A 57671-nucleotide genomic window follows, 5' to 3' on the forward strand; every position below is an offset into this window, starting at 1 on the left:
GACGTTTCTGTCGGGCAACAAGCAGTTTCTCATGCTCAACGAACAGAGCGGCTGGAATCATATTTACCGTTATGATCTGATGAAAGGGGAGGTAATCAATCCCATTACATCAGGGAATTACGATGTGACTGATTTTTATGGAGTTGATGAGGTCAACGGGCTCGTATATTTCCAGGCTGCAAAAGAGTCTCCGCTGCGGAGGGAAGTTTATATGGCCGGATTGGATGGTTCGGGGCTGAAAAAGCTTTCCGTTACGGATGGTGTCAACAGGGCAGCTTTCAGCAGGGGATTTCGTTATTTCATAAATTCGCATACCAGTTCCGGTTCGCCGTTGACTGTCACCCTCCACACTGCAGACGGAGAGCGGATCCGGGTGATAGAAGACAACAAGGTATTAACGGACAGGCTTGCAGGGTATTCATTCCGGTACAGGGAGTATTTCACGTTCACGACCAGAGACGGAGTGAACCTGAATGGGTGGATGATCCGGCCGCCGGATTTTGACCCGAAGAAGAAATACCCTGTCCTGATGGTTCAGTATTCCGGTCCCGGATCACAGGAGGTGCTGGACGAATGGGATTTCGGGTGGCACCAGTACCTTGCGCAGGAAGGAATCATCATTACCTGCGTGGATGGAAGGGGTACGGGCTGCCGCGGCGAGGCCTTCGGTAAAATGACCTACCTTCAGCTTGGAAAATACGAAACCCTCGACCAGGTGGAAGCTGCGAAATACCTTGGCACATTGCCGTACGTGGATCCATCCCGCATCGGGATCTGGGGGTGGAGCTACGGTGGGTTCATCACGCTGTCCTGCCTAACGCAGGGAGAGCCTGTCTTTAAAGCGGGTATTGCCGTCGCTCCCGTTTCCAACTGGAAGTATTATGATAACATCTATACAGAGCGATTTATGCGCAAACCCCAGGACAACCCGCAGGGGTACGACGAAAATGCACCTGCATCACGGGCCGAAAAGCTTTCGGGAAATCTGCTGATCATCCACGGCACTGCCGACGACAATGTGCACGTACAGAATACCCTTGAGTTTTGCGAGGCCCTTGTCCAGGCCGGCAAAACCTTCGATATGATGCTTTACACCAACCGAAATCACGGCATCTACGGCGGGAATACACGGCATCACCTGTACCGGAAGATGACACAGTTTTTGGAAGAAAACCTGTAAGCTGCAAGCTGCAAGTCGAAGCGAAGCGAAGACCCCGCCGAAAGACGGGGCTGCATGCAATTGCAAAATCCTGCTTGTCAATAGTCATCTGCTGTCGACTTCCAGGATTTTTTATTTTGTAGTTTCAAAAACATTATGTACTTTTGCGGCCCTGATTAGGAATAGAGTCATTTAATCATCATTAATCAAAGAAAGAGAGCGTATTTTTTATGATCATTGTACCTGTTAAGGAAGGTGAAAGCATCGACCGGGCGTTAAAGAAACTGAAACGGAAATTTGAGAAGACCGGCGTGGTGAAAGAATTGCGTGAGCGGCAGAAATTTACGAAACCATCCATTATCAAGCGTCAGGAAAGGTTGAAAGCCATCTTCATTCAGCAGTTGCAACAGCAACAGGATTAAAACGGGATCAGGCATCCCGGAGGGGTGCTAATTTTTTTCGGAAGAAATTTTGTTTTTACAACATTTTGTGATAATTTTAGCGTTATCTAAATGTTGAGACAAAATTTCTTTTTTTTTTGATGTTGCGGGCGAGATTCATTGATTATATACGGTACGAGAAACGATATTCTCATCATACAGTCATAGCATACCAGACCGATCTTGATCAGTTTTATTCCTATTTGCAAGCCCAGTATGGATTGGATGACATCCTGCAGGTGGATCATCAGATGATCCGCTCCTGGATGGTCAGTTTGATGGATGTTCACGTTAATCCCCGGTCGATCAACAGGAAGCTGAGCACCTTACGATCCTATTACAAGTTTTTGCTCAGGGAGGGGGTGGTGGACGTGAATCCCCTTACGAAGGTGATTTCGCCTAAAAATCCTCACAGGTTGCCTGTTTTTGTGGAAAAGGAAAAAATGGAAACGTTGTTTGATGCTAATGATTTCGGAGAGGGATTTGCGGGGATGAGAAACCGGTTGGTGCTGGAGTTGCTTTATGCGACGGGGATGCGTTTGTCGGAGATGATCCATCTGAGGGTTGCCGATGTCGACTTCGACCGGTCACAGATCAAAGTGCTGGGGAAGCGTAACAAGGAGCGGATCATACCCGTCACGTCGCAGGTAGAAGTATTGTTAAGGCAATATGTGGACTTGCGTAAAATCCAGGAGGGGAAGATCAGGGAAGTTCCTTACCTGCTGGTTACCGACAAAGGCAGGAAGTGTTATCCGAAATTCATTTACAGGCTTGTCGTCAGGCATCTGGATTTGGTCACGACCCTTGGTAAGAAAAGCCCGCATGTTCTACGACACACCTTTGCGACCCATCTGCTCAACGAGGGGGCCGACCTGAACGCGGTGAAGGAGTTGCTGGGCCATGCCAATCTCTCTGCGACGCAGATCTACACACACAATACGATTGAAAAGCTTAAGAAGATCTATAACCAGGCTCATCCAAGAGCCTAAAAAAAGGAGGTAGCTTATGAACGTTAACATTCAATCTGTTCATTTCAAAACCGATCGTAAACTCGAAGTTTTCATCAATGAACGAATTACCAAATTGTCGGGAATCTTTGACGGTGTAATCTCCGGAGAAGTGACGTTACGGCTGGATAATTCGGAAACGCCTGAGAATAAGATCACGGAGATCCGGTTGCTCATACCGGGAAATGATCTCTTTGCCAGAAAGCAGTGTAAAACTTTTGAAGAAGCGACCGACATTGCGGTGGAAGCGTTGAGGAGACAGTTGAAGAAGCATAAGGAAAAAGTGCGCGGCAGGTAACAGATCGATTGGACAAACGTCTAAAAATTACATTTTTCTTTGTTTGTTAGATGAATTGTTCATAAATTTGCAGTCCTTTTTAGAAGGGCTGCTTTTTTTATTGATTTTTTTCTTAATTTTGCGCGCTAAAAAATCGATTAGCCGATGTAGCTCAGCTGGTAGAGCAGCTGATTTGTAATCAGCCGGTCGGCGGTCCGAGTCCGTCCATCGGCTCACTCACACCCACACGCACACTGACACGCACACCCACCTCGGGGAGATACCAGAGCGGTCAAATGGGGCAGACTGTAAATCTGTTGGCAGCGCCTTCGGAGGTTCGAATCCTCCTCTCCCCACACTCACACGCACACCCACACGCACGCCCGTCTCGCGGAAATAGCTCATTTGGCAGAGCGACAGCCTTCCAAGCTGTAGGTAGCGGGTTCGAGCCCCGTTTTCCGCTCAAGACAACGCCGATGTAGCTCAGATGGTAGAGCACGTCCTTGGTAAGGACGGGGTCACGGGTTCAAATCCCGTCATTGGCTCAGGATCGGAAGAAGAAACTTAATCACTAAACCTTAAATTTAATATTTTTTAATCATGGCAAAAGAAAAATTTGCGCGTACCAAACCTCACGTGAATATCGGAACCATCGGTCACATTGACCATGGCAAAACGACCCTTACCGCTGCTATAACGCTGAATTTGCAGGATAAGGGACTGGCTGTTTTCAAATCCTTCGATGAAATTGACAATGCACCGGAAGAAAAGGAAAGAGGGATCACCATCAATACAGCTCATGTGGAGTACCAAACCGAAAACAGACACTACGCCCACGTTGACTGCCCGGGTCATGCCGACTATGTGAAGAACATGGTTACTGGTGCTGCACAAATGGATGGTGCCATCCTGGTTGTGGCGGCCACCGACGGTCCCATGCCCCAGACGCGTGAACATATCCTTCTGGCCCGCCAGGTGGGTGTCCCGCGCATCGTCGTCTTCATGAGCAAAGTGGACATGGTCGACGATGAGGAGCTGCTGGACCTGGTGGAAATGGAAGTGAGGGACCTGCTTACCTTCTACGAATATGACGGCGACAACACCCCGGTGATCCGCGGATCTGCCCTCGGTGCCCTGAACAAAGAACCCAAATGGGTTGAGAAGATATGGGAACTGATGGACGCCTGCGATACCTGGGTGCCCCTGCCACAGCGCGACAAGGAAAAACCATTTCTGATGCCCATCGAGGACGTTTTCTCCATCACCGGCCGCGGCACAGTCGCCACCGGCAGGATCGAAACCGGAATCATCAAGGTGAATGAACCCGTTGAAATCATTGGAATGGGAGCTGAAAAACTCAAATCTGTCGTTACCGGTGTGGAAATGTTCCGTAAGATACTCGACGAAGGTGAAGCCGGAGATAACGCCGGATTGCTCCTGAGAGGGATTGATAAGGATGAGATCCGCCGTGGCATGGTGGTTGCAAAACCCGGATCCGTCACACCCCATAAACATTTCATGGGCCAGGTGTACATTCTTAAAAAAGAAGAGGGAGGCCGCCATACTCCGTTCCATAACAGGTACCGTCCTCAGTTTTTCTTCAGAACGACCGACGTGACCGGTGAAATAATCTTGCCGGAAGGTGTTGAAATGATCATGCCCGGCGATAACCTGACCATTGAAGTGAAGCTGATCGCTGACATCGCCATGAGCAAAGGCCTTCGTTTTGCCATACGCGAAGGGGGCCGTACTGTTGGCGCAGGCCAGGTAACAGATATCATTGAATAACCTGGATTTGCAAATAATTAACACTGCAGAGCCGTTCCCCGGCCACGGGGAACTACTCTGTTTGACGGATAATCTGAACGGGTGTAGCTCAATTGGCAGAGTAGTGGTCTCCAAAACCATTGGCTGTAGGTTCGAGTCCTACCACCCGTGCAAATAATAACGAAAAAATGGCACGGTTTAAAATCAAAGAATACGCGAAGGAAAGCTACGATGAACTGATGCATAAAGTATCCTGGCCTACCTTTAAAGAACTGCAGGGCAGTGCTCTGGTCGTATTTGTCGCTTCCCTGATTATTGCTCTGGTTGTTTTCCTTATGGATATTTCCTTCGAAAACATCCTCAAACAGATCTATAAGCTCTTTTAACCTTTTGCCAGTACAAGAAACTTAGCGACCATTGATTCAACATCAGGGATTCTTTATGAGTGAACAGGAAAAAAAATGGTATGTGATCAGGGCGATCAGCGGGAATGAGAAAAAAGTGAAGCAGTATATCGAAAGCGAAATCAACCGTTTGAAATTACAGGATTATATTGCCCAGGTACTGATTCCTACTGAGAAAGTGTACCAGGTCAGAAAAGGCAAGAAGATCAGCAAGGAAAGGAACTATTTCCCGGGATATGTGCTGGTCGAAGCTGCCCTGGTCGGAGAAGTCCCCCACGTTCTCCGCAATGTGCCGGGAGTTCTCGGTTTTCTTGGAACCAAAGGTGAACCCCACCCGCTCCGGCCCGCAGAAGTGAAACGTATCTTAGGTAAGGTGGATGAACTTTCTGAAATGGGTGAGGAAATGAGCGTGCCGTTCATCATCGGCGAAACCGTGACCGTCATCGATGGACCATTCAACAGTTTCAGCGGAATCATCGAAGAGATCAACGAGGAAAAGAAAAAACTCAAGGTGATGGTCAAGATCTTCGGCCGAAAAACACCGCTGGAACTTGGATTTATGCAGGTTGAAAAAGAACAGTAACTTAATCTTTCTATACGTTTATGGCCAAAGAAGTCAGTGGAATCATTAAACTCCAAATCAAAGGTGGTGCAGCCAATCCTTCACCCCCGGTGGGACCGGCACTGGGTTCCAAAGGAGTCAACATCATGGAGTTTTGCAAACAATTCAATGCCCGTACACAGGATAAGGCCGGTAAGCTCTTGCCTGTCGTCATCACCGTGTTCAGGGACAAGTCATTCAATTTTATTGTCAAATCCCCTCCGGTTGCCGTACAATTAATGGAAGCCAGCAAAGCACAAAAGGGATCGGCAGAGCCAAACCGCAATAAAATTGCTACGGTTACCTGGGAACAGGTCAAAACCATCGCTGAAGATAAAATGGGTGACCTGAACGCTTTTACACTGGAATCGGCCATGAAAATGGTGGCCGGCTCCGCCAGAAGCATGGGCATCGAAGTGAAGGGGACACCACCCCTCACCCTGAATGAATAGACGCAAGACAACCTTAACACGAAAAGGCTATGGTACAAGTAACGAAGAACCGAAAAATAGCAGCTGGCAAGTACGATAAAAAAGTCGTATTCCCCCTTCAGGATGCAGCAAAGGTCATTAAAGAAATTACAACCACGAAGTTTGATGCATCGGTCGATATCGACGTCCGCCTGGGAGTCGATCCCAGAAAAGCCAATCAGATGGTGCGCGGAACAGTGACCCTTCCCTATGGGACAGGCAAAACCAAGCGCGTACTGGTCCTTTGCACTCCCGATAAGGAAGACGAAGCAGCAGAGGCCGGGGCAGATTATGTCGGACTGGATGATTATATCAAAAAGATCGAAGGGGGATGGACCGATATCGACGTCGTGATCACCATGCCCACGGTAATGGCCAAGGTTGGAAAACTGGGTAAAATACTCGGTCCCAGAGGCCTGATGCCCAACCCCAAATCCGGTACGGTAACCATGGACATCGGAAAAGCAGTTCAGGAAGTCAAGGCCGGCAAGATCGACTTTAAAGTGGACAAGTACGGGATCATCCACGCTGCCATCGGTAAGGTCACCTTCACCGATGATATGCTGGCCGACAATGCCCGGGAACTCATCCAAACCATCGTAAAACTGAAACCACCAGCAGCAAAGGGTACGTATATAAAAAGCATATATATGTCGAGTACAATGAGCCCAAGCGTGAAAGTGGACCAGAAATCCGTAACGATATAACACGACACCAGGTACGATAAAGAAAAAAGGAATCATTTACCATGACAACTGCTGAGAAAAACCAACTGATCGATGTTCTTGCCGAACAACTCAGGGCGAATAATACCATCTATCTGACCGATATCTCCGATCTCAATTCCGTTAAATCATCCGATCTGAGAAGACTCTGTTTCAAAAGGAATGTTAAACTGATGGTCGTCAAAAACACCTTGCTCCGGAAAGCAATGGAAAAGGTTGACAAAGACTTCAGTGAACTGTATCCCATCCTTCAGGGTCCCACCTCACTGATGATCTCTGAAGCCGGGAATGTACCTGCAAAACTGATCAGGGAATTCAGAAGGGATAGCAACCGCCCGATCCTGAAAGGAGCTTTCATCGAAGAAATGGTTTTCATCGGTGATGGTCAGCTTGATTTTCTGGAAGTTCTCAAGACGAAGAATGAATTGATCGGCGATGTGATCTTTATGCTCCAGTCGCCGGTGCGGAATGTCATCAGTGCCTTGCAGTCGCCCTCACACAAGCTGGCAGGCATCCTTGAGACCCTGTCGGAACGCTGATTATGAATATCCTAGCTATACTATAACTGTTACGCCGTATTTAAAAGTTAAGGAATAATTAAAATTGAATAAAATGGCAGATTTAAAAGTGTTTGCAGAGCAATTGGTCAATTTGACCGTAAAGGAGGTCAACGAACTGGCCCAGATCCTCAAGGAGCAATATGGCATTGAGCCGGCCGCAGCCGCAGCCGTGGTTGCAGCTCCCGGAGCATCCGGCGCTGTTGCAGCAGCCCCCGCTGAGGAAGAAAAAACCAGCTTTGATGTGGTGATCAAACACCCCGGCCAATCCAAACTGGCAGTGGTGAAACTGGTAAAGGAATTGACAAGTCTTGGGCTGAAGGAAGCGAAAGAACTTGTGGACGCATCTCCGAAAGCAATTAAGGAAGGCGTTACCAGGGATGAAGCTGAAGCCCTCAAAAAACAATTGGAAGAGGCCGGTGCCGAGGTTGAAATTAAGTAGGACAAACTATACTGTTGACATAATTGAGGGTCAGGCTCCTTCCTGGTTTTAAAGAAGGGTCTGCCTCTCATATTATACACGATATTTTTTCCACGTAATTAATAACCTCAACCTGTCAGAAAGCAGGTCTAAAAACCTAACACTTTGGCCCTAGAAAATATCCAACGAGTTAATTTCGGTACAGCAAAACTCATAGCGGAGTATCCCGACTTTCTTGATGTTCAGTTGAAGTCCTTCAGGGACTTTTTCCAGCTGGAAACCAATCCGGAGGACAGGGTTGGGGAGGGCCTGTACAAGGTCTTTGCCGAGAATTTCCCCATCACAGATTCCAGGAATAATTTTGTACTGGAGTTCCTGGATTATTTTATCGATCCTCCACGTTATTCCCTTGATGAATGCATTGAGCGGGGGCTGACCTACAGTGTCCCGCTGAAGGCCAAGCTGAAGCTTTACTGTACGGATCCCGAACACGAGGACTTTGAAACGATCATCCAGGATGTTTACCTGGGGATGATCCCTTACATGACTCCAAAAGGAACGTTCATCATCAATGGAGCGGAACGTGTTGTGGTCTCTCAGCTGCACAGATCGCCAGGCGTCTTTTTCGGGACAAGCTATCATGCCAACGGGCAACAGTTGTTTTCGGCCAGAATCATTCCCTTCAAGGGATCGTGGATGGAATTCACGACGGACATCAACAATGTGATGTATGCTTACATCGACCGGAAAAAGAAGCTTCCGGTCACGACCTTGCTCCGGGCCATCGGCTATGAGACGGATAAGGACATCCTGGAGATCTTCGATCTTGCACAGGAGATCAAAGTCAGCCGGACCGCCATGAAAAAGTACATCGGGCGCCGGCTCGCTGCAAGGGTCGTCAGAGCCTGGATCGAGGATTTTGTGGACGAGGATACGGGGGAGGTGGTCTCCATTGAACGAACCGAAGTGATCATAGAACGGGAAACCGTGCTGGAGAATAAGCACGTTGACCAGATCATCGATGCCGGGATCAAAACCATTCTGCTGCATAAGGAAGAGAACGAGTCCATCGACTTTTCCATCATTTTCAATACCTTGCAGAAAGATACCGCCAACTCCGAGAAGGAAGCGGTGGAATTCATTTACCGCCAGTTGCGGAATGCGGAACCTCCGGATGAAGAGACGGCACGCGGTATCATTGAGAAACTGTTTTTCAGCGACAAGCGATACGACCTGGGAGATGTGGGAAGGTACCGCATCAATAAGAAACTCAAACTCAACACTCCATTGGAGGTCAAGGTGCTTACCCGGGAAGACATTATTTCCATCATCAAGTACCTGATCGAACTGGCCAATTCCAAAACTGAGGTTGACGATATTGATCACCTGAGCAACCGTCGTGTCAGAACCGTTGGAGAACAGCTTTACAACCAGTTTGGAGTCGGGCTTGCCCGTATGGCGAGAACCATCCGGGAACGGATGAACGTTCGGGATAATGAGGTGTTCACACCTACTGACCTGATCAATGCCAAGACCCTCTCGTCGGTCATCAACTCCTTTTTCGGCACAAACCAGCTCTCGCAATTCATGGATCAGACCAATCCTCTGTCAGAGCTCACGCACAAGCGAAGAGTTTCAGCACTGGGACCCGGGGGGTTATCGCGTGAACGTGCCGGATTTGAAGTACGTGATGTCCATTACACGCATTACGGACGGCTGTGTACCATCGAAACACCGGAAGGCCCGAATATCGGACTGATCTCATCACTGTGCGTCTATGCAAAGATCAATCATCTCGGTTTCATCGAAACTCCTTACCGCCGTGTCATCAAGGGCAAGGTGATGATCGATGAACCACCTGTGTACCTTACCGCGGAGGAGGAAGAAAGCATCAATATAGCCCATGCCAGCGCTGCGCTTGATCCCAATGGGAATTTCAAGGAGGAAAAGATCAAGGCACGTTACCTTGCTGATTATCCCTATCTCGATAATCAGAAAGTCGGCATGATCGATGTAGCCACCAACCAGATCGCATCCATCGCGGCCTCCCTGATACCGTTCCTGGAACACGATGACGCCAACAGGGCCCTGATGGGATCCAACATGATGCGCCAGGCAGTTCCGTTGCTCAATCCTGAGGTCGCTCTTGTCGGCACTGGCATTGAAGAACAGGTCGCACGCGACAGCAGGACACTTATCCACGCAGAGGGAGATGGCTCGGTAGAATACGTCGATGCACGGGAGATCCTGATCCGCTACAACAGAGCGGAACAGGAACGCCTGACAAGCTTTGATGATGACATTAAGCGGTACCAGCTGACCAAGTTCACCAGAACCAACCAGAATACCTGTGTAAATCTCAGACCCATTGTCAGCAAAGGAGAGAAAGTGACCAAAGGGCAGGTGCTCTGCGAAGGATATGCGACAAGGAGCGGTGAACTGGCCCTGGGTCGCAACCTGATGGTTGCCTTCATGCCCTGGAAAGGCTATAATTTTGAAGATGCCATCGTGGTCTCTGAACGGATCGTCAAAGAGGATATCTTTACCTCTGTTCACATTGAAGAATTTACCCTGGAAGTCAGGGACACCAAGCGGGGGATCGAGGAACTGACAAGCGACATACCCAATGTGAGCTCCGAGGCCACAAAAGACCTGGATGAAAACGGACTCATCCGCATCGGCGCTGAAGTGAAGGAAGGAGATATCCTGATCGGGAAGATCACGCCGAAGGGAGAAAGTGATCCCACACCTGAGGAAAAATTGCTCAGGGCAATCTTCGGCGATAAAGCCGGTGATGTCAAAGATGCATCGCTTAAAGCTCCTCCCTCCATGCAGGGCGTCGTCGTTGAGAAGAAATTATTTTCCAGGGTGATCAAAGACCGCAAGGCCCGAACAAAGGAGAAAGATGACCTGGTGAAGCTGGAAAAGGACTTCAAAAAGGATGCAGATGCCCTGAAAGCCAAGTTGATGGACAAACTGACCCTTCTGCTCAGTGGCAAGTCATCCAACGGAGTCTATAATAAATTTAAAGAGGAGATCATTCCCAAGAAGGCAAAGTTCTCCCAGAAAGTCCTTTCCGAAATTGATTATTCAACCATCAACCCCAACAAATGGACAGCTGAAAAAGAAACCAGCGACCTGGTCAAACAGCTGCTGAACAATTACAACATTCATCACCGTGAGATCCTGGGCCGGTTTAACCGTATGAAGTTTGTTGCCACTGTCGGCGATGAACTTCCCAACGGGATCGTACAGATGGCAAAGGTCTATGTGGCTAAAAAGAGGAAGCTGAAAGTCGGCGACAAGATGGCCGGACGACACGGGAACAAGGGTATTGTGGCCAAGATCGTTCGGGAAGAGGATATGCCTTTTCTGGAGGACGGAACCCCTGTTGATATCGTACTGAATCCGCTGGGTGTGCCTTCCCGGATGAACCTGGGTCAAATCTACGAAACCGTATTGGGCTGGGCGGGTCATAAACTTGGCAAGTATTACTCAACGCCTATTTTCGATGGAGCCAGCATTGATCAGATCAACGCGTACATGCGTGAGGCGGGGCTTCCTGAAAATGGCAGGGTGTACCTTTATGACGGCGGAACGGGTGAGCGTTTCAAGCAACCGGCCACTGTCGGATACATCTATATGCTTAAACTGCATCATATGGTCGATGATAAGATGCATTCCCGTTCCATCGGTCCTTACTCGCTGATCACCCAGCAACCTCTCGGCGGAAAAGCCCAGTTCGGAGGTCAGCGTTTCGGGGAAATGGAAGTCTGGGCACTCGAAGCTTTTGGTGCGTCCAGTATCCTGCAGGAAATCCTGACCGTCAAATCCGACGATGTGCAGGGGAGAGCCAGGGCTTATGAAGCGATCGTCAAAGGGGAAAACATGCCCCGGCCCGGCGTCCCGGAATCGTTCAACGTGCTGGTCCACGAACTGAGAGGTCTCGGACTGAACGTGACTTTTGAATAATACCATCATAGGGACCATCGGGTGAATACCCTGATCTTTATCCCTTAACGTCATTTATTTTCGTCAAATTAATAAAATCAAATGGCTTTCAGAAAAGATACCTTGATCAACAGTAGCTTCGATACCATTACGATCAGCCTGGCTTCTCCGGAGATGATCCTGGAACGTTCCAGCGGGGAAGTCCTGAAGCCCGAAACCATTAACTACCGCACGTACAAACCCGAGCGGGACGGATTGTTCTGTGAAAGGATCTTTGGCCCGGTCAAGGACTGGGAGTGCCACTGCGGGAAATATAAACGGATTCGTTATAAAGGAATTGTCTGCGACCGCTGCGGCGTGGAAGTAACTGAAAAAAAGGTCAGAAGGGAACGCATGGGACATATCCAGCTGGTCGTTCCCGTTGCCCATATCTGGTTTTTCAGATCACTGCCCAACAAAATCGGTGCTCTGCTCGGGCTATCCACAAAGAAACTGGATACGATCATTTATTATGAGCGCTACGTGGTCATTAATCCGGGCATTAAAGCCCGTGACGGCCTGAATTACCTGGATTTCCTGACCGAAGAGGAATATTTTGAGATCATCGAAAACCTTCCCTCCGATAATCAATACCTTGATGATTCACATCCGGACAAGTTCGTGGCAAAAATGGGTGCCGAGGCCCTGTATGACCTGCTTGCCCACCTTGATCTGGATAAAACATCCTACGAATTGCGGCACAAAGCCAACACCGAATCATCGCAGCAGCGAAAGCTGGAAGCGTTGAAACGGCTTCAGGTCTATGAATCGTTCCGCGAGGCGAACAAAAAGATAGAGAACCGACCTGAATGGATGATCGTCAAGGTCGTACCGGTGATCCCACCGGAACTGAGGCCCCTTGTGCCTTTGGATGGAGGACGATTCGCCACCTCCGACCTGAATGATCTTTATCGCCGGGTGATCATCCGGAATAACCGCCTGAAACGGTTGATTGAGATCAAAGCTCCTGATGTGATCATGCGTAATGAGAAACGTATGCTCCAGGAAGCAGTGGATTCACTTTTCGATAACTCAAGGAAGGTGAATGCTGTGAAGACGGAATCCAACCGGCCACTGAAGTCCTTGTCGGATAGCCTGAAAGGAAAACAAGGGCGTTTTCGCCAGAACCTGCTGGGTAAACGTGTCGACTACTCGGGCCGTTCAGTGATTGTCGTCGGACCCGAACTGAAGCTTAATGAATGCGGGCTGCCCAAGGAAATGGCATCCGAGCTTTTCAAGCCGTTCATTATCCGTAAGATGCTTGAGCGGGGAATTGTAAAAACCGTTAAATCGGCCAAAAAAATCGTTGACCGTAAAGATCCGGTCGTGTGGGATATTCTTGAAAACATACTCAAGGGTCATCCTGTGATGCTGAACCGTGCACCCACACTTCACCGTCTGGGTATCCAGGCCTTTCAGCCCAAATTGATCGAAGGTAAGGCGATTCAGCTGCACCCCCTGGCCTGTACGGCATTTAATGCCGACTTTGACGGCGACCAGATGGCTGTCCATGTCCCGCTTGGGAACGCCGCCATCCTGGAAGCCCAGCTGCTGATGCTGGCCTCGCACAATATCCTTAACCCGGCCAACGGAGCACCCATTGCCGTTCCATCCCAGGACATGGTTCTCGGGCTTTATTATCTGACAAAAGGCCGCCGTAGCATCACGGAAAACCCTGCCAGAGGAGAAGGGTCGGTATTTTACTCACCTGAGGAAGTGATCATAGCCTATAACGAAGGAAAAACGGACCTTCACTCCTTCATCAAGGTCAGGTTGAAAATGACGGAGAATGGGCAGGAAGTCTATAAGCTCACCGAGACCACGACGGGCCGCGTCATCTTTAACCAGGTCGTGCCCGAAGAGTACGGATACATTAATGAAGAACTGACCAAAAAATCGCTCAGGGACATCATCGGGAATATCATGCGCAAGACCGGGACCGCGGCCACTGCGAAATTCCTTGACGACATCAAGGATCTTGGATTTGAAATGTCATTCAAGGGAGGACTTTCATTTAACCTTGCCGATGTCATTGTTCCGGCTATCAAGGAAAAACTGATCGAGAATGCCAACACCGAAGTGGAAGAGGTTGTCAATGATTATTCCTTTGGATTTATCACCAACAACGAGCGGTATAACAAGATCATCGATATTTGGACACATACAAACTCTCAGCTTACACAGGAGCTGATCAAACAACTGTCGCAGGACCGTCAGGGATTTAATCCGGTATTTATGATGCTTGACTCCGGTGCCAGGGGCTCCAAGGAACAGATCCGGCAGCTTTCGGGCATGAGGGGATTGATGGCCAAACCGCAAAAATCGGGAGCCACAGGAGGAGAGATCATTGAAAACCCGATCCTTTCGAATTTCAAGGAAGGATTATCGGTTCTGGAATATTTTATTTCCACCCATGGTGCGCGTAAGGGTCTTGCGGATACAGCCCTTAAGACTGCTGATGCCGGTTACCTCACCCGGCGCCTGGTCGATGTGGCACAGGATGTTGTCATTACGGAGGAAGACTGCGGAACCCTCAGGGGACTGACCATCACCGCCCTGAAGAAAAACGAGGAGATCGTCGAAAAGCTTTTTGACCGGATCCTGGGAAGGGTATCCCTGCACGATGTCTATCATCCTCAGACAGGAGAGATCATCGTTGGAGCAGGAGAGGAGATCACGGAAGTCATTGCCCGTCAGATTGACACCTCGCCGATAGAAGGTGTGGAGATCCGGTCTGTGCTTACCTGTGAAGCGAAAAGGGGTGTCTGTACCAGGTGTTACGGGCGTAACCTTGCCACAGGCAGGCTGGTTCAGAAAGGTGAGGCCGTTGGAGTCATTGCTGCTCAATCGATCGGTGAACCGGGCACCCAGCTCACCCTGCGTACGTTCCACGTGGGTGGTACGGCCTCCAATATCGCCATCATTTCCAAGATCGAAGCGAAATATGATGGCATACTGGAAATCGAAGAGCTTCGTGCCGTGGATTACACGGATAAAGAGGAAAATGCGTACCAGATGGTGGTGGGTCGTTCTGCTGAAATGCGGATCATTGACAAAAATACCAACATCGTCCTGTCGTCCAGCAATATTCCTTACGGAGCTAAACTGTACTTCAGAAACGGAGATAAGGTTAAAAAAGGTGACCTGATCAGTGAATGGGATCCCTGGAATGCCGTTATCCTCTCGGAAGTGAGCGGCAAAGTTGTGTTTGAAAGCATCATCGAAGGGATCACCTACCGCATTGAATCCGATGAACAAACAGGGTATTATGAGAAAGTGATCATTGAGTCGCGTTTGAAAACCAAGAATCCATCCATCAGAATTGTTGGCAAGACAGGCGAGGAGCTCAGGGCCTATGACATTCCTGTTGGCTCTCACATTCAAGTTGAAGATACTGCTGACATCAAGGCTGGGGATGTCCTGGTGAAGATCCCCAGGTCCTTTGGTAAGGCCGGGGATATTACCGGTGGATTGCCCAGGGTGACCGAACTTTTTGAAGCCCGTAACCCCTCCGATCCGGCCATCGTTGCTGAAATTGACGGCGTGGTATCGCTGGCCAAGAAGCTTAAAAGAGGCAACCGCGAAGTGGTGATTACTTCAAAGACGGGTGAGGAAAAGCATTACCTCATTCCAACCTCCAAGCAGATCCTTGCTCAGGAGAATGACTATGTAAAAGCCGGAACGCCTCTCTCCGAGGGTGCAATGACTCCATCCGACATTCTTGCCATCAAGGGCCCCATGAAGGTTCAGGAGTATATTGTCAATGAGATCCAGGAAGTTTACCGGCTTCAGGGTGTCAAGATCAATGATAAACACTTCGAAGTCATTGTCCGTCAGATGATGCGCAAGGTTGAAGTGGCCGATCCCGGCGATACCAAGTTCCTGGAAGGGGAACTGGTCAGCAAAAACGAATTTCAGGATGAGAACGACTGGATCTTCGGTAAAAAAATCGTGGTGGATTCGGGTGATTCATTGAGTTTCCGGTCAGGGCAGATTGTCAGCGCGCGGAAATTGAGGGATGAGAATTCTTTACTGAAACGGAAGGATAAACGGCTTGTCGAAGCCAGGGATTCCCAGCCTGCCACGGCCAAGCAGGTGCTTCAGGGGATAACAAGGGCTTCGCTGCAGACAAAAAGCTGGATCTCGGCCGCATCTTTCCAGGAAACTACAAAAGTGCTCACCGAAGCAGCTATCCGGGCCAAGACAGATGATCTGGAAGGTCTGAAGGAAAACGTGATCATAGGCCATTTGATCCCTGCCGGCACAGGCCTCAGGGAATATGAGAACCTGATCGTGGGAAGCAAGGAAGAATATGAAACACTGATGGCCTCAAAAGAAGATGTTACCGTAACCGAATAAATTTTTACCCAATGGAAGAACAAAAAAAGATGGGTCAGATCAATATTGAACTAAGTGATGAAGTCGCCGAAGGAATCTATTCCAACCTGGCCATCATTACCCATTCACAGTCTGAATTTATAGTGGATTTTGTCAAGATGATGCCCGGAGTGCCCAAAGCCAAGGTCAAATCAAGGATCATTCTGACACCTCAGCACGCAAAACGGCTCTACCGTGCACTAAAGGAAAATATTACCAAGTACGAAGCCGTTCACGGTACGATCAAGGAACCTGTTGGGGAACCCATTCCTCCCTTCTCGCTGGGAGGACCATCCGCGCAGGCATAAAAAAAAGAGGGTGTCCGTTTGGTGACACCCTCTTTTTTTACCGGGACTTATCCGGTCCCTCCGGAATAGCCGGGATCTCTTTGTAATGCTTCAGCTCCTCTTTGATCACTTCAATGGCCTTGTTCAACTGGTCGTCGATGCCGTCATACTCCCTTGCCGGATCATTGTCCACAAAAATATCCGGCTCAACGCCAATCCCCTCAATGATCCATTTGCTATCATCCGCCGAGTAGGAGGCAAATTCCGGCTTTCGCAAATCGCCTCCGTCAATGAATGGAAGAGAACCCCGGATGCCAACCACGCCTCCCCAGGTTCTTTTCCCGATCAGTTTGCCCAGCTGGTGCTTTTTAAATGCATACGGGAAGAGATCACCGTCGGATGCCGAATATTCATTGATCAGCATCACCAGGGGGCCACGCATCATCTGACGTGGAGTCTGTGTGGGTACCGTTACATTCCGTGCCATATTCGAGCGGGTTATCTCGCGGCTCAATCGTTCGATGATCATGGGCGAAACATTCCCGCCTCCGTTGCCACGATCATCAATGATCAACGCTTTCTTGTCAAGCTGAGGATAGAAGTACTTCACAAATTCATTCAAGCCTTCGGGCCCCATGTCGGGAATGTGTATATACCCCACTTCTCCATTGGTGGCCTCACTGACCTTTCGGATATTTTCCTGCACCCATTCATAATAGTACAAAGAAGATTCATCGCGAACCGGAACCACGATCACATCACGGCTTCCTTCGCCGGAGATGGTTTTACCCACTGTCAGCTCCACTTGTTTACCCGCCGTACCCAGCAGGGATTCATAGATGTCGTTCATTGAAGTGGTTGGAATTCCATTGACTGCAAGGATATAATCCCCTTCGTTCACATTTACACCGACCTCTGTCAGCGGGGAACGCAGGTTCTCGCTCCAATTCTGACCTTTCAGGATATGGTCCACCCGAAAGCAGCCGGAAGGATCCCGGGATATTTTCGCACCCAGCAGGCCCATGGGGATCCGGTCAGGCTGGGGTTTATCGCCGCCGCCGACGTAGGCATGACCAATGCTGAGTTCGCTGACCATCTCTCCGATCAGGTAATTCAGATCATTCCGGTTATTGACATAGGGCAGCATCACACCATATTTTTCTTTCATCGCCTCCCAGTCGACCCCATGCATATTGGCCACATAAAAGAAATCCCTCATCTGCCGCCAGCTTTCCGTGAAGATCTGGTTCCACTCTGCCTTGAAGTCGACCATTGCCTTCATGCTGGAAAGATCAAGTGGCTTATCTGTTTTGACCGGTCCGGAGGGCAGGTCGGTGATATAATAAGAGGAACCTTTGCTCAGGAGTATTTTTTTCCCGTCAAAGGAAATCTCAAATCCTCCTTCAAAATTCAAATCAGTCTCTTTTTTTTCTTTCAGGTTAAAGAGTTTAATGCTGCGACCGCCTTTTGAAGAGGAGTAATAGTAGTAGATCTTGTCGCCAACACTCCGGATGCCTCCATAGTTCCCGGAGGGGACAGGCAGGCCGATCACGCGCTGGTTTATCCCTTCAAGGTCCACCACCACTCTACCGGGTTCTTTTTTGTCTTTTTCATCCGTGGCCGGTTTTGCCTCTTCCTTACTGGCTGGTTCTTCAGATTTCACCGCCACTTCATCATTCACCGGGGCAAAAGGGGAGGGGGTGTCTTTTGCCAGGGTGATCATATAGATCCCTTCCATATCCTGGTAGGCGTAGTTCCATTCCACCTGGCTGTAGGTGGGACTGAAGTCCCTGTCGGAGACAAAGAAAAGGTACTTGCCGTTTTCGCTGAAGGCCGGGCTGGAACTACCATACCAATCATCGGTCACATCGTATGCCTGATTGGCTTCCAGGTCATACAAGCACAGGGTATTCATGCCTGTGGTTCTTGGCCTGCAGAAAGCTATCCACTTGCTGTCGGGTGACCAGACATAACCATAATATTCGCCTACGGAGGATTGCTCCACTTCTGTGATCTTGCGGGATGAAACATCCACATACTGCAGGCGAAGCTTTTTATCCGACCACATCAGCTTTTTGCTGTCAGGTGACCAGGAAAGGGAATATTTATAGGTATCACCATTCGTAGTCAGCGCTAAAGGTGCCTCACTTCCGTCCTGTTTGATGATATGGATCTCATCCTCGCCGGATTGATCGGAAATGTAGGCTATATAGCTACCATCAGGTGACCACTGGGGATTTCTGTCGTGAACACCTGAAGATTTCGTAAGGTTGCGGGTGATCCCATTTTCGGCCGGAACTGTCCAGATCTCTCCGCGGGCCCAGAACAATGCCCTTTTGCCATCCGGGGAGATTTCATAGGAAATGATGTTCTTTGAAGCATCAACCAGCTCATTCCTGCCTGCAAGAAAGTCATCTGCAATTTTGACGGGAATGTTTGCAACCTGTTCATTGGCCAGGTCAAGGTAGAAAAGGTAGCCGCCTTTTTCGAAGACGATGGCCTGATCCCCCAGGGAGGGGAATTTTATGTCGTAATCGGTAAAGTTGGTTACTTTTCTTGTTTGACCTGTTGTTATGTCATAGGCAAAAAGATTCATGGTCCTGTCACGGTCGGAGAGGAAATAGATCTTGTTTTTATGCCACATCGGGATGATGTCCTGTGCGTCGTTGCTGGTAATGTTGGTGGTAGTGCGCGTTTGAAAGTCATAGATCCAGATGTCGTCAGCCATACCTCCCTTGTAATATTTCCAGGTGCGGAATTCACGAAACACCCTGTTGTAGGCCATCTTCTTTCCATCTTCCGAATAGGAGCAAAATCCGCCCCGGGGAAGTGGAAGCTCGGAGGATAGTCCACCTTCACTGCTTACCTTGAAAAGTTGTCCGGTGAAATCATTGAATGTTTGTTTGCGTGACCGGTAGATAATGTTCTTACCGTCGGGTGTCCACGTCATGACAATGTTGTTCGGTCCCATTCTGTCGGAGATATCATCCCGGCTCAGCGTGGCCGTGTAGGTCAGCCTGACCGGTACACCTCCTTCGGAGGGCATCAGGTACGCCTCCGTGTTCCCATCGTATTGTGCCGTAAAAGCCAGCTTGCTGCCATCCGGTGAAAAACGCGGGAACATTTCATAACCTTCGTGGTTGGTCAGCTTTCTGGCCACGCCTCCTGTTTTCGAAACGGTGTAAAGGTCGCCCCCATAGGAAAAAACGACCTGATCGCCGTGGATTGCAGGAAACCGCATCAAACGGGTGTCATTCTGCGCTCCCAGGTATAAAACGCTGACCAGCAGTACCGAAATCGTAAAAATTACTTGTTTCATCATGCCTGTTTTGTTGATTTATTAGTTTCCGAAATTACAAAAGTTTGTTCAGTCATCGAATAATATGCCATTTTATCTAATGAATTGGCCATAAGAATGTTAAATTTTCCTATCCGAACCGCGCCGGACCCAAGTGTTGAATAGCGGACACTCACGTGTGCATAAGTGAACAGGATGCACAGGGCATGTTCTTTTTATTCTTTTACATCCTCTGGATAATACGTATTTTTGTTGAACGTTAATCTTTCATGACCAGGTTCTTGTTTCGTATATTGTGCCTGTACACCCTGGGTTCCATTATCCTGGTTACCATCCCGGCGGAGGGGCAGAAAGTGTGCCTTGTCCTCAGCGGAGGAGGCGCCAAGGGTGTATCCCATATCGGGGTCATCAGGGCGCTGGAAGAGAACGGGATCCCCATTGATTGCATTGCCGGCACTTCCATGGGCGCCATTGTAGGAGGACTGTACGCCAGTGGCTTTTCACCGGAGGAAATGACCCGGCTGTTCATGTCAAAAGATTTCCTTTCCTGGATATCCGGTAAGATGCCCTCTTTTTATGAGTACTACTTTAAGAAGGAGGATCCCAATGCAACGTGGTTTGAAATTGATATGGATTATGAAAAAATAAAAAGTACGAGCATCCTGCCCACCAACCTGATCTCTCCCATCATGATGGATTTCGCCATCATGGAGATCTTTGCTCCGGCCAATGCCGTAAGCCGGGGTAATTTCGACAGCCTGATGATTCCTCTCAGATTCGTTGCGGCCGATGTTGAAAAAAATCAATCCCTTACGATCAGGGAGGGCGATCTGGCCACCGGCCTTCGAGCAGCGATGACCTTTCCCTTTTATTTCAAACCCATCCGGATGGACGGAAAACTGCTTTTTGACGGAGGGATGTATGATAATTTTCCGATCAAAATGGCTGTGGATGAATTTCAGCCCGACGTGATCATTGGAAGCAAGGCAGCCAGCAATTATGATCCGCCGGAGGAGGATGATCTGATATCCCAGCTGCAGAACATGCTGATGGAAAAAACCCTTTACGACGTTCCACCCGATAAGGGGGTCCTGATCAAACCTGACCTGGATCCGGTGAATGTGACTGACTTTTCACGCACTTCTGCATTTATCGACAGTGGCTATGTGGCAACCTTGCGCCGGCTGGATTCCATCAAGGCATATATCGTCAGAAGCATTCCGGAGGATTCGGTATGGAACCGCCGGGCTCAGTTTAACCGCCGGAAACCCCCGCTGGTCATCGATACCATTGCTGTGACGGGCCTGAACGAGAACCAGGCGCAGTTTGTCACCCGGTCTCTGTTGAGGAAAAGGGATACGCTCACCTCCAGCGAGTTAAGACGGGAGTACTTCAAACTTCAGACGGACAAATTATTTGAACATGTTTTCCCGGTCAGCCAGTACAATGATTCCAGAGGATTCTACAAGCTTGGTCTGGACTTTAAGAAGGAAAAGAACCTTACCCTGCAGATAGGAGGAAACCTATCGTCTTCACCAATTAACGAAGCCTATTTTGGTGCAAAGTTCAACATTCTTTCGAGTTTTTATTTCGGTTTGAAAGCCAGTGTTTACATTGGAAGGTTTTACAGTGCCGCCCAGATCGATACGAAGATAGAACTTCCCACCCGAATGCCTTTTTATTTGAAATCTTCCATTTCGTTCAACCAGTGGGACTATTTTGAAACATCCACCGTTTTTTTTGAGGACAGAGATCTTTCCTACCTCATCCAGAATGAAAACCACGTAGACGCTTATTTTGGCTTTCCGACCGGTACCAATGCCAAATTTGAATTTGGCGGCGCTGTGGCCAGGTTGCGCGATGATTACTACCCAACCAATCAATTCACCAGCAGTGACACGGCCGACCGGACCTATTTTGATTGCTTTACCCTGGGAGCACTCTATGAAATCAACACACTGAACAACAAGTACTACCCCAACTCCGGTTATGATTTTTTGATCTCATTGCGATTTGTCGGGGGGGATGAGGAACATATCCCTGGTTCAACTTCCAATGATACCGATTTTTATTACCAGCGCCATCAATGGTGGAAATTCCGGGCAAAATACGAAACCTATTTTCCCCCGGTGCGGCATCTCACATTCGGGATCTATTCCGAAGCACTGCTTTCCAGCCAGATGCTGTTCCACGATTATGTCTCCAGTGTGCTCTCTGCATCTGCTTTTCAACCGTTACCCGAAAGCAAAACGATGTTATTGCCTGAGTTCAGGACCTACAATTACGGGGCGCTTGGTGCACGGATGATCTATGCCTTTCAGAAAAACATTCACTTTCGGCTGGAAGGTTATGGATTTTTTCCGTTCCAGGAGATCCAGGAACAACCTGACTTATCCGCGGAACTGGGTGGATTATTCGAGGACCAGTACTTCATTGCCTCATCATCATTGGTTTACCATAGCCCTGTTGGACCTGTAAGTCTGAGCATGAACTTCTACGACCGGGAGGTTGACCGTTTTTCATTCATTGTGAATATTGGCTATATCCTGTTCAATAGCAGGGCCCTTCAATGATTTCTCCCCCGTCTCAGCTGGATTATTTTCCTGAAAGGTACCATCATTTTTAATTATTACTACCTTTGCACACCACTAAGGTCTTTACGTTTCACGATTGTGAAGATTTTCAATCTACTTGCCGCATTACAGGCGGGTGGATCATTTTGGTTACTTGACTTAACTATCACAATCCCCTGACAGGGAGGAGAATTCTTAATTTAAAACCATTAAGCGATGGCAGAAGAGCAGTTAACTACTAATCCTTCAGAGGAAACAACAAAAGCACAAATCATCGAAGAAGTCATTACCGATGAACCCTCTTCTAATGAAGGGCCAACCCTTGAGATACCTGATTCAGCGTTTCCCCCTCCATCCGTTTCTGAACCTGATCCAGAACCAGAACCAGAACCAGAACCAGATCTCGAACCGGAACCTGAACCGATCGATGCTCTCCCCGATGATGATGCATCATCGGAAGTTGAGCCAGAACCGGAACTGATCCTTCCGGAAGACGCTGCAGAAGAACCTGCAGTTACGGTTTCAGATCCGGAACCTTTACCTGAATCATTGGTTAATCCCCCGGAAGAACAACCAGCTCCTGAAAAGGCAGTGGAAGTGCCTGAGGAAGTACCGGCACCTGAATCGTTGGTTGAATCCTCTTCGCTGCCGGAACAACAGGAAATGACACCGGCTATCCTGGTGGAAGATCTCCAGGAATCCGTTGAAGAAGATGAAGAAGAGCCGGAAGAGGAATATGCTGAAGTAGCTGTTGAAGCTGATGAGGAATCCCTGAAAAACATCAATGATCTTTCCAGGGAGCAACTGGTGGAACTTCTTGAGGAAACGGTCAGGGAAACAGACATCAATCTAATAAAAACCCGCGTTGCCTTGATCAAAGTAGCCTTCCTGAGGCTGAGCAAAGAATACAAGGATCAACACATTGATAAATATATCCGGGAAACGGATGAAAAAACCGAACACCCGGTTACCGAAGACCCCCTCGACCTTCGTTTTGACCAGGCTTTTGAAACCTACAAACTCAACAAGGCCAAATATACCGAGGTCCAGGAGCAGGACAAACAGAAGAATCTCCAGGAAAAACTGAAGATCCTGGATGATCTGAAAGAATTGATCAACTCAGAGGAAACACTCAAGAAAACGTACGATCAGTTCAGATCGCTGCAGGATAAATGGAAGGAAATTGGCATGGTGCCAAAATCAGAGGTGAATAACCTCTGGCAGAATTACCACTTTTTAGTGGAAAAGTTTTTCGATAAGGTAAAGATCAACAAGGAATTAAAAGACCTGGATCTCCGGAAGAACCTGGAGGCGAAAGTAAAAATCTGCGAAAAAACAGAGGAATTGCTGCTGGAAACCTCTATCCTCAGGTCGTTTAAACAACTTCAGAAGTACCACGAAGAATGGAAAGAGATCGGCCCTGTCGCCCAGGACAAGAAGGATGAGATCTGGGAACGCTTCAAGACAGCCACAGACAAGATCAATGACCGCCGCAGGGAACATTACCGGAAACTCCAGGATGAACAAGAGCAAAACTATGCAACAAAACTTGCCTTGTGCGAAAAAGCTGAACAAATTGTCACGATCCGGAACAATTCACTGACCGATTGGCAAAGTACAACCCAGGAGATCTCCGAACTTCTGAAAATATGGAAATCGATCGGTCCTGCCAGTAAAAAAATAAACGACAAGATCTGGGAACGTTTTAAATCGTCCCTGGATGCCTATTTCACTGAAAAAAAGGAATATTTTGGCAAGGTCAAAGACCAGCAGATCCATAACTTTAACCTTAAACTGGACCTGTGTGTACAGGCGGAAGCACTGAAGAATAACACGGACTGGAGAAAGACAACGCAGGATCTGATACAGCTTCAGAAAGAGTGGAGAGAAATCGGCCCTGTGCCGCGTAAGCACTCAAACCGGATCTGGAAAAGATTCCGCACTGCCTGTGATGAATTCTTTGCCAGAAAAGCCAATTATTTTTCCTCCATTCAGAAGCAAGAAGAGGAAAACCTGCAACTGAAACTCAGCCTGATCAAAAAGGTACAGGATTATGAACTTATGGGGAATAAAAGCGAGGACTTGCAGGTGATCAAGGAAATGCAACGGGAATGGATGGAGATCGGCCACGTTCCGCTGAAAGAAAAGGACGGATTGCAGAATGATTTTCGTGCGGCGATCAACAAGCATCTGGATAAACTGAAGGTCGATGCCATGGAGATCAATACGCTCTCTTTCAAGGCGCATTACGAGTCGGTCAGGGATGTCCCGGATGCTAACCGTATTCTGGGCAAGGAAAGGGGAACACTGGTCAATAAACTCAGTAAACTGAAAGAAGATATCGCTCTTTGGGAAAATAACATCGGATTTTTAGCCGATTCCGTGAATGCCCAGATCCTTAAAAAAGAATTTGAGAAGAAAATTGAAAACGCCAAAAAGGAAAAGGCCATTCTGGAGGCAAAGATCAGGATTTTAAACGGGCAGCGGTCATAGGTTGAATGGCGGCTCGCCTGACAGGCAAGACTTTGGTAGGGTTTCCCGACTGACTACATGCGTCGAATCACAATGAAAAGATTTTTTAAAATCGTCCTGATCGCAGTTGCGGTTCTGATGCTATTACTGCTCATCCTTCCCGTGATCTTTAAGGGACATTTGATCGAGTTTACAAAAAAACAGGCCAACAACAGGCTTAACGCCACCATGTCCTTTACGGGCGGACACGTGATTCTGCTGAAGAGTTTCCCGCTCCTGACCCTGGAGCTGGATACATTCATCATCGCAGGAAAAGAGCAGTTTGCAGATGACACCCTGATCAATACACCTTCATTGACAGTGGGCTTTGACCTGATGAGCCTGTTCGGTCAGCAGTATGAAATTGTGAAGATCAAAATGCAAGACCCTTCCATTCTGCTTAAAGTTACGGAAAACGGAGAGGTGAACTGGGATATCCTGAAAGAGGATGAAAAAGCAGGAGACGCTGCGGAGAACCTGGCTGCCGCTGAGGAAAGTGCTTCTTACGTACTGCAAATGCGACGGGTCGATCTTTTGAATGCACACCTGGTCTATCTGGACAAAAGTGTGGATATGCTTCTTGAAGCCAGTCGGATGAACCTGACCTTTTCGGGCGATTATACGGTAGATCAAACCGATCTGACAGCCCGGGCGAAAATGGATGAGTTTTCCCTCACCTATGCGGATCTTCCCGTCCTGCAAAAAGTTAAAACCGATCTGTCGTCGGTCATCCATGCCGATTTCATCAACGAAAAATACACCTTCAGCCAGTCAATCGTTTTGCTGAATGAAATCCCGGTCGCCATTGAGGGCTACTGGGCAGAACCGAATGAACAGGTTGAAATGGATCTTAGCTTCAAAACCGGAAAACGCGGTTTCAAGGAATTTCTTTCGCTGGTCCCGGCCATTTATGCGAAAGATTATGATAAGGTCAGCGCATCAGGCGATCTTTCAATCGATGGATTTATCCGCGGCCGGTACACGGAAGAATCATTTCCATCCTTTGGCCTGAAGATAGACATTTCAGAGGGAATGTTTCATTACCCGGATCTCCCGGCGAGCGTTTCCAATATCCTGCTGAAAGCTTCTGTTGACAATCCTGGCGGAACCATGGACAATACGGTCATAGTGGTTGATCCACTGCACCTTGTCCTTGCCGGTAATCCGGTCAGTGCAAACCTGTCGGTCCGTCATCCGGTATCGGATCCTGACATCCAGGCGGCATTGAAGGGAAAGATTGACCTGGAAACCATCCAAAAAGTATATCCTCTTGATCCAGGGCAGGATTTTGCGGGTGTTGTTTCAGCGGATGTCGCAATAAAAGGTAAAGTGTCGGACTTTCAGAGTACGAATTTCAAGAACATCCACGCCAGCGGTACCATGGAAGCAACAGGTGTTACGATCCATCCTTCTGCTGAAAGTCAGGCTGTCCGGATTTCGAAAGCATTTCTTGAATTACGGCCCGAAAAGATACAGGTCACCGACCTGGCATTGAGTTACGGGGCCAGCGACATCACGGCAAAAGGGTATCTTGAAAATTACATACCCTATCTTCTTGATGGAGACTTGCTGACAGGACAGTTCAGTACATCCTCCAAATTTATGGATATCGATTCTCTCATCGCCGACCTGTCGCCTTCAGGTGCGGGACAGCAGGGAAAAGCTCCTGATACAGCCACCCTGGTTTTCAATGTGCCGTCCAATATTGATTTTTCGCTGTATTCCACCTGTGAAAAATTAAATTACAATGCTGCAAGCGTTGAGAACGTAGAAGGCTGGCTTAGCCTTCAGAACCAGGAAGTCAGGATCAGGGATCTGAAAATGGATCTGCTGGGAGGATCCATTGCACTGGACGGGCTTTACTCTGCAGTTGTACCCGGGCAGGCAGGTGTTCAGCTCTCCCTGAAATTGCTGGGATTTGATGTTCAGCAGTCCTATAATTCCCTGCAGATGATCCACGCATTTGCACCGGTAGCGCAAAAAACAAAAGGCAGCTTTTCCGCTGGTCTGTCACTTTCAGCCAAACTGAACGACAGATTAAGGCCGGTTTTGAGCAGCCTGTCCAGTACGGGAAACCTGTCGTCATCCAAAGTGGTGATCGAAGACCTGCAGATCTTTAATCAGATCGCGGAAACACTCAAAATTGAAAAGCTGAAAAATGCGACCATTGATGCCCTGAATTTTTCATTTGAACTCCTGGAAGGAAAAGCCCACGTAAGGCAGTTTCCCTTTAAAATGGGATCCATCGGGGCTGTCCTGAGCGGTTATACATCCCTGGATCAGGAGATCAACCTGATACTGGCCCTTGAGATCCCCCGATCAGAATTCGGTACCCATTTCAACGAAGTGATGGACGACCTGGCCAGTCAGATCCAGAAAACCGGAATGGACCTGGAACTGGTCAGTAAGGTCAACGTGGATGTGATCATTGGCGGAACACTTACCCGCCCTACGATTAAAATCGGGTTGAAGGAAGCCATGGGAAACATCGTGGAGGAGATCAAATCGCAGGTGGAGGAGGAGCTGCAGGAAAAGAAGGAAGAAATGGAAGCGAAACTCATGGAAGAAGCTGGTAACTACATTGCCAAAGTTGACGCTGAAGCACAGCAGCTTATTCAGGAAGCGGAAAAACGGGCCAATGAGGTAAAATCGCTGGCACGCCAGTCGGCCGACCGGATCCGCCAGGAGGCTGATTCCACCGCTGTGAAGCTGGTGGAGGAGGGGAAGAAAAATGGAAAAATTGCTGAACTTGCTGCGGTCGCTGCAGCGGATCAGATGAAGAAGGAAGCCGGCAAACAGGCAAACCGGCTGGTTGAAGAAGCTGACACCAGGGCAGATGCCATCATCCGGGAAGCCCGCGATCAAGCCAGCAGAATGAAGCAGGAAGCCCGGGTGAAATTTGGTCTAGCTGACTGATTGTCAACCTGTATATGAAGATCCGGATCAGGATTTTCCTTGTTAAATTTTGTTAAATGGATGATCCTGCCTTTCCGGGGATTTTTCTAAATTTTTTTATTTTGCAAAAAATTTAATTCGAGGATTATGGATATTATCGTTGAAAATTTTACCAAAAAATACGGAACCCAGAAAGCAGTCGATAATATTTCCTTTGTGGTCAAGGCAGGAGAGGTGCTTGGCTTTCTGGGACCAAACGGAGCGGGTAAGACGACCACGATGAAGGCCATCACGACCTTTTTTGCTCCGACATCGGGTGATATCCGTCTTGGCAACGTATCGGTCAGGGAGAATCCTGAGGAAATCAAGAAGCATATCGGCTATCTTCCCGAAAACAATCCCCTTTATTCCGATCTTCCGGTGATCGATTATCTGAAGTTTGTGGCGGGTCTTTACCTGATCCCCAAGTCGAAGGTAAAGGAGAAGATCCTTGAGATGGTCACGCTGTGCGGGCTCGAAGGAGAGAAACACAAAAAGATCGGTGAGCTTTCCAAGGGATACAAGCAGCGGGTCGGCCTTGCCCAGGCGCTGATCCATGACCCGGATGTGCTCATACTGGATGAGCCTACGGCCGGGCTGGATCCAAACCAGATCGTCGAGATCCGTGAACTGATCAAAAAAATAGGGAAACAGAAAACGGTCATTCTCAGCTCGCATATTTTGGCGGAGGTGGAGGCCACCTGCGACAGGATCCTGATCATCAACAGGGGAAGGATCGTTGCCGACGGTACCCCGGCCACCCTTCGGCAACGTGCACAGGGTAACGAGGTCCTTAAGGTGACCATTGAAGGCGGAGATCGTAACGAAGTGTTTAAGGCACTCAGAGAAATGCCTTCTGTTGAAATGGTGGATCTGGTCAGGGATGAAAGCAATGGATTCGAGATTCACAGCCAACATGATCATTCCTCCCGAAAGGCTGTCTTCCAGCTATGCGTCAGGAATAAATGGTTCCTGACGGAAATGACCCCCTACCAGACCAAACTGGAAGATGTGTTCCGCGAACTGACCATGAACTGACCGGATTTAAACAAACATTCAATCAATCATTGAAACAAACTACCTATGAAAAAAATCTGGGTGATTACAACCAAAGAGCTGAGCACCTTCTTTGACTCGCTGATGGCATATATCATGCTGGTCCTTTTCCTGGGATTCAGCGGTTTCTTTACGTGGATCTATGGTGCGGATGTTTTTCTTGTCAACCAGGCAAGCCTGCAGTCTTTTTTTGGAATAGCCTACTGGACACTGTTCTTCTTCATACCGGCACTGACCATGCGCATGATGGCCGAGGAACGACGGTCAGGCACCATTGAGCTGTTGTTGACACGTCCTGTGAGCGACTGGCAGGTGGTCGCCGGAAAGTTCCTGGCAACTTTCATCCTGATCCTGGTCGCCCTGCTTTTGACATTACCGTACTACATAACGGTTTCAACCCTCGGCCCGATCGATCATGGTGCCGTCTGGACGGGTTACCTTGGACTTTTGTTGATGAGTGGCGCCTATATAAGCATCGGTTTGTTTGCCAGCAGCGTTTCATCCAACCAGATCGTGGGTTTTCTGCTTGCACTGTTTATCGGGATTTTCTTTCATATCATCTTTGAAGTGCTGGGCGCAAACATTTCCGGATTCTTCGGAAACCTGTTCTCTTACCTGAGCATGTCAACACATTATGAATCCATTGCCCGGGGCGTCATTGACACCAAGGACCTGATCTATTTTTTCAGCATCATATTCCTTGGCCTGATTGCAACGGAGGCAGTCTTATCCAAACGTAACATCGCGGAAAACTAATTGACAGATCATTAAGCGTTACAGAGATGAAAAAAACGAGAAAATCATTCCTTTATCAGATCCTGTTGATCGCAGGTGTTGTGCTTCTGATCAATATTCTGGCAGATAGCTATTTTGTGCGGCTCGACCTGACATCCGATAACCGGTACACGCTCAGCAAAGCCACCAAAAACATCCTCAGGAACCTGGACGCCCCTGTGACGGTGACGGCCTATTTCACCGAAGATCTGCCTCCTCAGATGGTAAAGGTGAAAAAGGATTTCAAGGAGCTGCTCATCGAGTATGCCAGCATCTCGAAAGGAAATGTGGTATACGAATTCATTGATCCGGCCAGGGATGACCAGACAGAAGTGAAAGCCCAGCAGCAGGGCATACAGCCGGTATTGATCAATGCCCGGGAAAAAGACCAGATCAAGCAGCAGAAGGCTTACCTGGGGGCAGTGGTGCAAATGGGGGAAGAAGCAGATGTTATCCCTTTCCTGCAGCAGGGATCGGCCATGGAGTTTGCACTCTCTTCCAGCATCAAGAAGTTGTCGGTACAGGATAAACCGGTGATCGGGCTGATGCAGGGCCACGGCGAACCTTCGATGGGCGCCATGCCGCAGGTGATGGGTCAGCTGAGCATTCTCAACAGCATCGAACCCGTTTACCTGAATGATTCGAGCGATGCCCTGCTTAATTACAAAACCATCGCGATCGTTGCACCGGCGGATTCATTTCCTGCCAGTCATCTGAACCAGCTGGATGCTTTCCTTGCCAGGGGAGGCAATCTGTACATCGCGCTGAACAGAGTTCTTGCAGATTTCAATACCCTGAACGGATCTGTGGTGAATACGGGCCTGGAAACATGGCTTCGCAGTAAAGGCCTGAATGTCGGGGAAGATTTTATCGTGGATGCACAGTGTCAGTCGGTTGGTGTACGACAGCAGCAGGGGATGTACAGCATAACAACCCCGGTGAGGTTTCCCTACCTCCCCATCATCACTAAGTTTGCTGATCATCCGATCACAGCAGGGATTGAATCCGTTGTTTTCCCGTTCCTCAGTTCTATCCAATATACAGGGGATACATCGGTGTCGTTCACTCCGCTCGCTTACACAAGCGACAAATCGGGAACCCGGTCAGCGCCTTTGTACCTGGATTTTCAGCGTAACTGGGCTCAGGATGATTTTCCGATGTCGGCCATCACCGTTGCAGGTGTGCTGGAGGGACGAATTGCCGGCAACGCCTTTTCGCGGATCATTCTGATCACCGACGGAGATTTTGCCGTGAACGGAGAGGGAAACCAGGCCCAGCAGATCCAGCAGGATAATGTGAACCTGATGGTCAACTCCATGGATTACCTGTCGGATGATACCGGCCTGATCGAACTCCGTACTAAAGGAGTGACCTCACGGCCGCTGGATCAGATTGATGACGGCAAGAAAAGTATGCTGAAATATGTCAATTTTCTGTTGCCTATTGTGCTTATCGTGATTTTTGGGATTCTCCGGATGCAACGCAACCGGAACCTGCGTGTTAAAAGAATGGAGGAAGGCTATGTTTAAAAAACTTGATTACCGTATTCTGCTGGTCACCCTGCTGATACTCGCCGCAGTTTTTATCATCACCAGAACCGTCAGAAAGGATGAGCGGACCTTCAGAAAGGAGCTGGTTTCATTTGCTCAGGATGAAATCACGGAGATACTCTTTACTCCTGATCCCGTAAAGAAAGACCAGGTACGGCTGCAGAGGCAGTCGGAGGGTGTCTGGAAGGTGTACGCGGGTGATAAAGCCTTCAATGCGGATACGGCCATGATCAGCGGAATGATCCGTTCGCTGAACAATCTGAAGCCCTTTCGTGTGGCTGCTATGAACGAATCGAAATGGAACGATTTTCAGGTGGATGACTCGACGGGGATCAGGGTCAAACTGTTGAGAAATTCAGAAGAAATGGCCGACCTGGTCATCGGCAGGTTCTCCTATAAGCCACCTGAGGGGCAGCAGTCGATGTACGGACAGGGTCAGGGCCAGATGACCTCCTATGTCCGGCTCTATGATGAGAAGGAAGTGTATGCAGTCGACGGGTACCTGCGGATGGGCTTTCAACCCAATGTCAACAGCCTGCGTGATAAGGCCCTTGTCAGAGCAAAACGGGATGACATTTCCCGGGTGACCTTTTCAAAACCGGGAACATTATCCTATACACTCGAGCGACAGGGTGCAGGATTCACCATCAATGGAATCCCGGCAGATTCCGCAGCATCGGCGAGCTATCTCTCGGCGATCACGCGGTTATCCAGCCAGGATTTCCTGAACGATGTGCCAACCGGACCTGCCTCGGGATATTCGGTCAAAATTGAAGGCAACAATATGCTCCCGGTCGAGATCGTTGCCCATACCGCTGATACCCTCAACAAATACATCCTGACTTCCAGCATCAACCCCGGAACGTTGTTCAGCGGTTACGGGAAAAGCAAGCTCTTCGAGAAGATCTTCGTTCCGGTGGAGAAATTTGTTAAAAAAGAACTGGTCGCTCCGGGGATCTGAGAACGGTGGATGACGATTATTTTTCTTTTCTGAACCTCAGTTTTCCATCCGGGGTCATCTTTTCGGTGGCATACTGAAAGATCAGTCGCGGAGCTGCATCTTTCCATTTCAACAGGAATTTTTCTGTGTCGTCGGGATTTTTCTTCCAGGCTTCACGCAAAAACCAACCCAGTCCCTGGTGTACTTCCCTTTCTTTGTCCATCATCAGGGAATCGATGAATTGAAAAAGTTCATTGAAGTTGGGATGCGTTTTCAGCAGCTTGATCATCGAAACGGGCACTGCCCTCCGCTGGAATTTGTTTTCTGCTGTTTTCCAGGAAGCCAGGTCAAGATAGGTGATCAGGCCTTTTTTGTAAAAGAGGGCAATGATTTCACTGCAGATGACGTCACAATGAGCCCAGTTGTTGATGCCGGTCTCGAACCATTCGCCGATGACCTCGAAGGTGGAACGCGTAAAATGTTTATGGTAATGACGTAAAAGAAGCGCTGCAAAACTGGTCAGTTCGTACTCGGGTAATCTGACCAGCAAGCGGCCTGTTCCAATCACCAGATCCATCGACATTTCCGGTTTTTGAAGGATCTCATCCACTTTGGCGTAGAGCAGATCCTGGGTAAGGCCATAAGCCTGATATCCGTTTTTAAAATAGCGGGAGTACTTTTTGACAATGTCATCGTTTGCGTGCTGACGGCAATAGAGGATGATTTCATTTAAGAGCACTTCCTGTGTCATTGGAGCATGTTTTTGATTTTTCTGAGGCTACCGCTGGTTTTTGCAGGTTTTATATCCAGTATGCGGGCGATAAGCGAATAAACATCCAGGTTGCTGAACGAAGGCTGAGTGTAGCCGGTCTTGAAGGAGGGGCCCATGGCATAAAAGATGGCGTGCATGTCGGGGTTTTCAGGGACATACCCGTGGGTGCCGCCTGTTTCATATTTTCCTCGTCGATCCCATCTGACCGACCATCCGCTGTCGGCCACGACAACCAGGTCGCCACATCGGGGATTCTTCCCGTAATGAAGGTAGCAGGGGACTTTTCTGGCTTTCCAGGTGGTAATGTGGTCAACGCTACGCAGAGCGTCATAGGCCAGGTCCAGACAGTCTTCCGATGTGGTAATATTATAGTTTGGATTCCCACCCTGGTAATTTTCGATCCAGCCCTCCTGAAGATGATCAGAAAGGAAAACCACTTTTTCTTCAGATATGCTTCCCATTCCGTGATCGGAGAGAACGATCAGGTTGATGAGCGGATAATGGGGTAATTGACGGAGTTTGTGGATCAGAACACCGATCAGGCTGTCCATGACATGGATCGTACTGTCCGTCTGGCGGCTGATGGGGCCATAAGCATGTCCGATAGCATCCGGTTCTTCAAAATAGAGCGTGACCAGATGCGGGCGTTCATCTTCTGGCAGCGATAACCAGTGAATCACGGTATCGATCCTTTCACCGAAGGAGATCTGCTTGGAGTATTCTTTCCAATAGGTTGGCCGGATGCCCTTGATGGGTGCTTCGGATCCCACCCAGAAAAAGCAGCCGGTGGTGACGTTCTGCTTTTCGGCAGTAACCCAGATGGGTTCACCTCCGTAAAAATCAGGATTGGTGACCGCCTCACGTTTCCGGATATAATATTCTTCATCCATCCACGGATCATAGAAGCTGTTGTTGACGATGCCGTGTTCGTCGGGATACAGTCCGGTCGCAATGGAATAATGATTCGGGAAGGTCTTGGTGGGGAAGCAGGGGATCAGTGCCTCGGCCCTGACACCGTGCTGTGCAATGTAGTCGAGGCTGGGGGTTGATGCCCTTGCAGGGTAATCCCATCGGAATCCATCCGTGGAAACCAGGACGACATAGTTGTTCTGACCTTCCGAATGGGAAAAGATCAAAAAGCAAAAAGCAAAGATCAAAGATCTGATCGTTCTCAAGTCTATGTTATTTTTGTTCAACTGATATTTTGCGAAGATATAAAAAAGCCCTGTCTGGATGACCGGGCAGGGCTTTTTTAGTTCTAAGAGGTTTTTTTAGAAGGAATACCTCAGACCGATCTGGGCACCCCAGGTACTGGTGGTTGACAGCACATTCGTATAGGTTTCCGTCGGAAGTTTCTTGTTCACCTGGTTCATCTGGAACATGGGGACACCATCATCGTTGACCTTGATGTACTTGAGCAGTGTGATGTCGTATGTCCCGAGGACCTGTGTTTTATAGGCACCCCAATCGGAATTCAATAAGTTGCCAATATTCAGCAGGTCGAGGCTGAACTGCAGGGTATGCCTTCTGTCTTTCCCGAAATCGGTGAAGACATCCTGAAGGATCCTCAGGTCAAGGCGCCCCAGCCAGGGCATCAGGACTCCGTACCGTTCGGCATATTCCCCTTTGTGTTCCTTGAGGTAACTGTCCTGTTCAACATAGTTCCAGAAAGCTGTATTCTGTTCTTCTGCCGTATAGAGGATGTTTTCGCCACTTGTAATATCCGTAAAGATGATTTCGGATGCATCCTTAGGAATATACATCAGGTCAGCCGTATTTCCATCCCCGTTCATATCATTGGAATAAATATAATCGAGCCTGCCCTGGTGTCTCCCGACATAGGTGAGCGAAAAGGTCGTTCCGAGGTGTTTCACGTACTCCACATTGTAGGAGAGGGTTGCCACAACCTTGTGAGGAACGGCAAACTGCGAGAAGCTCAGGCCCGGGTCGTTCTGGTGAATGACCGCCGGGTTGCTCTGCCATGCTGAATTGGCTGCAGATCCCGGATTGGCCGTAATGTCCTTGGCAATCGAATAGGTATAACTGAAGGAACCAAAGAATCCTTTGGTGAAGGGTTTATTCAGGATGAACATGAAAGAGTAGGCATGGCCCTGGTTGTCATAGTCCAGTGCTTTGGCATTGTCGAGGACCATTGCCGTGGAAATGCCGGTATTGATCCGGCGCCCGGAGGAACCCCCTACAAATCTGGGGCGATTATCCGGGCCGGCAAACGTTTCGGCAGGGATCGCCTGGTTGGCGTTGCGCTGGATGATCGCATTGATGTCCTTGGTGTACATCCCTTCAACGGTCATTTCAAGATCCCAGAAAGGCAGCTTGAAATCAACGGCGAGGTTGGATCTCCATACCTGTGGCATTTTGAAATCTTTATCCACCACGGCGATGTTTCCGGGGGCCGAAGTGCCACCTTCTGAAGGGAATTCACCTTCATAAGCCAAAGGATCTGTATTAAAATGAATATTCGACAGAAATGCGCTGTCGTTGGCGAAATTCTTTTCAACAGTATTCTGCAGGGTACCGCTGTTGGTCGGCTGATTGGTGAACCATACAAAGGGTAGCCTTCCGGTGAAGATCCCTGTACCTCCACGTACCTGCAGGGTACGGTTTCCAAGGGCATCCCAGTTGAAACCAACCCTGGGCGACACCATCAGTTTGGAATTCGGCCAGCTGCCCACATCCAGTGTTTCGTCATTTCCGTCCAGATCTTTGAAGGTCAAAGCTGCAATGGCTGCGTTTTCAAATGGGTCGTCAAAGTAGAACGGCATTTCCAGTCTCAGTCCGATGGATGCTTTAAAATTATCCGTAAATTGGATCTCATCCTGGGCGTAAAGGCTTCCCCAGCCAAAATTCAACTCGGCATAGCCGTCGCCGGCACCTTCGTAGGGATACGTAAGACCATAAGCAATGGGGGCGGCATCCTCCATGAAGTCCGCCACGGAAGCATAGCGGTAATAGCTGGTGCCGTAACGTTTGTAGCTGTTCCCGAAATACAGGTGTTCAAAGGAAATGCCGGCCGTAAACGTATGGATGCCGAGAAAATAGGAGAGGTTGTCGGTGATGGTGAAGATGTTGTTCTTTACATCATTCTCAAACGTAAACAGTTCATATCCGAAGCTCATGTAGGGATCTCCGCCTTCATAAATATCAACAAACGGGAACAGATCGCTGTTACTTCCCCTGGTATCGCGGATCTTGGTATAGGTGACAAGGAACTTGTTGGCCATTTTCTTTCCAAGCACGCTGTTCAATTCGCCTGTGAGTGATCCCACGGTGTTGAGGAAGTTATAATTTGCATTTTGGAATGCCATCGACCTGGCGCTGATTCGTCCCCAGGATGAGCGGGGAAGAGGGGCGCTCGTGGCATTCACTTGCTGGTCGTTGGTTGAATGAACATAGTTGTAACGAACGGTCAGCTTGTGGTTTTTGTGGAGGTTCCAGTCAACACGGGCCAGCAGTTTATAATTCTGGCTAGCAAAGTCACCAAAGCCCTGGTAAGGGCCCGGATCATAATTATAGTTGTCTTTAAGGAAGTTGCTGATGGTCTCCAGATCATTCACCGTTGTCCTGGAGATGTATTTAGTGGCATCGGCTTCAACACCATTCTCAGGATCGCTGGGGCTCCAGAGAATGCCGGGATAAATGGATTTTTCCCACTCCCCGTTGACAAAGAAGAAGAGTTTATCCTTAATGATGGGACCACCGAGGCGGGCTCCTACATTGTAAAATGTGTTGTCAGTCAGTTTAAGGGTGTCAGCTCTGTCCTCTCCAACGTATTTTCCGTTGAATTTTTTATTCCGGTAGAACGTATAAACTGAACCTTCCAATGTATTGTTACCGGAACGGGTGACCGCATTGACATTGCCCCCCGTGAAATTGGATTGGGTAATGTCATAGGGGGCAACGTTAACAGACACTTCTTCGATCGCATCGAGACTGATGGGCTGAGCATCACCACCGGGCAGGGCTTTGGAACTCAGTCCAAAGTTATTGTTGAAATTGGCGCCGTCGATCGTAATATTATTGTACCTGCCATCCTGACCGGCGATACTTCTGCCGTTTACCTGCGGAGAGTATTTGACATAATCGTCGATAGAACGACTGATGGAAGGCAGTGAGGATATCTGCTCACGTGTGATGTTGCTGACAGATCCCATACGGTTTCCATCAAACAGATCATTGCGCGCTCCTACAACTTCCACACCGGGGATCTGGGATATCTCCTCCACCAGCGTTCCGTTCAATCCATAGGTCTGACCCAGGTTCAGGTAGATGTTTTCGATTACCTGGTTCTTGTATCCAACGAATGAAATGGTCACTTTATACGGTCCTCCGACGCGCATATTCAGGATCCTGTAGAATCCGTCAGGATCCGTTACGGTTCCGTACATGGATCCGGATGATTCGTGGGTGACGATCACGGTCGCACCCGGCAGAGATTCATTGTTCATGTTCGTCACCCGGCCATTGATCCCCGAGGTGGTTACCTGGGCAATGGTCCACGACTGGAACAGGACAATCGCTGTAAACAGCAGGATAAATTGGTACAGATTTTTCATAAACAAAAGGTTTTGAGTTAATTACTATTTTGATTTTTGACATTTTTATTCGCCCCTAAAATAAAAAATCCGTGTTAACTGAACATTAATCCTGTCTAAAGTTATTCAGCGTCCTGGTCATGCCACTCAAAGGGATGATTCCTCCGGATGGGAGGGGAGGTTTCTGACCGTGCTGCTTCAGAATCTGTCAATATACTTAAATTCAGTAAGTTATAAATGAACGGATGGCGAATCCGGTGAAAAATCCGGTAACGGATCCAGCAGGCGCGAATGTTAATTAAATGTTGAAAACTACGAAAGGACGGAGCTATCTAATTTGTTAACTAATTTAAAAACAAATACTTACGCTTAAATCGACATTGTTATTAACGTGTTGATAAATGATTTCATTAGAAAGGTGGGTGCAGTCACGGGAGGATGTCCTTAATGATGCCCGGAATGACGTGCAGAACGTTGGGGGCTGCCACTCTCCGGTATTCAATCCAGATAACACTTCACCAACCGCAACGTGTGGCTGTAGGTCCTGGTATCGTGATTAAAGATACCCTGATGGTCCAGGGTATCGATCCGTACGGATCCGGAAGCATGGATGATCTTACCCTGTGGCAGGACAATGCCAGTGTGAATGATCCGGCCTTCACCGTCATCAAAGAAAGCGAGGTCGCCGGGGCCTGCTTCGGAAACAAACGTGCGGGATTGCCCTTGCAAGGCCTGTTGCCACGCATCCCTGGGCAACGCTATGCCGGATAAACGATATACCATCTGGGTGAAACCGGAACAATCCATCCCAAACGGCGTCCTCCCTCCCCACATATAAGGAACGCCTTCGTACATCATGGAAAAATCTGTGATTAACGATCTGGAGCAATGATCTTTCCATTTGACGGCATAACCCTCGAACTGGAAAGTTTTACCGGCCAGGGTCAGCCGGTGGTTCTGCATTCCCGGCAGGGAACTGCCGGCAACCACCAATGTTTTCAGTCCATTCGGTTCCCTTAAAATGGCGATCGGTTCGGCCACAAGGTATAACCCGCCGTTATTCAGCCGGTCGTATGATCCGTTGTCGATGGGCGTTATCTGTTTTCCATTGACCCAGCCTGCATACCCGTCGTATGCGATTTTGATTTTTAACCATCCATTCAGGTCATCCGTTATTTCCACCCACTCACCAAAGAGGAGCTGGCTGACCATTTCAGATCGGTCGGACGCTTCGGCCCTTACAGGCACAATGCTTTGCAGACAAACAGCATATTCCATTGAATTTCGGTGATTGAACTTGTTCGTGCAGGTAAAATTACAATTTTTTTGAAAGGGATTGCCTTTCAAGGTACGCTCTTGTTTCCGGTCCAATGTTGAACAGGAGATCGATGACGCTCAGATTGGCAATGAATCCGAATTTATGCTGAAATACCTGGCTATAGGGTTCTGCAGGTCTCCCGTCTGCCAGATCGGTTGACAGGCCGCACCGCAGATCCCTGCCATACGATCCTGGGGTCATGTAGCGTTCTGAAAGCGAGAAACGAATGTCAATCCCTGCCAGTTTACAGATAAGCCTGAACAGGTCCGTATTAAAATTGACAAGGAAGGTGGATGATTTGTTGTAAAGATAGTGGAAGTCATCCTTGTAGTAAAGAAAATAAGGAGATGACCGGTAAGCTGATTCGATGGCGCGCCAGTGATGGATTTGCCAGCGTTGCGCGTTGTCGGTTTCAATGGCCGTTACCGGAGTGTGATTGCCCAGAACCTTCTTAACCGGGATGATCAGCGAAAGTTTGCCGTTGGCCGAACCGATGGTGGCCCGGTTCCGGCAGGTCTGTTTGACGTAATGTTCGTGGATGTCGATGATTACCCGGTCACTTCGGATCACTTGTGTCATGTAAGCGATGGAAGGCAAGTAAGCCGTGGGCGCCACGACAGGTTCCATCAGGAGGCTTCCTTGCCCAGGAGGATGTCGTCAATGGCCTGCCTGAGCGAATTCTTGGGCAATGCACCCACTGCCATCTGAGGCTGTCCGTTCATCGGGCAGAACAGCATGGAAGGGATGCTGCGGATGCCAAAAACGGAGGAAAGTTCCTGCTCGTCTTCGGTGTTGACCTTATAGATGTCTATTTTGCCATCATATTCCTTGGAAAGTTCTTCCAGGATAGGGGCGACCATTTTACAGGGTCCGCACCAATCGGCATAAAAATCGATCACGCAGGGTAACTTCCCCTCAAACTTCCATTCCTGGTTCTCTTCGTAATTGAAAATTTTTTTAAGAAATGTATCTTTTGTCAGATGTTCCATGTCGTTTCCTTTCTATTATCACAATGATTAATGAACAAGCAGCACTTCATTGATGGCCTGGACGAAGGTGGGTTTTGGCAATGCCCCGACCGACATCTGTGGCTCTCCGTTTTTTGGTACAAAAAGCACCCTGGGTATGCTGGTCACATTGAATACCTGTGCCAGCTCCCTTTCAACCTGTGTATCAATTTTATATACATAGATCTTTCCCTTGTATTCTGCGGCAAGCTGATCCATGATGGGGGCAACCATCTTGCAGGGTTTGCACCAATCGGCGTAAAAATCGATGATGCAGGGTTTGTCCCCCTCGTACACCCACTGATCCGGATTCTTTTCATAATTCCAGACTTTCTTGATGAACGTCGCCTTTGTCAGCATAATCACTTTGCCTTCTTCTCCCTCGGGAAGATCAGGGACTGCTGAAGCAGTTTGCACCTCTGGCTGAGGATCCGACAAGCCTGACACCGCTTTATTTCCGTTCGTATTGCTGCAGCTGACGATCATCAGCCCTGCAAACAACAAACTTACCATAGTGATTTTTTTCATAAATGCTGTTGAGATTTTAAAAGTGAGCCCTTGCGTTATCAAATTTCGTGCAAAATTATATAAATTTCTACATATGATTTTCCTCAAAATGATTTCCGGGAATTTGACGATTTTTAAAATGCACGTTATCAGTAAATTAATACTTTCTTGCATTGAACTGCATCATTTGACCTTACATGCAGGATATACGTGCCACTTTGTAACGCTGAAATGTCGATGGATGTTGTACATTCGTTTTCAGTGACTGTCCACGCAGATTGGCAGGCGACCTGCCCGGTGAGCGTCAGCATTGTCATGATGACGGAGGTTGGCTTACCGGATCGCATCCTGATGAACAGTCTCTCCTTCACTGGAACAGGGTAGACTTCCATCTGGTTTTCCCCGGAGGCGGGACTTATTCCGTTAATGTATGTTTCGTAGTAGGCTTCCCATCCGCCGGCGGTCAGGTCTGAATTTGTCACAAACATGATCAGCATTTTGCCGCTGGGGCAGGATACCGGTCCGGGCAGGTCGGATCCTGAAAAGGATCCAAGCATCGTCATTGATTGCAGATCGTATACTTTCACGATGTCGCCGGATTCTTCCGTATCGAAAGAGGTGAAGGTCAGATGCAAACTTTCTGCTGACTCTGGCAGGATGCGCCACTGGCAGACCGAATTGTTGCCATAGTGGAAGGTGCCGCTTCCGTCGCTGATCTGACCCTCGGATTCCGTCACTGTGGTAATGCCGCTGCACCAGACAGGCGAATATGACAGGTAGGTGCAGGCCCATCCGGACTCCTCTGACAGATTGTCAGTTGTAAAGGTAACCAGCATCTGGTTGGATTCAGAGGAGATCGCAGATGGCAGCGATGACCCCGAAAAGTTTCCCAGAAGGGGATGGCTGGTCGTACTGCCGTCATAAACCCGGAGCGTGTCGCCCGGGGCTGTCTGAAACTGGTGGAAGGTCAGTGCGATCCCTGCAACCGAATCCTGAGCAGTCTGCGGATCGATGAGCCAGGAGCAGAACGTATTTGGCTCATAATCCGCCACCGGGCCACTTCCGTCGCCAAACGAACCCGCCAGGGCACGCAGTGTGTCGGGGCCGCTGCAGAAAGGCGGATAGTTGTAATTCAGGGTGTCGGGGAAACAATTGATGATCAGTTCCTGCGCGTAATTGAAATCTGAACCGCCCGGCGCCAGTTCGTCCAGCAGGAAGAAACCGTCAAGGTACCCGCTCCAGCCCCAGTTCATGTGAAAATATTCCCCCTGGTATCCATCCACCACAAATCCATGCCCGCTGGTATAGGTATAGTCTGCCCAGCCGGCATAATAGCAGGGCATGGCCCGGTCGAGGTGGGCAACAACCAGGCTGTCCCAGTCCATGCTGGTCGAATCACGGTACACATACTGTGTCTCAGGTGCATACTTGAAATAGGTCCTGTAAGAGTAGGCCGCTTTATGGTTCCACATCCCCGAGGACGAAGGCCCGTAATCCATATCCACCGAAACACCGATGTGAAAGAGCAGTTCGGCAATGGCCTCGTTGCTGGATTGGGCGTTATTCGTCATGTTGTTCCAGTCGTAGGTGGTGTTCGCGAAATCTGCACTGATTTCGCCGTAATCCGGATGGGAATAGGTATACGAACCCGTACCGGTGACCGGCCAGCGGTAGTAATACATCAGCTGTCCCATGGCGGTGGCAACGCATCCGGCCAGGCAATGGCCATGCGGCCCGTCAGGATCTTCCGGGCATCGGATATTGTAGGGATAATCCTGGTTCCAGGTTGACGCGAGCAGGGGCTCCACCTCACGGCCGTTGAAAATGGTCAGCCCGGAAGCGTCTTCCACAGAAAATGCTTCCCAACGTTTTAGAATATTTTCATCAGGTGCAGCACCGTTACGAACGACCCAGAGGAGCTCTTCCTCATAGTGTGCCATCCACGAACGGAAATTACAGGGTTGATCCTGTTCCCCAAAGGTACCTGAAAGAGAATACCCAATGACAGGGGGAACGGATTCCCGGGCAGGAACAATGACATAGCCGTCCGGTTTGAGATTGAAAACATAATAAAGCACGGTGTCGTTGACTGCCTTGCGGAATTCATCTTCAATGGCAATGGAATGGAACGGGACGAGCGAATGCTGATTGATCCGCTGATAAAAAAAATTCTTTGCTACCAACCTGGCTCTATCCATTTGCACAGACTGGGAAAGGGCAGGGTGGATGTTCGGCCCGAGCAGGAGGATCAGGAATAGGAACAGAACTTTTCGCATGATTCATTGTTTAAAAAGCCCTCTAATGTATGAAAAATCCTGATGTCCCGGTGGAAATGTCGGGATGGAGGTGCAACTTTTATGTCATCTCGGTGATTTTTGTTAATTTCGCCTGTCAGGAATTTCTGAATGCTTGCACAGTTAGGATGTTATTCATCAAAAACATAAAAGAATTGATCCAGGCCGGGGACGGGCCCCGCCGTAAAGTCAGTGGTCAGGAAATGGCCATTCTTCCTACGGTCAAAGATGCATACCTTTTCATCCGGGATGGATTGATTGCCGATTTCGGTGCGATGAAAGACATACGTGAATCATCTTATCGCGATCATTTTTCATCCTGCCGGGTGATTGACGCCGCCGGCAGAATGGTCCTGCCGTGCTGGTGCGATTCGCATACCCATCTGGTCTATCCTGCCAGCCGCGAAATGGAATATGTTGACAAGATCAGGGGATTGTCGTATGAAGAAATAGCCAGAAGAGGGGGAGGGATCCTGAACACGGCAGCGAAACTGCAAGCTGCTTCCGAAGAGGAACTGATCATTGACGCACTGAAACGCATTCAGGAGATCATTCGTTACGGTACCGGGGCCGTGGAAATCAAGAGCGGTTATGGGCTTTCGCTGGAGGGGGAGGTCAAGATGCTGCGGGTCATCAAAAAGCTGAAAGCAATGACCCCGGTGACCATCAAGGCCAACTTCCTGGGTGCGCACGCCATACCGATGGAGTACCGGTCAAACAAAGAGCGTTACGTGGATCTGGTGGTCAACGAAATGATCCCCTATGTGACCCGGGAGAAATTGGCCGATTTTGTGGATGTGTTCTGCGACAGGGGTTTCTTCACGGTGGAGGATACCGACCGGATTTTGACGGCAGCGGTTGCTGCAGGCTTAAAACCCAAGATCCACGCCAATGAGCTGGATTTTTCCGGAGGCGTACAGGCAGGCGTGAAACACGGAGCCCTTTCTGTTGATCACCTGGAACATACGGGTGAGGAGGAGATCCGTGCATTGCTCGGATCGCATACCATGCCGGTCATCCTGCCGGGTGCCGCTTTCTTTCTTGGCCTGCAGCCGGCGCCCGCGCGCAGGATGATCGACGCAGGATTACCCCTGGCCATGGCCAGCGATTTCAATCCCGGCTCCTCTCCATCCGGAAATATGCAATTCATCCTGTCGCTGGGCAGCATCGTCTATAAACTTCTCCCGGAAGAGGGCATTCATGCGGTGACCATCAACGGAGCCTATGCCATGGATGTTGCCGATTCGCTGGGCAGCATCGCCAGAGGGAAAAAAGCGAATGTATTCATTACTGTTCCCATACCGTCGTATCAGTACCTGCCTTATTCTTTTGGGGATAATAAAGTGGAAACCGTGATTCTCAACGGGGAGGTGGTCAGCACGTAGAGGTCGGCGGTCGGCGGTCAGCAGTCAGCAGCCTGTCCTGATGAGCGAAGCGAAATCAGGATCAGCAATTTAACAATTTAATAATTTGACAATGAATCAGCTTATTGAATGTGTGCCGAATTTCAGCGAGGGCAACGATATGGGGATCATCCGGCAGATCACCGGTCAGATCGAATCTGTTGAAGGAGTGCGTTTACTGGATGTGGATCCGGGAAAGGCGACGAACCGCACGGTTGTGACCTTTGTGGGTGAGCCCGACGGCGTTCTTGAAGCTGCCTTCCTGGCCGTCAAAAGGGCGTCGGAAGTCATTGATATGCGTTTTCATAAGGGTGAGCATCCGCGTTTTGGAGCAACGGACGTCTGCCCGCTGGTTCCCATCCGTGGTATCACGATGGAAGAAGTGGCCGAACTCGCACGAAAGCTGGCCCGTCGCATAGGTGATGAGCTGGGCATTCCGGTTTACTGCTATGAAAATGCTGCTTTTACGGAGGAACGGCGCAATCTGGCCAACTGCAGGGCGGGGGAGTATGAAGGGCTGCCCGAAAAGCTGCGGGATCCGAAGTGGAAACCGGATTTCGGACCCGACGCTTTTGCCGAACGTGTGGCCCTGTCAGGTGCCACAGCGGTGGGTGCCAGGGATTTTCTGGTGGCCTATAACATCAATCTGAACACCACCTCTGTCCGCCGCGCCAACGCGGTGGCCTATGATATCAGGGAAAAAGGACGGCCGGTGAGGGATGGACATCCCATCACCGGAACGATCAAAAAAGATGAGAATGGCCAGGACATTTATGTCCCGGGAGCTCTCAAGGCCTGCAAAGCCATCGGCTGGTTCATTGAAGAGTATGGAATAGCCCAGGTTTCGGTCAACCTTACCAATATCCGGATCACTCCCGTGCACGTTGCTTTTGAGGAAGCCTGCCGCAGTGCCGAAAAAAGGGGAATGCGGGTGACAGGCTCGGAACTGGTCGGTCTCATACCACTTCAGGCCCTGCTTGACGCGGGAAAATATTTTCTGGGGAAACAACAGCGATCTGCCGGGATTTCTGAAAAGGAGCTGATCAAGATTGCCGTCAAATCACTGGGTCTGGATGATCTGAAACCATTCAGGCCTGAAGAAAAGATCATCGAGTATCAATTAAAAGATGCTACGGAGCAAAAGTTGATCGACCGGTCTGTACAGGCATTCACCGAGGAAACAGCCTCTGAGAGCCCTGCTCCCGGAGGCGGATCCGTTTCCGCTACCGTTGGGGCGCTGGGCGCTGCCCTTGGTACCATGGTAGCCAATCTTTCGTCACATAAAGCTGGCTGGGATGAGCGGTGGGAAGAATTTTCGGGCTGGGCGGAGAAAGGACAGCGACTGGTGACGCGGCTCCTGTTCCTGGTGGACGAGGACACGCGGGCCTTCAACAAGATCATGGAGGCATATGGCCTGCCGAAGAAAACAAAGGACGAGGCAGCTGCCCGGAAACGGTCCATCGAAGATGCATCCAGATACGCCATTCAGATTCCCTTCCAGGTAATGGAGACGGCACTGGCTTCGATGGAGATCCTCAAAGCCATGGCTGAATCGGGACTGCCGGCATCCATTTCCGACGTGGGGGTGGGCGCTCTTTGTGCACGCACGGCAGTGATGGGTGCTTTCCTGAATGTCAAGATCAATGCTGCCGGCCTCGACGACCGGACGTGGGCGGAGAAAATGATCGGCAACGGAATCCTGATCGAACAAAAAGCCCTTGAATCGGAACGGGCAATCCTGGAAATCGTGGCAAAAAAAATCTCACCTCACAGCTGAGAAACTGCAGACCCGAGAACCTGCAGACCATCTGGCAAATTGTCAATTGTCATGTGTACAGGATCATCACCAGGGTGCAACTGATGATAAAAAGGATGAAGCCATACATGAAGATATCGTAGGCGATCCGCAATAATTTGAATTTCTTTGCTAAAACCTTCCCCTGGGAATACTGATCCATGATCATCATGCTGAAGGTCTCCTCCTCATTGCGCATGGTCTCCTTGACTGCTTTCTCATAGTCCGTGAAGGCCGATCTGTAAAAATTACCGAAAAAAAGCAGGTTGACACGCTTGTTCTGGACATCCTCTTCGGTAAATTCACCTTTAAGGATGATCGGCCGGGTACTTAAGATGGCTGCGACCAGGGAGCCCAGGCAGGTGACGATCAGGATCAGGACGGGTATGATCAGATGCGGATAGTCCTGGTATCTTCTGACAAACAGTGTTATGACCACCGATATGATCAGGGTGTTCATAGTGATCAGGATGTTCGACTTGTTGTCGGCGATGGCACTCAGGTTGATCTGCTTACGGGAAGTGGTACGGAACATCGTATCTACAGCCCTGGTGTAAGCCGGTTTCACGGCCAGTTCTTTTTTCAGTTTTTTGATCTCCCTGGCAAGTCCGCTGACCAGTCCCGGGTAATCGGTCCCCGACTGCATAAGGCTTTCTTCAGCCTTCCAGAGATCCATCTTTCGCTTGACTTCCTCCAGGTTCTTCTTTTTCAGATCATCCCATATTTTGTTCGCGTAAGCTGTAAAGTAAGGCTTTTTAAGCATCTGGACCGACTCCTTCAGAAATTCAAGTGCCGGCAGGTTTTCCTTCCTGAGCCTGTTTCTTTCGAGGTGCAACAGTACCGTACGTTCAACAAGGTTGGGAAGGGCAAGATGAACCATATCGGCATCACAGATCACCTCCTCCATCCTGTTCTTTGGAGTTTGGGGGATTTTGGTTGCGTCAATGCATGCACAGATGATCCCGATTTTGACGGGATCAACATTTTTACCTGTTAAAAAACCTGTCGCAATCTTTTTGCTTTCCTCCTCGTGATGAGTATAATCTGCCGTATAACCTGTGTCGTGGAACCAGGCGGCGATGGTGACCCGTTCCATCTCCTCCTGGCTTAATCCTTCGTTCTGGCCGATGACCTTGCAGGCTTCGACCACTTCTTTGGTGTGTGCCAGGTTGTGATAAATGTATTTTTCCGGGTCCAGTTCCGCAAAAAGATGCAGACAAAATTCTTCAGTTTCTTTCAGTAGGCTCAAGAGTGTTGTATTAATTGTCGATTGTCGATTGTCGATTGTCAATTGCCGGTTGCCGGTTGCCGATTGCCGATTGCCGATGTTTGACAGATCCCTGCCTTAGGGAGTAAGAATCTATGCGTAAAATTAAATAAAAACTGATTAAGCAAATCATCCTTCTTTTTTACGGAAATTTATTAATTTCGTTCAGTTAAAGTGCAAATTCTGACTGAAATACGAAAGACTGTCCCGGTTCCCTGGTTTTGCCTTGCTGCACTGACAGGGATGGCTGTGCTCTTTTTGGAGGCCTGTAACAAGGTTCCCTCAGCCAAAGACCCTGCCGGACGAGGGATTTCGGTTCTGGGAGAGGCCGATCAGGGAACTGACAATTCCTTCGTGTACACTTATGATCTGTCTTCCCCTGATCACAGGGTGTTGTTGCCCTCTATTCTTGCGGAGATATCAGGAATTTGCATTTACGATTCGGTATGCCTGGCCGGCATCCAGGATGAAGTGGGACGCATATTTGTGTTCAGGATGGAGGACGGTGCCATCGAAAAAACGATCAATTTCGCAGGAGAAGGTGATTACGAGGATATTACAATAGTCAATGATCACTTTTATGTGTTAAAGAGCAATGGTAATATTTACCGGGTAGGTAAAGACCAAACGATCAAAACAGAAATCAGTCGGTACAAAACACGGTTGAAGTCACGGAATGATTGTGAAGGTTTAACTCCTGCACCACAAAACGATGGTCTTTTAGTAGCCTGCAAGGGTTCACCTTCTCTTGACAGGCAACATCCGCCTGAAAATTACAGGGCCATTTACAGGTTTTCATTTCAAACGGCTGACATTGATACCATTCCGTACCTGGTCATCAACACCGATGAAATAGGGTTGGCCGAAACAAAGGATTGGTACCAGGGCATTAGCATCAAGCTTGCGAATCGCCTGAGCCAGTATGAAAATACCGCTTTTCAGCCAAGCGGCATAGCCTGCCATCCGGTCACCCTTGATTTTTACATCCTTGCGCATGTTGGAAAGATGATTCTCGTAACAAATGATTCAGGAGAGATTCTCCGGATTTTACCGGTTGATCCGGCTATTCTGGCTCAACCTGAAGGGATCTGTTTTGACGATGACGGGACCCTTTACCTTGTCAGTGAAGGTGCCGGAACAGATGCAGTCCTGGCGGTGTTCAAGGCTAAAAATCGATAATCCCGGGTCGGTCTTGTTTTTTGACTACTTTTGCCTTTAGCTCAACACCACGAATGTTATGAAAAAAAGTCTTGTTCTCCTGTTCATTACCGGGATGTTCCTGATCAGTGCGGTTTATCTGCTTGTTAGAACTTCACCTGAAAATAAAACCTATCGGCCGGTTACAAAAGTGCCCAAGACCTATCCGGGTGACTGGATTGCGTATCAGCGTGCTTATCCTTACGGGCAGATAAAGACCAGTTCCTACCTGCAGGCGTTTGAACAGGCTGCTCAGATGCAGCGGTCGTCGTCGCGGTCCGGTTTTGATTATGAACTGATGGGACCTACCAACATTGGCGGCCGCATTACGGATATCGCCGTGCATCCCGACTCTCCTTACACGTGGTACATAGGAGCTTCTACCGGAGGCATCTTTAAAACCACTGACGGCGGCTCCTCGTGGGAAAACGTTTTTCTAAGCGCCCCGCTGATTTCCATCGGAGATCTTGAAATTGATCCCACAGATGAAAATATTATCTATGCTGGCACAGGTGAAGCCAATTCTTCCAGTTTCAGTTTTCTGGGAAATGGCATCTATAAATCCACCGATGCCGGCCAGACCTGGGCCCATCTGGGGTTGGACTATTCCGCCTACATCGGGCGGATCGTAGTTGATTACGATGATCCCCAGCGCATTTTTGCTGCAGCCTGTGGCACGTTGTTCACCCCGGATGAACACCGTGGGGTTTACCGCAGCCAGGATGGGGGTAACACGTGGGAAAAGGTCCTTTTTGTGACAGACTCCACCTCTGCGATCGACATCGTACAGCATCCGGAAAATCCCGATATCTTGTTTGCAGCCATGTGGGAACGCATCCGGGGATTGAGCTACAGAACTTCCTTCGGACTGAGCTCCGGTGTGTACAAATCCACGGATGGAGGCGATACCTGGACGGAGATCACCGACTGGCTGCCTTCCGGATATAATGTCGGAAGGATAGGGATCGACATTGCAAAATCCAGTCCGAACGTGATGTACGCTTTTTACGACATGGCCAATGAAGAGGTCCGGGTCTATCGTTCGGATGACACCGGTGAAAGCTGGTACAGGACCAATGATAACGCCCTGCAGGAGATGAACAGCAATTTTGGATGGTACTTCGGGCAGATCCGGGTCGACATTTATGATGCGAACAAGGTATATGTTTACGGAGTGGAGGCCTTCCGCTCCACCAACGGGGGTAACAGCTGGTCAACAATGGGTGGATGGGACTTTCACGTAGACCACCACGCCATGTACATGGATAAAAACATCAGCCTGTACCTGGAAGGGAACGACGGAGGTCTCTATATGAGCACCAATTACAGCACTACGTGGACGAAAGTGAACAACCTTCCGATCACGCAGTTCTATGCCATCGAAATTGATTACCAGAATCCCGAACGAATCTATGGTGGAACCCAGGATAATAATACAATCCGGACCTATTCGGGAAGTCTCGATGACTGGGAAGCGCTCCTGGGTGGCGATGGTTTTTATACCCTGGTGGATTATACGAATTCCAACATCATCTACGCCGAGTACCAGTACGGGCAGCTCTATAAATCCACTGACGGCGGGAACGATTTCAATTACATCGCCTGGTCGATGGGCAACGACCGCACCAACTGGTCATCGCCGCTGGTGATGCATCCCGTGCTGCCGAATACGCTTTATTTCGGAACCTACCGTGTCTGGAAGACCCTTAACGGAGGCTCACAGTGGACCGCAGTCAGCTCTGACCTGACCGACGGGGACGATGGCAGTGGATATCATACCGTGTCCACCCTTGACATTTCCAGGCCCGACCCGGATATTATCCTGGCCGGAACAGATGACGGACATGTGCATATATCCCTGGATGCCGGTGCCACCTGGAATGAAATTTCGGAAGGGCTTCCCAAGCGATGGATCACTCGCGTGAAGTGTGATCCGGTCTACTCCGACGTGATCTACGCCACCCTGTCCGGATTCCGCTGGGACGAGCCCATTGCCCACGTTTACCGGTCAAATGACCTTGGTCAGACCTGGGAAAATATCAGCGGCAATCTCCCGGAGCTTCCCGTGAACGCAATGGCGATCGATCCTGATGTGGCGGACAGGTATCTTGTTGGAACGGATGCGGGGCTCTTCCTGACCGAAGACGGGGGTGAAAGCTGGTGGGGCGTTTCAGGCGGCCTGGGCAATGTCCCCATCTATGATCTGAAAATCCTGGATTACGACCGCGCCCTTTATGTCGGGACTTATGGTCTCAGCATTTACAGGGTCGACCTGGATGACCTGGCGGTAGGCACCCCGGAACAAACAACCATCACCGAAAACGATCCTGCCGTGACCATCTATCCCAATCCTGTTTCACTCACAGAAGCACAATCAGCATTGATCGAAATTGCCGTGAAGGAAAAAGACCATCTGACGGCCATGATCCTTGATGAGCGCGGACGAAGGGTCATTTCACTTTTCGATGGCAGCTGTTCCGAAGGTACCTGTAAACTTACCTGGAACGGAAAGAATGAGGCAGGGGAAAGGATGCGCCCCGGCCTGTATTTTCTGCAGGTGAGTCACGGTTCCCGCCACTCCGTCAGTAAGATCGTTGTTCTCTGATCAGATTCTGCCTTAAAAATGAACATCATTGTCACAGGAGCAAGCCGGGGCATCGGCAATTCACTGGTCAGGGAATATGCAAAGAACCCGGGCGACAGCATCATAGCCATATCAAGGAACCCGGTTGCGTTAAATGATCTTCGTTCCTATTGTATCAGTCACCATCCCGGAAGTCGTGTCTTCCCTGTTGCCTATGATCTTTCAAACATAGCGTCTGACGACCGGTTGATTCCGGAAGTGGTCAATCATTTCGAAAAGACCGATGTACTGGTCAACAATGCCGGCCTGCTTATCCACAAGCCGTTTGCTGAGTTTACACCGGAGGACATCGACCGGCTGCTCGATATCAATTTCAGAGCTTCGGTTATCCTGATCCAGAAATTATTGCCCTTGATGAACCAAGGGGCTCATATCGTCAATATCGGCAGCATGGGAGGAGTCCAGGGAAGCGTCAAATTCCCGGGTATGTCGGTATACAGCGCCAGCAAGGGCGCGCTGGCCATTCTTACGGAATGCCTGGCTGCAGAACTGGAACCTGCCGGAATATCCGTGAATATGCTCGCACTGGGAGCCGTGGATACCGAAATGCTCCGGATGGCCTTTCCCGGATACAAAGCCCCTGTCACACCGGATGAAATGGCCGCATTCATTGCATCTTTCTCCAGAACGGGACATCATTTTTTCAACGGCAAGGTGCTTCAGCTGTCCTTGTCAACACCGTAGATAAATTTTTCCGGTCAGGGAAATGCTTTCCATTTCTGCAAAAAGCGTACTTTTGCAGAAAGTACGGATAAAAATGGGTCGGACAGGTGAAAAAATTTGCCACGAAGGTACAGTTGACAAGGTTGATGGCCAGTCGGTCTATGTAAGGATCCAATCCGCTTCAGCTTGTTCCTCCTGTCAGATCAAGGGAGCCTGCAACCTTGCAGAATCACAGGAAAAGATCATTGAGGTCAGAAATCAGGAGGGAGAGAGCCATCCGGTCGGAGAAACGGTTGATGTGGTCATGGATCAGTCTTCAGGAACCAGGGCCGTTGTCCTGGCCTACCTCATCCCATTTTTGATCGTCCTGGTATCCCTCGTGATTTTACTGTCGGCCGGGGTGAAGGAAGGTATTTCTGCTCTCCTCTCCATCTTCTTGCTGGTACCTTATTATTCAATTCTTTACCATTTCCGCGACAAGTTGAAAAAGGGTTTCGGTTTCACCATCCAATCCAAATGATGGATCGTTACGGAGCGTCATTTGAAAATGAAAGACACAGGAATGAAGTATAATATGATGCACTACGAATGAAAAAAGCGTTTACGTTATTGGTCTGTTTAACATTGCTCCTGCCGGGTATGTTCGCGCAGGAAAATTCCATTGGAAAGGTCAGGGTAAGCAAAGCCACCTATTATGACAAAACTCCTCCGCTGAGGAGCATGCCGGTGGTGCTCCCAGGTGAAAGGATCCGGAGCTGGAAGAACAACATCATCAAGAATCCGTCGCTGGAACGGACGTTCACCGATGAACAGAAAGCTCATTTTGAAACGGTGACCGATCCCGTTGCCCAGCAGCGGATGGGTGAGCGCAACCAGCGCGGCCCTATCTTGAATTTCAAGGGAGTGGGAAATGTCAACAGCGTTTATCCTCCCGACACGGACGGTGACGTGGGACCCAATCATTATTTCCAGATGATCAACCTGTCGTTCGCCATCTGGGACAAGAACGGGAACAAGCTTTACGGACCGGTGGACAACGCGACGCTCTGGTTTGGTTTTGCAGGACCCTGGACCGGAACAAACGACGGGGATCCGATCGTAGTGTACGATCATCTTGCCGATCGCTGGGTTGCCTCCCAGTTTGCCATCCATACGGATGATGGTTCCTATTGGGAACTTGTTGCAGTGTCAGCCACCGGTGATCCGCTGGGAGAATATTACCGGTATGCATTTGAATTTCCTGCATTCAATGATTATCCCAAACTCGGTGTTTGGCACGACGGATATTATGCCACATTCAACATGTTTGGCGGAAATACCAGGGGTGCAGTGTCCTCCTTTGAACGGGAGAAAATGCTTGCGGGAGATCCGGATGCCCAGATGGTCTACTTTGACATGTGGGGAACCTTCAGCCTTCTTCCGGCCGATGTTGACGGTCCTTCACCTCCGGCCAACTCACCCAATTACATCATCCACCGCCGGGTCTGGGATGATCAGCACCTGGAGGTCTATGCCATGCAGGTGGATTGGGACAATCCGGATAATTCATCCATAGAACTGATCGCCGATCTGGCAACGGAACCCTATAATGCCAGTCTGGATGGAATTCCGCAGCCCGGGACAGGCGTACGGCTTGACGACCTTGCCGTGATGCTGATGTACCGGTTGCAATACCGGAATTTTACTGACTACGAAGTTCTGCTGACCAACCATACCGTCAAGGTGAATGGTAACGCTGCCGTCCGCTGGTACGAACTAAGGAAGGAACAGGGACCGTGGTATGTGTACCAGCAGGGCACCTATGCACCTGATGATGAAAACCGGTGGATGGGCAGCATTGCCATGAACGGGGCGGGTGAAATCGCACTCGGCTATACCGTTTCCAGCTCAGCAACTTATCCCTCCGTGCGTTTTACGGGGAGATCAGCCGACGCACCGGCAGGAGTGATGAACTATGCCGAAAGGGAACTCATAGCCGGCCAGGCCCCTCAGACAGCACTGGACCGGTGGGGGGACTATAGTTGCATGACCGTGGATCCAGTGGATGATTATACCTTCTGGTACACACAGGAATATTCAATGGGCAACTGGAGCACACGCATCGGTTCATTTGACTTCGGACCCGTTCAGCCTCCTCAGATTGCAGCAGCCAAAGATACGGTGATCTGTGAAGACACACCCTTTACGGCGGTATCCACAGGCATCTATGTACAGTCGGTCCTCTGGTCAACGGATGGTGACGGCTTTTTCGTCCCTGCTCCGCCCGTCAATATGGAGCAGGGCTATATCCGCGGACCGTTAGACATTGCCAACGGCGGATTTACGCTTGCCGTTACCGCTTTCGGTTACGAGCCCGGATTGCAGGACCAGGACACCATGTATGTCGCCCTTGCCCGCTGGCCGAGTGTATTCGCCGGTAACGACACCACCATCTGTTATAATACCTCCGTCCTGCTAGAAGGGGAAGTCTCCAGCGCTTCGGAGGTCCTGTGGTCAACACCCGGAGATGGATCTTTTGATGATCCATCCATTTTACAGGCCACCTATACACCTGGAGCCTCTGACCTTGCCAACGGATCGGTACGGCTCACCCTTACGGGTTACCCGATCGATCCCTGTGAGGAACCCAAGTCAGATAAGGTCAGGGTGAAGTTCGATCCCTGCACGGGTATCAGTGAGCCTGCCAACCCGGATGTTCAGGTGAAAATCGTTCCCAACCCTGCAACGGATTCATTTCGCGTGACCATAACCGGTCTGAAAGATCAACCTTATGACATCAGCCTTCTGAACCAGGCGGGGGAGAGGATCTTTACCAAGAAAGGCGCCTCAGGTTCCGGTCCGGTTGATGAGCAGTTCATTATGAATTACCAGCCACGAGGGATCTATTTCATTGAGATCAGGTCTGGAAAGGTGATCCGGACAGAGAAAGTGATCGTTCAGTAGCCGGCAGTCAGTCATTCATTTTCATTGTGAAAAAAATAACACGCCGGGCGTACCCCTTCCGTAATTGTTTTTACATTTGTACCACTTGATTTCAATATCCTGGTAATGTAAATCATTTTATCATTCTGAAAGGAGATCTGCTGTGGACAATGTCATGCTCAATGCAGTCATTTCTTTATCCTCTCTCGGGGTTGTTTTTGCCGTCATCCTGTATTTTGTCGCTCAGAAGTTTAAGGTCGTGGAGGATCCCCGCATCGACCTTGTCAACGAAGTATTGCCGGGAGCCAATTGCGGGGGGTGCGGGTACGCAGGCTGCCGCAATTTTGCGGAGAGCCTGGTGAAAGCCGGCAAACTGGAAGGTTTCTTTTGCCCGGTAGGCGGCAATCCGACCATGGCCCTGGCCGGCGAGATCCTGGGCCTGCAGGCCGTCGCCAAGGATCCCCAGGTGGCGGTTGTCCGGTGCAACGGTTCCCGCACCCATGCTCCCATGAAATACCGGTTCGACGGCCCTGCCACGTGTTTCTTTGCCCATACCCTTTTTTCAGGCGAAAGCGGTTGTCCCTACGGATGCCTTAGTTTAGGGGATTGCGTGGCTGCCTGTAAATTCGATGCGATGTTCATGGACGAAACGACCGGGTTACCGGTGGTGGTGGAAGAAAACTGCACTTCTTGCGGCGCCTGTGTCACAGCCTGCCCCCGGGGAATCATTGAACTCAGGAACAAGGGACCCAAAGGAAGGCGCATTTTTGTAAGCTGTGTCAATAAGGAAAAGGGAGCCGTCGCCAGGAAGAACTGCTCGGTTGCCTGCATCGGCTGTGGCAAGTGTGTGAAAGTGTGCCCCCATGATGCGATCACCCTTGAAAATAACCTGGCCTATATTGATTTCCTCAAATGCAAGTTATGCCGAAAGTGTGTTCCGGAATGTCCCACCAATGCCATCCTGGAAATCAATTTTCCGCCGAGAAAAGAGCAGGTCGCCGGTGCCGAACCAAAACCTCAGGCTGTCGAAATCTGATCTTATATTACAACATTGAATATGATCTGTTATAAATTTCAGGAGGATCCATGCTGAAAACATTCAAGCTTGGAGGTGTTCATCCAGCAGAAAATAAATTATCGGCCAGTCAGCCGATTCGGGAAATCCCACTGCCAAAGAGGGTTTTTGTGACCGTTTCTCAGAATCTCGGTGCACCCTCCCGTGTGATCGTTCAAAATGGTGACCGCGTCAAAACGGGTCAGCTGATCGCCAAGGGTGAGTCCTTCATCTCGTCCAATATCCATTCCCCTGTTTCCGGAAAAGTATTCAAGGTGGATGAGGTTCTGGATATCAGTGGCTACAGGAAGCAGGCCATCCTGATTGATGTGGAGGGTGACGAATGGGAAGACTCCATTGACCGGACAGACGGGATCAACTGGGAGGTTTCCCTGTCACCAAAGGAAATCATTGACCGGATAAGCCAGATGGGGATCGTAGGTATGGGCGGAGCCACCTTTCCAGCCCATGTGAAGCTGATGGTACCCGAGGGAAAGAAAGTGGATACGCTGATCATCAACGGTGTTGAATGTGAACCGTATCTGACAGCAGACCACCGTTTGATGCTGGAAAAAGGAAAGGAGGTCCTGATGGGTGCCTTCATCCTGATGCGCGCCCTGAAGGTGGAAAGGGTCATCATCGGGATCGAGCAGAATAAATCCGATGCCATTGCCCATTTGTCGGATCTGAGCAATAAATTTCCAGGCTTTCAGGTTCAGGGTCTGAAGGTCAAATATCCGCAGGGTGGTGAAAAGCAGCTGATCAAAGCCCTGCTCAACCGGGAAGTGCCCTCTGGAAAACTGCCTTTTGAGGTTGGGTGCGTGGTTCATAATGTCGGTACTGCTTTTGCCGTTTATGAGGCTGTTCAAAAAAACAAGCCCCTTTTTGAACGCGTGGTGACGGTCACTGGCAAGACTTTGAAAAATCCATCAAATTTTCTTGCCCGGATCGGCACACCGATCTCGGAACTATTAGAACAAGCAGGCGGATTTCCCGAAAATGCAGGAAAAATACTGAGTGGCGGCCCCATGATGGGGAAGGCCCTTATCTCTTTTGACACACCGGTGGTGAAAGGGATGTCAGGTATCGTGCTTTTACCCGAAGAGGAATCTGTCCGCGTAAAGGTGCAGAATTGCATCCGGTGTTCGCGGTGTGTTTCAGTATGTCCGATGGGATTGGAACCTTACCTACTTGCCCTTCGGGTGGCTGCTGAAGATTTCGAAGGTTCAGAAAAGGACCGGGTGATGGATTGCATCGAATGCGGTTCCTGTCATTATACCTGTCCTTCGGGAAGGCCTTTGCTGGATTACATCCGTGTTGGCAAAATCAGAGTGGGTCAAATTATCAGGAACAGAGGAAAAAAATAACTTATGAGCACATTAATTGTTTCAGGTTCTCCCCATATTCACTCCGACCAGTCGGTGAAGAAGATCATGTATGGAGTCATCTACGCACTCATCCCTGCTTTTCTGGTTTCCATTTATTTTTTCGGAATGGATGCGCTGATCCTGACCGTTGTTTCCGTCGCTGCCTGTTTGTTGTTTGAATACCTGATACAGAAATACATCATCAAGGGCGAGATCACCATCACGGACGGCTCTGCCGTGATTACAGGCATTCTGCTGGCTTTCAATGTACCCAGCAACCTGCCCCTGTGGATCATCATCATCGGTGCATTTGTTTCCATCGGGATCGCCAAAATGGCTTTTGGAGGCATCGGCAAGAATATTTTCAATCCCGCACTGGTGGGTCGTGTTTTTCTTCTGCTTTCGTTCCCGGTGCAGATGACCTCCTGGCCTGTTCCCAATCCGCAGTTCATGCCTCAGATCACCGATGCAGTCACCGGACCGACCGCACTTGGAATATTGAAAGAAGGGCTTCAGGCTGGCAAAACCGTTCAGGAGCTGATGCCTGAGCTGCCTTCCTATGTCAACGATCTGCTGGGCAACCAGGGGGGAAGTATCGGTGAGGTCTCAGCCCTGGCGTTACTGATCGGAGCTGTTTACCTGTTTTACAAAAAGATCATCACCTGGCACATCCCCGTCGCCTATCTGGGTTCTGCCTTTCTGTTTTCAGGGATCATGCATCTGATCAATCCGGCGCTGTATGTCACTCCGTTCTTCCATCTGATCGCCGGCGGGATGATTCTGGGCGTGT

41 protein-coding genes and 5 tRNA genes (1 of these 46 running past the window's edge) are annotated in these 57671 nt (G+C 49.4%); 36 read left to right on the forward strand and 10 right to left on the reverse strand.

All coding sequences use genetic code 11. The annotated features are described in order from the left end of the window. The 19 genes from PKI34_05095 to PKI34_05185 form a co-directional block, all read left to right on the forward strand. A partial coding sequence (locus PKI34_05095) for a prolyl oligopeptidase family serine peptidase (protein HNS17181.1) occupies window positions 1-1180 on the forward strand: 1180 nt, incomplete at its 5' end. A 209-nt stretch (window positions 1181-1389) separates the two neighbouring features. Next, window positions 1390-1581 (forward strand): 30S ribosomal protein S21, encoded by a 192-nt coding sequence (gene rpsU, locus PKI34_05100; GenBank protein HNS17182.1) that lies wholly within the window; start codon window positions 1390-1392, stop codon window positions 1579-1581. Between the two features lie 119 nt (window positions 1582-1700). Next, a complete protein-coding gene (locus PKI34_05105; protein ID HNS17183.1) occupies window positions 1701-2588 on the forward strand; it encodes a tyrosine-type recombinase/integrase in 888 nt (295 codons plus the stop codon). A 16-nt stretch (window positions 2589-2604) separates the two neighbouring features. Then, window positions 2605-2904 (forward strand): ribosome-associated translation inhibitor RaiA, encoded by a 300-nt coding sequence (gene raiA / locus PKI34_05110; GenBank protein ID HNS17184.1) that lies wholly within the window; start codon window positions 2605-2607, stop codon window positions 2902-2904. A 140-nt stretch (window positions 2905-3044) separates the two neighbouring features. Next, window positions 3045-3117: transfer RNA gene (locus PKI34_05115), tRNA-Thr, on the forward strand. Between the two features lie 40 nt (window positions 3118-3157). Beyond that, window positions 3158-3239 (forward strand) — tRNA-Tyr (locus PKI34_05120). A gap of 34 nt (window positions 3240-3273) precedes the next feature. After that, a tRNA-Gly gene (locus PKI34_05125) sits at window positions 3274-3346 on the forward strand. A 9-nt stretch (window positions 3347-3355) separates the two neighbouring features. After that, window positions 3356-3428, forward strand: a tRNA-Thr gene (locus tag PKI34_05130). Window positions 3429-3483: 55 nt separating this feature from the next. Beyond that, the gene (gene tuf, locus PKI34_05135; GenBank protein ID HNS17185.1) at window positions 3484-4671 is read left to right on the forward strand and encodes an elongation factor Tu; all 1188 of its coding nucleotides are present in this window, start codon (window positions 3484-3486) and stop codon (window positions 4669-4671) included. A gap of 77 nt (window positions 4672-4748) precedes the next feature. Further along, window positions 4749-4821, forward strand: a tRNA-Trp gene (locus PKI34_05140). 17 nt (window positions 4822-4838) lie between these two features. Then, a complete protein-coding gene (secE, locus tag PKI34_05145) occupies window positions 4839-5036 on the forward strand; it encodes a preprotein translocase subunit SecE (protein HNS17186.1) in 198 nt (65 codons plus the stop codon). Between the two features lie 55 nt (window positions 5037-5091). Then, a complete protein-coding gene (gene nusG, locus PKI34_05150) occupies window positions 5092-5637 on the forward strand; it encodes a transcription termination/antitermination protein NusG (protein ID HNS17187.1) in 546 nt (181 codons plus the stop codon). Window positions 5638-5657: 20 nt separating this feature from the next. Then, window positions 5658-6107: a 50S ribosomal protein L11 gene (gene rplK, locus PKI34_05155; protein HNS17188.1), complete on the forward strand. Its 450-nt coding sequence runs from the start codon at window positions 5658-5660 to the stop codon at window positions 6105-6107. 29 nt (window positions 6108-6136) lie between these two features. Beyond that, window positions 6137-6832, forward strand: a complete 696-nt coding sequence (rplA, locus tag PKI34_05160) for a 50S ribosomal protein L1 (protein HNS17189.1) — start codon at window positions 6137-6139, stop codon at window positions 6830-6832. Window positions 6833-6873: 41 nt separating this feature from the next. Then, complete coding sequence (rplJ, locus tag PKI34_05165) at window positions 6874-7389, forward strand: 50S ribosomal protein L10 (protein ID HNS17190.1); 516 nt, start codon at window positions 6874-6876, stop codon at window positions 7387-7389. Between the two features lie 73 nt (window positions 7390-7462). Beyond that, the gene (gene rplL / locus PKI34_05170) at window positions 7463-7849 is read left to right on the forward strand and encodes a 50S ribosomal protein L7/L12 (protein ID HNS17191.1); all 387 of its coding nucleotides are present in this window, start codon (window positions 7463-7465) and stop codon (window positions 7847-7849) included. Window positions 7850-7993: 144 nt separating this feature from the next. Next, window positions 7994-11800 carry a DNA-directed RNA polymerase subunit beta gene (gene rpoB / locus PKI34_05175; protein ID HNS17192.1) on the forward strand — a complete coding sequence of 1269 codons (3807 nt, stop codon included), beginning with the start codon at window positions 7994-7996 and terminating at the stop codon, window positions 11798-11800. Between the two features lie 81 nt (window positions 11801-11881). Next, a complete protein-coding gene (gene rpoC / locus PKI34_05180) occupies window positions 11882-16177 on the forward strand; it encodes a DNA-directed RNA polymerase subunit beta' (protein HNS17193.1) in 4296 nt (1431 codons plus the stop codon). Between the two features lie 11 nt (window positions 16178-16188). Then, the gene (locus tag PKI34_05185) at window positions 16189-16503 is read left to right on the forward strand and encodes a DUF3467 domain-containing protein (protein HNS17194.1); all 315 of its coding nucleotides are present in this window, start codon (window positions 16189-16191) and stop codon (window positions 16501-16503) included. 37 nt (window positions 16504-16540) lie between these two features. Here the strand turns inward: PKI34_05185 and PKI34_05190 are convergent, their stop codons facing one another. Further along, a complete protein-coding gene (locus PKI34_05190) occupies window positions 16541-19804 on the reverse strand; it encodes a PDZ domain-containing protein (protein HNS17195.1) in 3264 nt (1087 codons plus the stop codon). 245 nt (window positions 19805-20049) lie between these two features. Between PKI34_05190 and PKI34_05195 the strand changes: the two genes are divergently transcribed. The 7 genes from PKI34_05195 to PKI34_05225 all read left to right on the forward strand — a co-directional run bounded on the left by PKI34_05195 (window position 20050) and on the right by PKI34_05225 (window position 32139). Beyond that, the gene (locus tag PKI34_05195) at window positions 20050-22353 is read left to right on the forward strand and encodes a patatin-like phospholipase family protein (protein HNS17196.1); all 2304 of its coding nucleotides are present in this window, start codon (window positions 20050-20052) and stop codon (window positions 22351-22353) included. A gap of 216 nt (window positions 22354-22569) precedes the next feature. Then, entirely contained in the window at window positions 22570-24846 is a 2277-nt protein-coding gene (locus tag PKI34_05200) for a DUF349 domain-containing protein (protein HNS17197.1), read from the forward strand. 72 nt (window positions 24847-24918) lie between these two features. Then, on the forward strand, window positions 24919-27780 hold the full coding sequence (locus PKI34_05205; protein ID HNS17198.1) for an AsmA-like C-terminal region-containing protein: 2862 nt from the start codon (window positions 24919-24921) through the stop codon (window positions 27778-27780). 126 nt (window positions 27781-27906) lie between these two features. Next, on the forward strand, window positions 27907-28836 hold the full coding sequence (locus tag PKI34_05210; protein ID HNS17199.1) for an ATP-binding cassette domain-containing protein: 930 nt from the start codon (window positions 27907-27909) through the stop codon (window positions 28834-28836). 45 nt (window positions 28837-28881) lie between these two features. Beyond that, window positions 28882-29610 carry an ABC transporter permease subunit gene (locus tag PKI34_05215; GenBank protein ID HNS17200.1) on the forward strand — a complete coding sequence of 243 codons (729 nt, stop codon included), beginning with the start codon at window positions 28882-28884 and terminating at the stop codon, window positions 29608-29610. Window positions 29611-29636: 26 nt separating this feature from the next. Then, window positions 29637-31157 carry a Gldg family protein gene (locus PKI34_05220; protein ID HNS17201.1) on the forward strand — a complete coding sequence of 507 codons (1521 nt, stop codon included), beginning with the start codon at window positions 29637-29639 and terminating at the stop codon, window positions 31155-31157. Then, complete coding sequence (locus PKI34_05225) at window positions 31150-32139, forward strand: DUF4340 domain-containing protein (protein ID HNS17202.1); 990 nt, start codon at window positions 31150-31152, stop codon at window positions 32137-32139. Before PKI34_05220 ends, PKI34_05225 begins: the two co-directional genes overlap by 8 nt. Before the next feature lie 16 nt (window positions 32140-32155). On the opposite strand, the gene PKI34_05230 is transcribed toward PKI34_05225, so the two are convergent. From PKI34_05230 to PKI34_05265, 8 genes are all read right to left on the reverse strand, one after another. Next, on the reverse strand, window positions 32156-32869 hold the full coding sequence (locus PKI34_05230; protein ID HNS17203.1) for a DNA alkylation repair protein: 714 nt from the start codon (window positions 32867-32869) through the stop codon (window positions 32156-32158). Further along, the gene (locus tag PKI34_05235; protein ID HNS17204.1) at window positions 32866-34065 is read right to left on the reverse strand and encodes an ectonucleotide pyrophosphatase/phosphodiesterase; all 1200 of its coding nucleotides are present in this window, start codon (window positions 34063-34065) and stop codon (window positions 32866-32868) included. The genes PKI34_05230 and PKI34_05235 overlap by 4 nt, the downstream gene beginning before the upstream one ends. Window positions 34066-34161: 96 nt before the next feature. Then, window positions 34162-37464: a carboxypeptidase regulatory-like domain-containing protein gene (locus PKI34_05240; GenBank protein HNS17205.1), complete on the reverse strand. Its 3303-nt coding sequence runs from the start codon at window positions 37462-37464 to the stop codon at window positions 34162-34164. A 477-nt stretch (window positions 37465-37941) separates the two neighbouring features. Continuing rightward, entirely contained in the window at window positions 37942-38721 is a 780-nt protein-coding gene (locus tag PKI34_05245; GenBank protein HNS17206.1) for a C40 family peptidase, read from the reverse strand. 37 nt (window positions 38722-38758) lie between these two features. Beyond that, window positions 38759-39388, reverse strand: coding sequence for a WbqC family protein (locus PKI34_05250; protein ID HNS17207.1), 630 nt, complete (start codon window positions 39386-39388; stop codon window positions 38759-38761). Continuing rightward, window positions 39388-39750, reverse strand: a complete 363-nt coding sequence (gene trxA, locus PKI34_05255; protein ID HNS17208.1) for a thioredoxin — start codon at window positions 39748-39750, stop codon at window positions 39388-39390. Before trxA (PKI34_05255) ends, PKI34_05250 begins: the two co-directional genes overlap by 1 nt. Window positions 39751-39777: 27 nt before the next feature. Continuing rightward, window positions 39778-40296, reverse strand: a complete 519-nt coding sequence (gene trxA, locus PKI34_05260) for a thioredoxin (protein ID HNS17209.1) — start codon at window positions 40294-40296, stop codon at window positions 39778-39780. Between the two features lie 128 nt (window positions 40297-40424). After that, window positions 40425-42551 (reverse strand): C10 family peptidase, encoded by a 2127-nt coding sequence (locus PKI34_05265; protein ID HNS17210.1) that lies wholly within the window; start codon window positions 42549-42551, stop codon window positions 40425-40427. 146 nt (window positions 42552-42697) lie between these two features. On the opposite strand from PKI34_05265, the gene hutI reads away from it, so the two are divergent. Together hutI and ftcD are read left to right on the forward strand one after the other, a co-directional pair. Beyond that, the gene (hutI, locus tag PKI34_05270) at window positions 42698-43954 is read left to right on the forward strand and encodes an imidazolonepropionase (protein HNS17211.1); all 1257 of its coding nucleotides are present in this window, start codon (window positions 42698-42700) and stop codon (window positions 43952-43954) included. A 91-nt stretch (window positions 43955-44045) separates the two neighbouring features. Beyond that, window positions 44046-45749, forward strand: coding sequence for a glutamate formimidoyltransferase (gene ftcD / locus PKI34_05275; protein ID HNS17212.1), 1704 nt, complete (start codon window positions 44046-44048; stop codon window positions 45747-45749). A gap of 49 nt (window positions 45750-45798) precedes the next feature. Here ftcD and PKI34_05280 read toward each other — a convergent pair whose 3' ends face one another. After that, window positions 45799-47016, reverse strand: a complete 1218-nt coding sequence (locus tag PKI34_05280; protein ID HNS17213.1) for a DUF5706 domain-containing protein — start codon at window positions 47014-47016, stop codon at window positions 45799-45801. Between the two features lie 192 nt (window positions 47017-47208). Here PKI34_05280 and PKI34_05285 point away from each other — a divergent pair, with 192 nt between their 5' ends. The 8 genes from PKI34_05285 to PKI34_05320 all read left to right on the forward strand — a co-directional run. Beyond that, a complete protein-coding gene (locus PKI34_05285) occupies window positions 47209-48213 on the forward strand; it encodes a hypothetical protein (GenBank protein HNS17214.1) in 1005 nt (334 codons plus the stop codon). A 58-nt stretch (window positions 48214-48271) separates the two neighbouring features. Beyond that, entirely contained in the window at window positions 48272-50836 is a 2565-nt protein-coding gene (locus PKI34_05290; protein HNS17215.1) for a FlgD immunoglobulin-like domain containing protein, read from the forward strand. An 18-nt stretch (window positions 50837-50854) separates the two neighbouring features. Then, the gene (locus PKI34_05295) at window positions 50855-51559 is read left to right on the forward strand and encodes an SDR family oxidoreductase (GenBank protein ID HNS17216.1); all 705 of its coding nucleotides are present in this window, start codon (window positions 50855-50857) and stop codon (window positions 51557-51559) included. 73 nt (window positions 51560-51632) lie between these two features. After that, on the forward strand, window positions 51633-52058 hold the full coding sequence (locus tag PKI34_05300; protein HNS17217.1) for a SoxR reducing system RseC family protein: 426 nt from the start codon (window positions 51633-51635) through the stop codon (window positions 52056-52058). 68 nt (window positions 52059-52126) lie between these two features. Next, on the forward strand, window positions 52127-54481 hold the full coding sequence (locus tag PKI34_05305; protein ID HNS17218.1) for a T9SS type A sorting domain-containing protein: 2355 nt from the start codon (window positions 52127-52129) through the stop codon (window positions 54479-54481). Between the two features lie 154 nt (window positions 54482-54635). Then, window positions 54636-55496 (forward strand): RnfABCDGE type electron transport complex subunit B, encoded by an 861-nt coding sequence (locus PKI34_05310; GenBank protein HNS17219.1) that lies wholly within the window; start codon window positions 54636-54638, stop codon window positions 55494-55496. Window positions 55497-55546: 50 nt separating this feature from the next. Then, window positions 55547-56881: an electron transport complex subunit RsxC gene (gene rsxC / locus PKI34_05315; protein ID HNS17220.1), complete on the forward strand. Its 1335-nt coding sequence runs from the start codon at window positions 55547-55549 to the stop codon at window positions 56879-56881. Window positions 56882-56884: 3 nt separating this feature from the next. Then, window positions 56885-57671 carry the 5' portion of an RnfABCDGE type electron transport complex subunit D gene (locus tag PKI34_05320; protein ID HNS17221.1) on the forward strand. It continues 197 nt past the right edge of the window, so the window shows 787 of its 984 coding nt (coding positions 1-787); the start codon lies at window positions 56885-56887; its stop codon lies beyond the right edge, outside the window.

Source organism: Bacteroidales bacterium (assembly GCA_035342335.1).
Taxonomy (GTDB): Bacteria; Bacteroidota; Bacteroidia; order Bacteroidales; family JAGONC01; genus JAGONC01.

Coding starts and splice junctions, on each gene's coding strand:
- rpsU (HNS17182.1), top strand. CDS start 1,390: ATGATCATTGTACCTGTTAAGGAAGGTGAAAGCATCGACCGGGCGTTA.
- PKI34_05105 (HNS17183.1), top strand. CDS start 1,701: ATGTTGCGGGCGAGATTCATTGATTATATACGGTACGAGAAACGATAT.
- raiA (HNS17184.1), top strand. CDS start 2,605: ATGAACGTTAACATTCAATCTGTTCATTTCAAAACCGATCGTAAACTC.
- tuf (HNS17185.1), top strand. CDS start 3,484: ATGGCAAAAGAAAAATTTGCGCGTACCAAACCTCACGTGAATATCGGA.
- secE (HNS17186.1), top strand. CDS start 4,839: ATGGCACGGTTTAAAATCAAAGAATACGCGAAGGAAAGCTACGATGAA.
- nusG (HNS17187.1), top strand. CDS start 5,092: ATGAGTGAACAGGAAAAAAAATGGTATGTGATCAGGGCGATCAGCGGG.
- rplK (HNS17188.1), top strand. CDS start 5,658: ATGGCCAAAGAAGTCAGTGGAATCATTAAACTCCAAATCAAAGGTGGT.
- rplA (HNS17189.1), top strand. CDS start 6,137: ATGGTACAAGTAACGAAGAACCGAAAAATAGCAGCTGGCAAGTACGAT.
- rplJ (HNS17190.1), top strand. CDS start 6,874: ATGACAACTGCTGAGAAAAACCAACTGATCGATGTTCTTGCCGAACAA.
- rplL (HNS17191.1), top strand. CDS start 7,463: ATGGCAGATTTAAAAGTGTTTGCAGAGCAATTGGTCAATTTGACCGTA.
- rpoC (HNS17193.1), top strand. CDS start 11,882: ATGGCTTTCAGAAAAGATACCTTGATCAACAGTAGCTTCGATACCATT.
- PKI34_05185 (HNS17194.1), top strand. CDS start 16,189: ATGGAAGAACAAAAAAAGATGGGTCAGATCAATATTGAACTAAGTGAT.
- PKI34_05190 (HNS17195.1), bottom strand. CDS start 19,804: ATGATGAAACAAGTAATTTTTACGATTTCGGTACTGCTGGTCAGCGTT.
- PKI34_05195 (HNS17196.1), top strand. CDS start 20,050: ATGACCAGGTTCTTGTTTCGTATATTGTGCCTGTACACCCTGGGTTCC.
- PKI34_05200 (HNS17197.1), top strand. CDS start 22,570: ATGGCAGAAGAGCAGTTAACTACTAATCCTTCAGAGGAAACAACAAAA.
- PKI34_05205 (HNS17198.1), top strand. CDS start 24,919: ATGAAAAGATTTTTTAAAATCGTCCTGATCGCAGTTGCGGTTCTGATG.
- PKI34_05210 (HNS17199.1), top strand. CDS start 27,907: ATGGATATTATCGTTGAAAATTTTACCAAAAAATACGGAACCCAGAAA.
- PKI34_05215 (HNS17200.1), top strand. CDS start 28,882: ATGAAAAAAATCTGGGTGATTACAACCAAAGAGCTGAGCACCTTCTTT.
- PKI34_05220 (HNS17201.1), top strand. CDS start 29,637: ATGAAAAAAACGAGAAAATCATTCCTTTATCAGATCCTGTTGATCGCA.
- PKI34_05225 (HNS17202.1), top strand. CDS start 31,150: ATGTTTAAAAAACTTGATTACCGTATTCTGCTGGTCACCCTGCTGATA.
- PKI34_05230 (HNS17203.1), bottom strand. CDS start 32,869: ATGACACAGGAAGTGCTCTTAAATGAAATCATCCTCTATTGCCGTCAG.
- PKI34_05240 (HNS17205.1), bottom strand. CDS start 37,464: ATGAAAAATCTGTACCAATTTATCCTGCTGTTTACAGCGATTGTCCTG.
- PKI34_05245 (HNS17206.1), bottom strand. CDS start 38,721: ATGGAATATGCTGTTTGTCTGCAAAGCATTGTGCCTGTAAGGGCCGAA.
- PKI34_05250 (HNS17207.1), bottom strand. CDS start 39,388: ATGGAACCTGTCGTGGCGCCCACGGCTTACTTGCCTTCCATCGCTTAC.
- trxA (HNS17208.1), bottom strand. CDS start 39,750: ATGGAACATCTGACAAAAGATACATTTCTTAAAAAAATTTTCAATTAC.
- trxA (HNS17209.1), bottom strand. CDS start 40,296: ATGAAAAAAATCACTATGGTAAGTTTGTTGTTTGCAGGGCTGATGATC.
- PKI34_05265 (HNS17210.1), bottom strand. CDS start 42,551: ATGCGAAAAGTTCTGTTCCTATTCCTGATCCTCCTGCTCGGGCCGAAC.
- hutI (HNS17211.1), top strand. CDS start 42,698: ATGTTATTCATCAAAAACATAAAAGAATTGATCCAGGCCGGGGACGGG.
- ftcD (HNS17212.1), top strand. CDS start 44,046: ATGAATCAGCTTATTGAATGTGTGCCGAATTTCAGCGAGGGCAACGAT.
- PKI34_05290 (HNS17215.1), top strand. CDS start 48,272: ATGAAAAAAAGTCTTGTTCTCCTGTTCATTACCGGGATGTTCCTGATC.
- PKI34_05295 (HNS17216.1), top strand. CDS start 50,855: ATGAACATCATTGTCACAGGAGCAAGCCGGGGCATCGGCAATTCACTG.
- PKI34_05300 (HNS17217.1), top strand. CDS start 51,633: ATGGGTCGGACAGGTGAAAAAATTTGCCACGAAGGTACAGTTGACAAG.
- PKI34_05305 (HNS17218.1), top strand. CDS start 52,127: ATGAAAAAAGCGTTTACGTTATTGGTCTGTTTAACATTGCTCCTGCCG.
- PKI34_05310 (HNS17219.1), top strand. CDS start 54,636: ATGCTCAATGCAGTCATTTCTTTATCCTCTCTCGGGGTTGTTTTTGCC.
- rsxC (HNS17220.1), top strand. CDS start 55,547: ATGCTGAAAACATTCAAGCTTGGAGGTGTTCATCCAGCAGAAAATAAA.